Source organism: Shewanella benthica KT99 (assembly GCF_000172075.1).
GTDB classification, from domain to species: Bacteria; Pseudomonadota; Gammaproteobacteria; order Enterobacterales; family Shewanellaceae; genus Shewanella; species Shewanella benthica_A.
In genome coordinates, this window is record NZ_ABIC01000018.1 from 1 (window position 1) to 57,671 (window position 57,671).

At 45.4% G+C, this 57,671-nt stretch carries 52 protein-coding genes and 2 pseudogenes (1 of these 54 running past the window's edge); 29 read left to right on the forward strand and 25 right to left on the reverse strand.

What is annotated here, in order from left to right:
• Window positions 1–115 precede the first annotated feature (115 nt).
• The 6 genes from lepB to acpS all read left to right on the forward strand — a co-directional run bounded on the left by lepB (window position 116) and on the right by acpS (window position 5,192).
• Window positions 116–1,033 carry a signal peptidase I gene (gene lepB / locus KT99_RS10040; RefSeq protein WP_005499595.1) on the forward strand — a complete coding sequence of 306 codons (918 nt, stop codon included), beginning with the start codon at window positions 116–118 and terminating at the stop codon, window positions 1,031–1,033.
• Window position 1,034: 1 nt separating this feature from the next.
• A complete protein-coding gene (gene rnc, locus KT99_RS10045) occupies window positions 1,035–1,712 on the forward strand; it encodes a ribonuclease III (protein ID WP_040571844.1) in 678 nt (225 codons plus the stop codon).
• The gene (era, locus tag KT99_RS10050; protein WP_005499597.1) at window positions 1,709–2,716 is read left to right on the forward strand and encodes a GTPase Era; all 1,008 of its coding nucleotides are present in this window, start codon (window positions 1,709–1,711) and stop codon (window positions 2,714–2,716) included. Before rnc ends, era begins: the two co-directional genes overlap by 4 nt.
• 162 nt (window positions 2,717–2,878) lie before the next feature.
• Complete coding sequence (gene recO, locus KT99_RS10055; protein ID WP_005499598.1) at window positions 2,879–3,571, forward strand: DNA repair protein RecO; 693 nt, start codon at window positions 2,879–2,881, stop codon at window positions 3,569–3,571.
• A gap of 245 nt (window positions 3,572–3,816) precedes the next feature.
• Window positions 3,817–4,554, forward strand: a complete 738-nt coding sequence (gene pdxJ / locus KT99_RS10065) for a pyridoxine 5'-phosphate synthase (protein ID WP_005499599.1) — start codon at window positions 3,817–3,819, stop codon at window positions 4,552–4,554.
• A 239-nt stretch (window positions 4,555–4,793) separates the two neighbouring features.
• A complete protein-coding gene (gene acpS / locus KT99_RS10070) occupies window positions 4,794–5,192 on the forward strand; it encodes a holo-ACP synthase (protein WP_005499601.1) in 399 nt (132 codons plus the stop codon).
• A gap of 646 nt (window positions 5,193–5,838) precedes the next feature.
• Here acpS and KT99_RS10075 read toward each other — a convergent pair.
• From KT99_RS10075 to traF (KT99_RS10085), 3 genes and pseudogenes are all read right to left on the reverse strand, one after another.
• Window positions 5,839–7,125 (reverse strand): annotated as a pseudogene (locus tag KT99_RS10075) (acetyl-CoA hydrolase/transferase family protein).
• 250 nt (window positions 7,126–7,375) lie between these two features.
• The gene (traF, locus tag KT99_RS10080) at window positions 7,376–8,011 is read right to left on the reverse strand and encodes a conjugal transfer protein TraF (protein WP_083804834.1); all 636 of its coding nucleotides are present in this window, start codon (window positions 8,009–8,011) and stop codon (window positions 7,376–7,378) included.
• Complete coding sequence (traF, locus tag KT99_RS10085; protein ID WP_040571846.1) at window positions 7,900–8,331, reverse strand: conjugal transfer protein TraF; 432 nt, start codon at window positions 8,329–8,331, stop codon at window positions 7,900–7,902. Before traF (KT99_RS10085) ends, traF (KT99_RS10080) begins: the two co-directional genes overlap by 112 nt.
• Window positions 8,332–8,677: 346 nt before the next feature.
• On the opposite strand from traF (KT99_RS10085), the gene KT99_RS10090 reads away from it, so the two are divergent.
• Window positions 8,678–9,199, forward strand: coding sequence for an Mpo1 family 2-hydroxy fatty acid dioxygenase (locus tag KT99_RS10090; protein ID WP_232504282.1), 522 nt, complete (start codon window positions 8,678–8,680; stop codon window positions 9,197–9,199).
• Between the two features lie 88 nt (window positions 9,200–9,287).
• Here the strand turns inward: KT99_RS10090 and KT99_RS10095 are convergent, their stop codons facing one another.
• Together KT99_RS10095 and KT99_RS10100 are read right to left on the reverse strand one after the other, a co-directional pair.
• Complete coding sequence (locus KT99_RS10095; protein WP_005499615.1) at window positions 9,288–10,571, reverse strand: HlyC/CorC family transporter; 1,284 nt, start codon at window positions 10,569–10,571, stop codon at window positions 9,288–9,290.
• Between the two features lie 201 nt (window positions 10,572–10,772).
• A complete protein-coding gene (locus tag KT99_RS10100; protein WP_005499616.1) occupies window positions 10,773–11,561 on the reverse strand; it encodes a cytochrome C assembly family protein in 789 nt (262 codons plus the stop codon).
• 306 nt (window positions 11,562–11,867) lie between these two features.
• Here KT99_RS10100 and ffh point away from each other — a divergent pair, with 306 nt between their 5' ends.
• The 5 genes from ffh (at window position 11,868) to rplS (ending at window position 15,479) form a co-directional block, all read left to right on the forward strand.
• Window positions 11,868–13,241 (forward strand): signal recognition particle protein, encoded by a 1,374-nt coding sequence (gene ffh, locus KT99_RS10105; protein ID WP_005499617.1) that lies wholly within the window; start codon window positions 11,868–11,870, stop codon window positions 13,239–13,241.
• A 278-nt stretch (window positions 13,242–13,519) separates the two neighbouring features.
• Window positions 13,520–13,771 carry a 30S ribosomal protein S16 gene (gene rpsP / locus KT99_RS10110; protein ID WP_005499618.1) on the forward strand — a complete coding sequence of 84 codons (252 nt, stop codon included), beginning with the start codon at window positions 13,520–13,522 and terminating at the stop codon, window positions 13,769–13,771.
• Between the two features lie 20 nt (window positions 13,772–13,791).
• On the forward strand, window positions 13,792–14,322 hold the full coding sequence (gene rimM, locus KT99_RS10115) for a ribosome maturation factor RimM (RefSeq protein WP_005499620.1): 531 nt from the start codon (window positions 13,792–13,794) through the stop codon (window positions 14,320–14,322).
• Window positions 14,323–14,337: 15 nt separating this feature from the next.
• Entirely contained in the window at window positions 14,338–15,084 is a 747-nt protein-coding gene (trmD, locus tag KT99_RS10120) for a tRNA (guanosine(37)-N1)-methyltransferase TrmD (RefSeq protein ID WP_005499622.1), read from the forward strand.
• A 35-nt stretch (window positions 15,085–15,119) separates the two neighbouring features.
• Entirely contained in the window at window positions 15,120–15,479 is a 360-nt protein-coding gene (rplS, locus tag KT99_RS10125) for a 50S ribosomal protein L19 (protein ID WP_005499624.1), read from the forward strand.
• Between the two features lie 444 nt (window positions 15,480–15,923).
• Here the strand turns inward: rplS and istB are convergent, their stop codons facing one another.
• Genes istB through istA form a run of 3 tightly spaced genes read right to left on the reverse strand, consistent with a single transcriptional unit; the run spans window position 15,924 to window position 17,759 of the window.
• Window positions 15,924–16,622, reverse strand: coding sequence for an IS21-like element helper ATPase IstB (gene istB / locus KT99_RS10130; protein WP_005499625.1), 699 nt, complete (start codon window positions 16,620–16,622; stop codon window positions 15,924–15,926).
• Complete coding sequence (locus KT99_RS22295) at window positions 16,555–16,923, reverse strand: Mu transposase domain-containing protein (RefSeq protein ID WP_157752206.1); 369 nt, start codon at window positions 16,921–16,923, stop codon at window positions 16,555–16,557. Before KT99_RS22295 ends, istB begins: the two co-directional genes overlap by 68 nt.
• A gap of 14 nt (window positions 16,924–16,937) precedes the next feature.
• The gene (gene istA / locus KT99_RS10135; protein WP_005499630.1) at window positions 16,938–17,759 is read right to left on the reverse strand and encodes an IS21 family transposase; all 822 of its coding nucleotides are present in this window, start codon (window positions 17,757–17,759) and stop codon (window positions 16,938–16,940) included.
• A 352-nt stretch (window positions 17,760–18,111) separates the two neighbouring features.
• Between istA and KT99_RS10140 the strand changes: the two genes are divergently transcribed.
• From KT99_RS10140 to KT99_RS10155, 4 genes are all read left to right on the forward strand, one after another.
• Window positions 18,112–19,203, forward strand: coding sequence for a 3-deoxy-7-phosphoheptulonate synthase (locus KT99_RS10140; protein WP_005499631.1), 1,092 nt, complete (start codon window positions 18,112–18,114; stop codon window positions 19,201–19,203).
• Between the two features lie 74 nt (window positions 19,204–19,277).
• Entirely contained in the window at window positions 19,278–20,417 is a 1,140-nt protein-coding gene (gene tyrA, locus KT99_RS10145) for a bifunctional chorismate mutase/prephenate dehydrogenase (RefSeq protein ID WP_005499638.1), read from the forward strand.
• A 225-nt stretch (window positions 20,418–20,642) separates the two neighbouring features.
• Window positions 20,643–22,301 carry a hydroxylamine reductase gene (gene hcp / locus KT99_RS10150; protein WP_005499639.1) on the forward strand — a complete coding sequence of 553 codons (1,659 nt, stop codon included), beginning with the start codon at window positions 20,643–20,645 and terminating at the stop codon, window positions 22,299–22,301.
• A gap of 75 nt (window positions 22,302–22,376) precedes the next feature.
• Complete coding sequence (locus KT99_RS10155; protein ID WP_005499640.1) at window positions 22,377–23,480, forward strand: hybrid-cluster NAD(P)-dependent oxidoreductase; 1,104 nt, start codon at window positions 22,377–22,379, stop codon at window positions 23,478–23,480.
• A 14-nt stretch (window positions 23,481–23,494) separates the two neighbouring features.
• Here KT99_RS10155 and KT99_RS20775 read toward each other — a convergent pair.
• Window positions 23,495–24,397 (reverse strand): annotated as a pseudogene (locus tag KT99_RS20775) (ISAs1 family transposase).
• A gap of 231 nt (window positions 24,398–24,628) precedes the next feature.
• On the opposite strand from KT99_RS20775, the gene KT99_RS10170 reads away from it, so the two are divergent.
• Window positions 24,629–24,964, forward strand: a complete 336-nt coding sequence (locus KT99_RS10170) for a hypothetical protein (RefSeq protein WP_005499644.1) — start codon at window positions 24,629–24,631, stop codon at window positions 24,962–24,964.
• A gap of 87 nt (window positions 24,965–25,051) precedes the next feature.
• Here KT99_RS10170 and KT99_RS10175 read toward each other — a convergent pair whose 3' ends face one another.
• On the reverse strand, window positions 25,052–27,034 hold the full coding sequence (locus KT99_RS10175; RefSeq protein ID WP_005499645.1) for a chorismate mutase: 1,983 nt from the start codon (window positions 27,032–27,034) through the stop codon (window positions 25,052–25,054).
• A 1,170-nt stretch (window positions 27,035–28,204) separates the two neighbouring features.
• A complete protein-coding gene (gene hpf, locus KT99_RS10185) occupies window positions 28,205–28,567 on the reverse strand; it encodes a ribosome hibernation-promoting factor, HPF/YfiA family (RefSeq protein WP_005499647.1) in 363 nt (120 codons plus the stop codon).
• Between the two features lie 291 nt (window positions 28,568–28,858).
• On the opposite strand from hpf, the gene KT99_RS10190 reads away from it, so the two are divergent.
• Window positions 28,859–29,527, forward strand: coding sequence for a cytochrome b/b6 domain-containing protein (locus KT99_RS10190; RefSeq protein WP_040571849.1), 669 nt, complete (start codon window positions 28,859–28,861; stop codon window positions 29,525–29,527).
• Between the two features lie 88 nt (window positions 29,528–29,615).
• Here KT99_RS10190 and KT99_RS10195 read toward each other — a convergent pair whose 3' ends face one another.
• A complete protein-coding gene (locus tag KT99_RS10195) occupies window positions 29,616–30,077 on the reverse strand; it encodes a c-type cytochrome (RefSeq protein ID WP_005499649.1) in 462 nt (153 codons plus the stop codon).
• Between the two features lie 231 nt (window positions 30,078–30,308).
• On the opposite strand from KT99_RS10195, the gene trpR reads away from it, so the two are divergent.
• Window positions 30,309–30,587 (forward strand): trp operon repressor, encoded by a 279-nt coding sequence (trpR, locus tag KT99_RS10200; RefSeq protein WP_005499651.1) that lies wholly within the window; start codon window positions 30,309–30,311, stop codon window positions 30,585–30,587.
• A gap of 11 nt (window positions 30,588–30,598) precedes the next feature.
• Here the strand turns inward: trpR and KT99_RS10205 are convergent, their stop codons facing one another.
• Entirely contained in the window at window positions 30,599–30,985 is a 387-nt protein-coding gene (locus KT99_RS10205) for a hypothetical protein (protein WP_040571850.1), read from the reverse strand.
• A gap of 157 nt (window positions 30,986–31,142) precedes the next feature.
• Complete coding sequence (gene slyD / locus KT99_RS10210) at window positions 31,143–31,961, reverse strand: peptidylprolyl isomerase (protein WP_005499660.1); 819 nt, start codon at window positions 31,959–31,961, stop codon at window positions 31,143–31,145.
• A 711-nt stretch (window positions 31,962–32,672) separates the two neighbouring features.
• Here slyD and thrA point away from each other — a divergent pair.
• The 3 genes from thrA to thrC are packed head-to-tail and all read left to right on the forward strand — an operon-like array spanning window position 32,673 to window position 37,437.
• Window positions 32,673–35,138, forward strand: coding sequence for a bifunctional aspartate kinase/homoserine dehydrogenase I (thrA, locus tag KT99_RS10215; RefSeq protein WP_040571851.1), 2,466 nt, complete (start codon window positions 32,673–32,675; stop codon window positions 35,136–35,138).
• Window positions 35,135–36,145 (forward strand): homoserine kinase, encoded by a 1,011-nt coding sequence (gene thrB, locus KT99_RS10220; protein ID WP_005499664.1) that lies wholly within the window; start codon window positions 35,135–35,137, stop codon window positions 36,143–36,145. Before thrA ends, thrB begins: the two co-directional genes overlap by 4 nt.
• Window positions 36,146–36,156: 11 nt before the next feature.
• Entirely contained in the window at window positions 36,157–37,437 is a 1,281-nt protein-coding gene (gene thrC, locus KT99_RS10225; protein ID WP_005499666.1) for a threonine synthase, read from the forward strand.
• Window positions 37,438–37,812: 375 nt separating this feature from the next.
• Here the strand turns inward: thrC and nfo are convergent, their stop codons facing one another.
• Window positions 37,813–38,670: a deoxyribonuclease IV gene (gene nfo / locus KT99_RS10230; RefSeq protein WP_005499667.1), complete on the reverse strand. Its 858-nt coding sequence runs from the start codon at window positions 38,668–38,670 to the stop codon at window positions 37,813–37,815.
• A gap of 206 nt (window positions 38,671–38,876) precedes the next feature.
• Between nfo and KT99_RS20130 the strand changes: the two genes are divergently transcribed.
• The 3 genes from KT99_RS20130 to KT99_RS10245 all read left to right on the forward strand — a co-directional run bounded on the left by KT99_RS20130 (window position 38,877) and on the right by KT99_RS10245 (window position 42,785).
• Window positions 38,877–40,850, forward strand: a complete 1,974-nt coding sequence (locus KT99_RS20130; RefSeq protein WP_232504283.1) for a hybrid sensor histidine kinase/response regulator — start codon at window positions 38,877–38,879, stop codon at window positions 40,848–40,850.
• Between the two features lie 144 nt (window positions 40,851–40,994).
• The gene (locus KT99_RS10240; protein WP_005499671.1) at window positions 40,995–42,092 is read left to right on the forward strand and encodes a response regulator transcription factor; all 1,098 of its coding nucleotides are present in this window, start codon (window positions 40,995–40,997) and stop codon (window positions 42,090–42,092) included.
• Between the two features lie 156 nt (window positions 42,093–42,248).
• Window positions 42,249–42,785: a hemerythrin domain-containing protein gene (locus KT99_RS10245; protein ID WP_040571852.1), complete on the forward strand. Its 537-nt coding sequence runs from the start codon at window positions 42,249–42,251 to the stop codon at window positions 42,783–42,785.
• A 325-nt stretch (window positions 42,786–43,110) separates the two neighbouring features.
• Here KT99_RS10245 and KT99_RS10250 read toward each other — a convergent pair whose 3' ends face one another.
• The 5 genes from KT99_RS10250 to KT99_RS10270 form a co-directional block, all read right to left on the reverse strand.
• Window positions 43,111–43,296 (reverse strand): DUF3545 family protein, encoded by a 186-nt coding sequence (locus tag KT99_RS10250; RefSeq protein WP_005499676.1) that lies wholly within the window; start codon window positions 43,294–43,296, stop codon window positions 43,111–43,113.
• A 234-nt stretch (window positions 43,297–43,530) separates the two neighbouring features.
• Window positions 43,531–45,168 carry a glucose-6-phosphate isomerase gene (gene pgi / locus KT99_RS10255; protein WP_005499678.1) on the reverse strand — a complete coding sequence of 546 codons (1,638 nt, stop codon included), beginning with the start codon at window positions 45,166–45,168 and terminating at the stop codon, window positions 43,531–43,533.
• Between the two features lie 13 nt (window positions 45,169–45,181).
• The gene (tal, locus tag KT99_RS10260) at window positions 45,182–46,138 is read right to left on the reverse strand and encodes a transaldolase (RefSeq protein ID WP_005499680.1); all 957 of its coding nucleotides are present in this window, start codon (window positions 46,136–46,138) and stop codon (window positions 45,182–45,184) included.
• Window positions 46,139–46,515: 377 nt separating this feature from the next.
• Window positions 46,516–47,616 (reverse strand): OmpA family protein, encoded by a 1,101-nt coding sequence (locus KT99_RS10265; RefSeq protein ID WP_040571853.1) that lies wholly within the window; start codon window positions 47,614–47,616, stop codon window positions 46,516–46,518.
• A 258-nt stretch (window positions 47,617–47,874) separates the two neighbouring features.
• Entirely contained in the window at window positions 47,875–50,241 is a 2,367-nt protein-coding gene (locus tag KT99_RS10270; RefSeq protein WP_040571854.1) for a phosphoketolase family protein, read from the reverse strand.
• Window positions 50,242–50,667: 426 nt separating this feature from the next.
• Between KT99_RS10270 and KT99_RS10275 the strand changes: the two genes are divergently transcribed.
• Window positions 50,668–52,110, forward strand: coding sequence for an alanine/glycine:cation symporter family protein (locus KT99_RS10275; protein ID WP_005499687.1), 1,443 nt, complete (start codon window positions 50,668–50,670; stop codon window positions 52,108–52,110).
• 123 nt (window positions 52,111–52,233) lie between these two features.
• Window positions 52,234–53,010, forward strand: coding sequence for a peroxide stress protein YaaA (gene yaaA / locus KT99_RS10280; protein ID WP_005499688.1), 777 nt, complete (start codon window positions 52,234–52,236; stop codon window positions 53,008–53,010).
• Between the two features lie 147 nt (window positions 53,011–53,157).
• On the opposite strand, the gene KT99_RS22300 is transcribed toward yaaA, so the two are convergent.
• The 4 genes from KT99_RS22300 to KT99_RS10295 form a co-directional block, all read right to left on the reverse strand.
• Window positions 53,158–53,328, reverse strand: coding sequence for a hypothetical protein (locus KT99_RS22300; RefSeq protein ID WP_005499690.1), 171 nt, complete (start codon window positions 53,326–53,328; stop codon window positions 53,158–53,160).
• Between the two features lie 131 nt (window positions 53,329–53,459).
• Window positions 53,460–53,747 carry a DUF6236 family protein gene (locus KT99_RS10285; protein WP_005499692.1) on the reverse strand — a complete coding sequence of 96 codons (288 nt, stop codon included), beginning with the start codon at window positions 53,745–53,747 and terminating at the stop codon, window positions 53,460–53,462.
• Window positions 53,723–54,124, reverse strand: coding sequence for a hypothetical protein (locus tag KT99_RS10290; RefSeq protein WP_005499694.1), 402 nt, complete (start codon window positions 54,122–54,124; stop codon window positions 53,723–53,725). Before KT99_RS10290 ends, KT99_RS10285 begins: the two co-directional genes overlap by 25 nt.
• A gap of 873 nt (window positions 54,125–54,997) precedes the next feature.
• Window positions 54,998–56,398: a M20/M25/M40 family metallo-hydrolase gene (locus tag KT99_RS10295; RefSeq protein WP_005499696.1), complete on the reverse strand. Its 1,401-nt coding sequence runs from the start codon at window positions 56,396–56,398 to the stop codon at window positions 54,998–55,000.
• A 135-nt stretch (window positions 56,399–56,533) separates the two neighbouring features.
• Between KT99_RS10295 and KT99_RS10300 the strand changes: the two genes are divergently transcribed.
• Entirely contained in the window at window positions 56,534–56,830 is a 297-nt protein-coding gene (locus KT99_RS10300) for an ArsR/SmtB family transcription factor (protein ID WP_005499697.1), read from the forward strand.
• A 138-nt stretch (window positions 56,831–56,968) separates the two neighbouring features.
• On the opposite strand, the gene rpsT is transcribed toward KT99_RS10300, so the two are convergent.
• Window positions 56,969–57,235 (reverse strand): 30S ribosomal protein S20, encoded by a 267-nt coding sequence (gene rpsT, locus KT99_RS10305; RefSeq protein WP_005499699.1) that lies wholly within the window; start codon window positions 57,233–57,235, stop codon window positions 56,969–56,971.
• Window positions 57,236–57,482: 247 nt separating this feature from the next.
• Between rpsT and murJ the strand changes: the two genes are divergently transcribed.
• Window positions 57,483–57,671, forward strand: partial view of a murein biosynthesis integral membrane protein MurJ gene (gene murJ, locus KT99_RS10310; protein ID WP_005499701.1) — the start only. Its footprint extends 1,371 nt past the window's final position; 189 of the gene's 1,560 nt are visible here — the first part of the coding sequence; it begins with the start codon at window positions 57,483–57,485; its stop codon lies off the right edge, out of view.

Consider the following 57,671-nt stretch of genomic DNA (forward strand, 5'->3'; position numbering starts at 1 on the left):
TATGTACCATGCTTTCGTTACTCACATGTAACTGAACTATGCATCACAGTCGATTATTTTGATTAGACTCGCGGTGATAATAGTATTTTTGTTTGCAAGCAGGAGTTCATAAAGTATGGCAGCTTATTTTTCCCTTATATTGGTATTAGTGACCTTTGGCAGTGGTCTGGTGTGGATGGCTGATGCTCTGTTACTCGCGCCTAAGCGTCGAGAGAGACTCGCTATGGCCCAGGCCGTCGACGCGGATATCAGTGAGGAAAATGCTGAAAAGATCACCCGTGAGTCGGCGTTTGTCGAAACGTCTCGTTCTATCTTCCCTGTGATCGCATTCGTACTCATTTTACGTTCATTTATCTATGAGCCTTTTCAGATCCCATCGGGGTCCATGATGCCAACCTTGCTAGTTGGTGATTTCATTCTGGTAGAAAAGTTTAGCTATGGTTTGAAGGACCCTGTTTGGCGCAGTCAGTTAGTCGAAACAGGTAAGCCTGAGCGCGGTGATGTTGCCGTGTTTAAATATCCAGAAAACCCACGCATCGATTACATCAAACGTGTTGTTGGTTTGCCTGGAGACAGAATAGTCTACCGTAATAAGCAAGTCTATATTCAGCCTGCGTGTGCTGATGGCGAGATAACTTGCCCAGAGCTTAAGCAAGTGGCTCGCATCGGGGTTAACCAAGGTGAATTTTCACAAAATGGTATGCCACTGAGTCGTTACACCGAGAAGCTAGGTGAAGTGAGCCATGACATCTTGATCAACCCTCAGCGCCCGGATCTTACTAGCTATTATTACCGTGAAGGTAAGTTACCTATAGGTGAGTTTATTGTGCCTGAAGGTCATTACTTCATGATGGGCGATAACCGAGATAATAGTACCGACAGCCGCTTCTGGGGCTTCGTTCCCGAAGAAAACCTGGTCGGAAAAGCCGTTGCAATCTGGATTAGCTTCGAGTTTGACAGAACTAAGGCCGATTTGTTACCGACATGGATCCCAACAGGTGTCCGTTTCAATCGCGTAGGTGGAATTACTTAAGATGGAACCGATTAAAAATATCCCGCGTCTGTGTCGCACGTTAGGCTATCAATTTAACCAACAAGCGCTTTTGGACCAGGCATTGACCCATAGAAGTGCCAATAGCAAGCATAATGAACGGCTGGAATTTCTGGGTGATTCGATCTTGTCTATTATTATATCAGATGCCTTATATCATCAATTCCCCAAGGTGACTGAAGGTGATCTTAGCCGCATGCGCGCCACCTTAGTGTGCGGCAAGATGCTGGCGGAAATTGGTTTTGAGTTCAAACTTGGAGATTATCTCAAGTTAGGCCCGGGTGAATTGAAAAGCGGTGGTTTTAGACGCGAGTCGATCATCGCCGACGGGGTTGAGGCCATCATAGGCGCTATCTATCTCGATGCCGATTTCGAGACTTGCCGCGCTCGAGTCCTGAGCTGGTATGAGTCTCGTTTGGCAATCATAGAGCCAATCAATCAGAAAGATCCCAAGACCTTGCTACAAGAGTTGTTGCAAGGGTTTAAGAAGCCTCTGCCTGTCTACAAAGTGACAGACATCAAAGGTGAGGCACATGCACAGACTTTTACGGTCGAGTGTAGCGTCGAAGAGTTGAAGAAACCCCTTGTTGGGGTGGCAAGTTCCCGAAGAAAAGCTGAGCAGATTGCCGCTGCAAAGGTTTTGGAGTTAATCAAAAAATGAGTAAGAACAAAGCGTCATCAAGGAATAAAGCGGGTAAAGAAAACGAGCCTAGCTTAGACGACCTGTTAGCGCAGATGAATAACTCTTCATCCGCTGCAAAATACGATGTCACCTATTGTGGCATGGTCGCTATTGTTGGTCGCCCGAATGTCGGTAAATCGACTCTGCTGAATAAGCTACTGGGTCAGAAGATCAGTATCACTTCGAAGAAGCCGCAGACCACACGTCATCGTATCATGGGGATCCATACTGTAGCTGAGCGCCAAGTGGTGTTTATCGACACACCAGGCCTGCATATGGATGAGAGGCGCGCCATCAACCGTTTAATGAACCGCGCCGCAGCGAGTTCATTAGCCGAAGTCAGTTTGGTTATCTTCGTCGTCGATGGCATGACCTGGACCGAAGATGACGACTTGGTTTTGCGTAAATTACAGAGCCGTGATGATGGTCGTAAAACGGTACTAGCGGTAAACAAGGTCGATAACATCAAGAATAAAGAGCTGCTATTCCCTTACCTTGAGGCGTTATCGAAGAAGTTTCCTTTCGATGAGATCTTGCCTATCTCGGCGACAAAGGGCACTAACGTGCAGCGAATCTTAGACATGTCTATCGACTCTCTGCCTGAAGCGGCGCATTTCTTCCCGGAAGACTATGTTACCGACAGATCACAGAAGTTTATGGCATCAGAAATTGTCCGTGAGAAACTGATGCGTTTCTTGGGTGATGAGCTGCCCTACGACTGTACGGTTGAGATAGAGCAGTTTAAGATGATGGAAAATGGTGTCTATCAGATCAATGCCCTGGTGTTGGTTGAGCGTGAGACCCAGAAGCGCATGGTCATAGGCAACAAGGGCGATCGTATCAAGAAGATCAGCTCTGCCGCTCGCGTCGATATGGAAGTCATGTTTGATAACAAGGTTTTCCTCGAGATGTGGGTTAAGGTTAAGTCAGGTTGGGCCGATGACGAGCGTGCACTTCGTAGCTTAGGCTACGGCGAAGATTAATAAATCTGACCCATTCACTTCGTGAAGCTGCCAGCTTTATTGCAACAGCTTCGCTGTGTATTATCTTTAAATAATAAGTCGAGCTTTGAATGATGATCACAGTTAAACGAGAGTCGTTTATGTTGGAGTGCTAGTGATGAGCACGATCTTTGGTATGAGTTAATGGAGCGCGGCTACGTGCTCCATACTCGCCCCTTCAAAGACTCCAGTGTGTTAGTCAATATGCTGATCGATGGTCATGGACGAGTCGACTGCGTCGCTCGGCTGGGCAGCGGTAAGACCTCTATTAAAAGCATACTGCAACCTTTCCAACCCTTGATCTTTCAACTATCCGGCCGTACATCACTGAGAAATATGAGTAGTCTAGAGGCGGGCAGCCCGGCTATTCCTCTCTCGGGTGACGTCAGTTTTGCCGGTTTTTATCTCAATGAATTATTGGTCCGCTGCATCGCCGTCGATCATGGCGCCGAATCGCTGTTTTTTACCTACCACAAGACCTTAATGTCCATGGCGGCAGGTTTCTGTGAGAGCCAGTTACGCTATTTTGAATTAAGCCTACTCAAAGAGTTAGGGCTGATGCCGACGCTCAGAACCGATCTTTCCCAAGATCCGATAGAGCCAGATTACTATTATCGTTTATTACCCGACGAAGGCTTCGTCAATGCCTTAGGTCCCAAGACATCTCATTACAGTGGCGAGATGTTACTGGCATTGGACGAGCATAGATTAGAGGCTTCACACCTAAGGCAAGCCAAATACCTGATGCGTTTGATGTTGGCACCTTGCTTGGGGGATAAGCCGCTTAAATCTCGCGCACTCTTTAGATATAAAGTGGCATCCCAGCTGACTAAATAGCTCTTCTCACCAGAGACCCCTGCTAAACAAAAGTCGCTCTAATTCCGGACAATTTTAAATCGTGAAAACGAAAACCATCTAAATTCCTTGTTATCTTTAAACTTAAGCTGGTATTCCTTGTTAGTATTTGTAGTTGCAAGTGTTTTGCCGTTTCACCTTTCCATGTAACCTGAGTACAATACTCCAATCCGTTTGACGACGCGTAAGCCGCCGCAAACTCACCCAATTGTTTCAGAGGATACTCAATGAGCCGCATCTTACTTGGCGTTAATATCGATCACATTGCCACTCTACGTCAGGCCCGTGGGACCTCGTATCCCGATCCCGTTCATGCCGCTGCAGTTGCAGAGCATGCCGGCGCCGAAGGCATTACCGTGCACTTGCGTGAAGACCGACGTCATATCATCGACAGAGACATCTACCTGCTGGCGAAAACGCTCAAGACTCGGATGAACTTCGAGATGGCGGTCACCGACGAGATGCTCGATATCGCCTGTGAAGTCAAACCAACATACGTGTGTCTCGTTCCCGAAAAACGTGAAGAGCTCACTACCGAAGGCGGCTTAGATGTCGCGGGCCAGATGGGTAAAATTGCTGCTGCAATACAGCGCTTGAATGATGTTGGGGTTAAGGTCTCGTTATTTATCGATGCCGATAAGGCTCAGATAGATGCCGCCGTTGCCGTGAAGGCACCTCTGATTGAGATCCACACAGGTTGCTACGCCAATGCCGCAAACGAAGTGGAAGAGGCCAAGGAGCTGGCACGCATCAAGGAGATGGCAACTTACGCCCACTCTAAAGGCTTAATTGTCAACGCTGGCCATGGACTTCACTATCACAACGTTAAGCCAATCGCCGCGATCCCAGAGCTGTATGAGCTGAACATAGGTCACGCCATCATCGCCCGCGCCGTCATCGATGGTTTAGATAAAGCAGTCAGAGATATGAAGCAACTGATGAACGAAGGTCGCAGAGGAGAATAATCCCTGCGAAAAACAAGTATAAGCGATAAGTTTTAAGCGATAAGTTTTAAGCTATAAGCTATAAGTTGTAAGCTACGGGCTATAAGTGCCGTGATTCGTTGCTCTACTTGAACTTATAACTCTCTTTGCTCTGTCTTGAACTTAGGGCTTACAGCTTCTTCACTTTATCTTGAACTCGCGACTTTCTTAGCTCTGTGTTGAACTTAAGACTTACAATTTCTCAGCTTTTAAGGATATATATGATTGTTGGTCTAGGTACCGATATCGCCGAGATTGAACGTATCGAGCAAAAAGTGCCAGCGGCTGGTGATCTTGACGGCCTGGCTCAGTGCCGTTTAGCCAAACGCGTGCTTACCGAATCAGAAATGGCGATCTTTATCGCCTCATCAATGCCCGGACGTTATCTGGCCAAACGCTTCGCCGCCAAAGAAGCTGCCGCCAAAGCCTTAGGCACAGGCATAGGTCGCGGCGTCTCGTTTCAGCATATCGAGATAAGCAATGACGCCAATGGCGCACCCTTGGTGAGTTTCAGCGGCGGCGCAGCAGAAAGACTCGTGCTGCTTGGAGGTGTCCGTGGGCATATCTCTATAGCCGATGAGAAACACTACGCTACTGCAACAGTCATCCTGGAGTCTTAGGAATAAGACTATTTCAATTCTGTTTTGTTGGTATCGCTTGGCCAATATTAGTATTGGCTTGTGTTAGAAGGTCGTACTTTCATTGTTACTAACCGTCTGGCCAGCGGGGCATGAGCAGCTACTTCTGCGAGACGCCGTGAACACGTCTGACCTCCAAGGATGGAGGGAATGCCAAATTTTGTATGGAACAAAATTGGCCATGTGGGCTCTGCCAAAACAAACAACGTCCATGTTTAACGGCCAGTTCGGCAAATATGTCCATATACAACAGCCAGTTCAGCTTCCATGCTTCTCGTTCATAGGCTCATGGCTATGCCATATTCACCCTATCTCTCGTTCGGAGAGTATAACTTCGTGATACCTCACCCTGTTTTGGAAGCTCGCAGCCGTATCTACACTGGATTATCACAAGAAGTTTCTTTCTTCAATTAAAGCTTACAGGTAAATCGTTCTATTTTTTGAAGCCTATCTAATTAGCTACGACCCCTTTGTATGTTGTGTTCTTTCGCGGCTAAAGCCGCTCCTACAAATTAAACAAGGTTACAGAATAAACGTGGCCATAGTTAATCAATAATATATCCATCTATTTGTAAGTTATAGATTAGTAGTTGGTTTTTGTATTTGGTTTCATGTGTCTAGATGACCACTAGACACTGAATCCCCACATGTCGAAGCTCTCTCGACACAGCTGCTCCCTGAAGTCCGGATGGGCAATATCGATAAGTGCCCTGGCTCGCTCTATGAGTGAACGCCCCCGCAGGTTTACGTAGCCGTATTCGGTGACGATATAGTGGACATGGGCCCGGGTGGTTACCACCCCAGCGCCGGGTGAGAGTACTGTGGCAATCCTCGACACCTTGCCCCCCGAGGCAGTGCTCGGCAGGGCAATCACAGAGCGGCCACCTTCGGACAGGCCGGCACCACGGATAAAGTCCATCTGGCCACCGACGCCTGAGTAGATCTTAGTGCCCAGGGCATCTGCACAAATCTGGCCAGATATATCGAGCTGCAGCGCCGAGTTGATCGCCATGACATTGGGGTTCTTGCGAATGATGGCGGTGTCATTAACCTGCTCGATATCCATGAATATTACCGAGGGATTATCATCGACATAGTCATACAGGCGTTGACTGCCCAGAGCAAATTGGATGGACCTTTTTCTTGCTGTTGTTGACCACGCCAAGCTCAACCAGATTGAGCACCCCGTCGGAGAAGAGTTCGGTATGGATCCCTAGGTCTTTATGATTGCCTAAACAGCTGAGCACAGCATCGGGAATGGCGCCTATACCCATCTGCAGACAATCACCGTCTCTGACCAGCTCGGCCACGTTATTGCCTATTGCCAGGCTGACTGCATCGCTGGCGGCTAACGGATGTTGTGGCAGTGCTGAACTCTCCTCATAGACGGCGGCAATTTTACTGTAGTGAATGAAACCGTCTCCGTGGGTACGGGGCATCTGCGGGTTGATATGGGCGATGATCTTGCCCGCCACCTGACAGGCCGCCAGCGTGGCTTCCACTGATATCCCCAGTGAGCAGATGCCATGCTTGTCCGGCGGTGAGACCTGAATAATTGCGGTATCGATCTTCTGCTCCCCCGAACGGAACAATTTCGGCACTTCGGAGAGGAAGATAGGCACATAATCTGCGTCTCCCTGTTGCAGCAATCTCCGTGTCGGCATGCCGCCGCCGAAGAAGCAGCGATGGCGCAGGTGTCCCTTGAGATTGTCATTACTCAGTGACTCGGCGCCCTCGGTGTGGAGTTGTAGCAGAGTCAGATCTTGTCGGCTCAAGGCATGTTCCGCCAGGGCATTGAGCAACAGTTTAGGAGTGGCTCCCATGGAGTGGCTCCCATGGAATGGGTCCAGAGGGTTTAGCCACTCTGGATCAGAGAGACGGCTTCGAGCGCACTTGTACATACAATTGGTGCCATTGGTATTTCCCTGGGTATTTTTTAATTGTTAGCTAGCGAAATACTAGCAAGGTCGAGTAAAATGCAATATCGATCAGACCGAAAACTGATAGCTGAGACCTAAAAAAGTTGCCGCACAGATGTTCATAAAAATTGACACTGATGGCGGCAAAGGGCCAGGCTATTGACCCAGGATCAAAAAATCCACTCAGCCCGTATTATGCCGGCTAGAGCGGCTTGCTGTATCGATTGTCAATGGCGACAATTAAACTCAGAAGGTAAATGCCAGCTCCAGCCCGGCACCAAGCTCATTCTCATCGGCATAGGATGCTGTCATCTCGAGATGAACCACATCAAAAGGTGAGAATCCTAAACCTGCGGTGATAAAGTCCTTGGCATTGTCTTTAGTATCGTAACGATAACCAAATCGAACCTGAGCCCAATCCCAGCCATTTAGTTCAACACCGGCCCGAACGAACTGAGTCGCACCCAGTTCTTGGCCGAAACGATCTTTGGAGGTCAAATCAACATCTAGCCCGGCAGTCAACCAGTCACTGCGATATCCGATGCCCACGGTCACCATGGGCTCAACGCGATAGACTAATACCGGATTTAGGGTCTGATACTCATGGCTCAACAGACCCCGCGCCATCAACCCCAAGATCCATTGTTCATTTAGCTTAACACTGGCCCCAAAATCCAGGTTGAAATTACTGTCGCTCACGCGATAATTATCGGCATCGAAATCATCTGCATCGAATCCCTGGGTCGTGGTGACATAATAGAAAGTATCCACTATTTGGTATTTAGGCGTAATGCCCAGGCTAACCTTACTCCCCGCAATATTGAATTCGTGCGCGACTCTTGTAGCGAATCCGCGATCCCATGAGCCTGCCCAAGATTCGATATCCCATCGACTAGCTGGGGGATCCCGGCCAGCTCGGCTTCAAACGCATCGAATGCATTCTGGAAATTGTCGATGCCATCTTTCAGCTCATTGGGGTCGGCGACCTCGGCGGACAAGCTGGGCAGAATAATGGCAACATCGTCATTACTCTTACTCTGGGTGAGTAGTGCCGGGTTGTTAAATGAGGCTGACTGATAATTCGCCGTTGCCACACCGACTCCTCCCATAGCCAAAGATCGTGCCCCCGGAGCCGCATGACTGGTAAATGAACAGATCGCGCAGGAGACCGCGATAACCAATAATCTTTTTCTAGCAAACATATTTAAACAATCCTCGGATGTGACCACACAAAAAACTAACCCGATTATATCCTGCGTCACAAAGGAAGAACTTGAGTCACAGCTCATATTGTCCCAGGATAGGATTGGATTGTTAACTTGACCGTTTGGATGTTAATTAAACAGTACTCTATTAAAGTGGGCAAAATCCTTTAGGTTGATATTGTGTTAAATGAGACGGAAGTACATATAGAGTCAACGAGGTCCTAGGCCCTAGAATCTAGTACCTCCTCAAATATGTGAAAAGTTTAATCACTATAATTAAACCCTAATACTAAACCTTAGCACCTTGGGAGAAGAGCCGTTATCGACTTATAAGAGTGTTCACTTGAATCCGAAGAATATTAGGACTCATTTCGTTGGGGTTCCTTTGATCATCTGGTCGATATTTTTACTGCTAAACCTTATCCCGGTTAATTTTTTCGCCTGGAATGATCCAGCCATCAGCATCAATGTGGCGTCGGCCTTCGCTATTGGTGTGCTTATCTATTATTTCAAGCTGCATGCCCGCCTGGCGATTGGCTTAACCTTGTTCATTCTGCCTGTACTCTATACTTCTCATTTGATTGCCGAGGTGCAAGGTGCGGTGTGGGTAGCCATAGCGGTATTTGTCGTGGGTTGGGTGTTCCAGCTTATTGGCCATCAATATGAGAAGGCTAAACCTGCGTTTGTCGATGATCTTAACCAGCTCTTGATAGGGCCATTTTTCTTGATGGCAGAATTGTATTTTATGTTAGGACTGGAGAAAGAGTTAGATAAGCAGATAACCTCCATGGCGGTAGCAAAGCGCCGCGCTCTGGAAACACGGCGCCGCGAGATCCTAAACGAACTCGGGTTCATCTGTACATGAAAAAAGGCGCATTATGCGCCTTTTCTGTGAGTAATCTTTCTATCAGATCCCTCTAGAAAGCACTCATTACACCAGTACATCAATATTGCTAACTTGATGTCTTTGGGGGAAGTTCATAGTGCTGCGGCATGATACGCACGGTTTTAATCATGTTTTCGGCCACGTCGATGATTTCGATGGGGTAGCCTGAAATACGCATGCTGGTATTGGGGGGGGGAATGTCTTCCAGATACTCGATGATAAGGCCGTTGATGGTCTTAGGTCCATTGGTGGGGAAGTCCCATTTCATCTCTTTATTGAGCTCTCGAATATTGATGCAGGCTTCGATAAGGAAGCTACCATCTTGTTGCTTGCTAATCTCTTCACTCGGGGTGGGTTCCGATGAGGTGGTAAAATCACCCACTATCTCTTCGAGTATGTCTTCGAGGGTGACTAACCCCTGAATATCACCGTATTCATCTACCACCAGGCCGATACGCTCCTTATTCTGCTGGAAGTTTCCCAGTTGTACATTGAGAGGCGTTCCCTCTGGGATGAAGTAGAGTTCTTTCACCGCTCGCAGCAAGGAAGACTTGCTGAACTGATTCTTAGACTGCAAACGCAGCGCATCACGCAGGTGCACGAAGCCGACGGCATCGTCGATATTGTCTCTAAACAGCAGGACCCGAGTGTGGGGGCTCTGGATCATCTGCTTGGTGATACTCTTGAAGTCATCATTGATATTAATGGCGAATAGCTCAGAGCGGGGGATCATGATGTCTTCTACGGTCACTTTCTCAAGGTCCATTATCGACAGTAACATCTCCTGGTGACGCCTGGGGATGAGTGCGCCCGCCTCGTGAACTACGGTTCTGAGTTCCTCTTTGCTTAGTGCATCTGAAGTTTTAACTGAACGTATCCCCAGTAAGTGTAGAAAGCCTGAGGTGAACAAGTTTACCGCTTTCACCAAGGGCAAGAGGATAACCAGTAACCATTTGAGCAGTAAGCTGGATGGGAAAGCGATACGCTCAGGGTACAATGCCGCTATGGTTTTCGGAGTGACCTCGGCGAAGACCAGTACCACTAAGGTGAGTACGCCTGTCGAGATGGCTACGCCCATATCGCCAAATAATCGCATACCTATGATGGTTGCAATAGCCGAGGCGAGGATGTTGACTAGGTTATTGCCGATGAGGATTAGGCCTATGAGTCTATCAGGCCGGTCGAGTAATTTCATCGCGCGTATCGCACCTTTATGTCCGCTGGAGACTAAGTGCTTAAGTCGATAGCGGTTAAGTGTCATCATGGCGGTTTCTGAGCCCGAGAAATAGGCTGAGATAATGAGTAACACGACAAGAATGATGAGTAATGTGCTGGTTGATATGGCGTCCAAAAAGGAGCTCCATTAGTTGGCTATGACATCTGTAATTCAGTTATCGCTATATCTGTTAGCTTATCTGAATTTCGGTTATGTCTGTATTTAGAATTTATTCAAAGAATAGTAATTACATCGGTTTGAGTTTTGTGTCAAGTTAGCCCGTCTATATACGCAGGGGGAAACCTAGCGCATATTGAAAGTTAGCCGTTGAAATTATTAAGATAATATTATCTCTTTTACTATTCTGGCGCCAAAGTAGGCCAGTGACAGCATGGCGGCTCCCGTGAGGGTATAAACTACCGCGGTTCTTATTCTACAGCCCACCCAATACTGTTGAGCAAGCATGGCGATATAGGTAAACCAGGCCATAATAGACAGTACAGCCTTGTGACCCTTGCCATCTTCGAACATGTCATCGAGGAAGATAAAACCGGTAGCGAGAGAGAGACTCAACAAGATAACGCCAACAATCACCAGATGATAAAGTTGTTTTTCAACTGTCATCAGAGGTGGCATCGCTGGGCTAAGCATTAGCTTCTTACTCTTTAATCTATGTTGAATTATTGCCAATTGTATGGCGTACAGGGCGGCGATCATCAGGGCGCTATAGGCCATTAATGACAGCACAACGTGGATCAATATGTCGGGATGGATCTCAAAATGAATGATGTACTGCGGTGGCACCAGCCAGAGTAGTGCCACCGAGATGACGGAGCAGGCATACACAACGGGCACGACAACTATCATCTTGAGTCTGAATAATAAGACGGTAAAACTGAAGGCGATGATCCAGTTCACCATAGAGATGACATTGGTCAGACTGAAATTTTGTCCATCGGTTGTCAGGATCACCTGAGATAATGCTGCCGCATGAAGCACTACTCCAATAGCGGCAAAGCCAGCCACAAGACGGCGATTAGGACCATCGGCATGAAATAGACGACTGGCCACTAACACTAAGGCTATGGAGTAAAAGAGCATGGCTGAAGCGGGAAATAAAACCATTGAGTAATTAACCTATCGTTTTGTTTGCTATGGACTGCTTAACCCACCACAAATGCGCAGGGCGAGAAGCAAGTAAAGCCTTCTTTTTCATCTTACTTTTAGAGTAACACGAGCTAAGGTGACTTGTGCACTAGATAAAGGTACAAAAATTAGTGCTTTGTGAGCGTTAGACCTAAGTTTTACACTTTAGTCCGGCTTTTATAGCGGGGGATAGCCGGTTATCTTGCACCATAGCAGTAGCATATTATCTGGGCGACGCTATAATGCTTACCATTAATATGAATTCTAAATGGTAAGAACTCGATAATGTTTGAGAACCTAACGGACAGATTGTCACGCACGCTGAAAAATATCAGCGGTCGTGGTCGCTTAACAGAAGACAATGTTAAGGATACTCTACGAGAAGTGCGTATGGCACTGCTTGAGGCCGATGTCGCCTTGCCTGTTGTACGTGCCTTCGTCAACAGCGTTAAAGAGCGTGCCGTTGGTCATGAGGTCTCAAAGAGTCTGAGTCCGGGGCAAGCATTCATCAAGATAGTCCAGAGCGAACTTGAAAACGCCATGGGTGAGGTCAACGAAGGCCTAGATCTTTCGGCGCAGCCGCCAGCAGTGATCATGATGGCAGGCCTTCAAGGTGCGGGTAAAACCACCAGTGTTGCTAAGCTGGGTAAGTTCCTCCGCGAGCGTGAGAAAAAATCTGTATTGGTTGTGAGCGCCGACGTATACCGTCCGGCGGCGATTAAACAACTGGAGACCTTGGCTATCGAAGTCGATGTGCAATTCTTTCCATCGGATGTCAGCCAGAAGCCTATCGATATCGTGAAAGCGGCGCTGGCGCATGCCAAACTCAAGTTCATCGATGTGGTGATCGTCGATACTGCGGGTCGTCTGCATGTCGACGAGGGCATGATGGATGAGATTAAGGCGCTGCATGCTGCGGTAAATCCGGTTGAAACTCTGTTTGTTGTCGATGCCATGACGGGGCAAGATGCGGCTAACACTGCTAAGGCTTTTAATGAAGCGTTACCCTTAACCGGTATTATACTGACTAAGGTCGACGGTGATGCTCGCGGTGGTGCGGCTCTGTCCATACGTCATATTACCGGTAAGCCCATTAAGTTCTTGGGTGTAGGCGAGAAAACTGACGCTTTAGAGGCATTCCATCCGGATCGTATTGCTTCACGTATCTTAGGTATGGGTGATGTACTGTCACTGATCGAAGACGTTGAACGCGGCGTCGATAAAGAAAAGGCGATGAAGCTCGCGGCTAAAGTGAAGAAGGGCGGTAGCTTCGATCTCGAAGATTTCCGTGAGCAGTTGCAACAGATGAAGAACATGGGCGGCATGATGGGCATGATTGAAAAACTGCCTGGCGTCGGCCAACTTCCTCCGGAGGCACTCGCTCAGGTGCAGAGCGGTAAGATGACCAATCAGATGGAAGCCATCATCGACTCTATGACACAGGGTGAGCGCAAGCGTCCCGATATCATTAAAGGTTCACGTAAGCGTAGAATCGCCTTGGGATCGGGTACGCAGATCCAAGATGTGAACCGTTTGCTTAAGCAGTTCACTCAAATGCAAAAGATGATGAAGAAGATGTCAGCTAAAGGCGGCATGAAGAAGATGATGCGTGGCATGAGTGGCATGCTACCACCAGGAATGAAGATGCCGGTTCGTTAAAGCCCTCTGTCTACAGTTTAATAGCCCACAGATGCTAGTATTATTATCTGTGGGTTTTTTATTTACATCAGCTTTTAAGTAAGTGCTAGATGTAAAAATCATCGATAGGCATTTTGATTAAAGAGGCTGGAATTTAATCAGAATTATTATATTTGGTTGCATTCGCCGGCAAGTAAGGTAAAATCGTCCGGCTTTCTATCTGGGACTCTTTGCGAACACGGAGTTCCAGTTTTTATTTTTGCTTCTTAAGAAGCAAATCATTAGAGGATAAAAGACGCATGGTTACCATTCGTTTAGCTCGTGGCGGCGCAAAAAAGCGTCCATTTTACAACATCGTAGTTGCTGATAGCCGTAAGGCTCGTGACGGTCGTTTCATCGAACGTGTTGGTTTCTTCAACCCAATGGCTTGTGGCCAGGAAGAAACTCTACGTTTAGACCTAGCTCGCGTTGAGCACTGGATTGCAACTGGTGCTAGTACATCTGATCGTGTAGCTAAGTTGATCAAAGACGCACGTAAAGCTGCTGCTTAATAGCGTTAAGGTATAGATTGATGAGTAGTAAACAAGAACCTGTCGTACTGGGGAAATTAGGATCCAGTCATGGCATTAAGGGTTGGTTGAAGATCACTACCTATACCGATTCTGTTGAAGGTATTTTTGACTATTCTCCTTGGTTGATTAAAGAGCAAGGTGAATGGCGCGAGGTTAAGGTGCTGCAGTGGCGTTTTCAGGGTAAAGCGGTTGTCGCTTCTCTTGAAGGCGTAGAAACTCGGGACCAGGCGCAAATTCTCACAAATTGTGAGATTGCGGTCACTCCGCAGCAGATGAAGACCTTGCCGGAAGATGAATTCTACTGGCGAGATCTTATCGGTTGTGAAGTGGTGAATACCAAAGGTTACAACATGGGCAAGGTGCAGGAGATCGTGGAAACAGGATCGAATGACGTGCTTTTAGTTAAAGCCAACGCTAAAGATGGCTTCGGCAAAGCGGAACGTATGATCCCCTTTGTCACCGAACAGTTCATCATCGAGGTGAACTTGGCGGAAAAACAGATCACAGTGGATTGGGATCCGGACTTTTAAGTCGAGGTAGAACATATGCGGTTAGGGGTAATAACCCTGTTTCCTGAGATGTTTCGCGCCGTAACAGACTTTGGAGTAACGGGTCGGGCCGTTAAGAATGGCCTGCTGGAGTTGCAAACGTGGAATCCTCGTGATTTCACCCATGATAAACATAATACAGTGGATGACCGCCCTTATGGTGGTGGCCCAGGTATGTTGATGATGGTGCAACCATTGCGCGACGCTATCCATGCAGCGAAAGCTGCTATTGGTGACGGTGCGAAGGTGATTTATCTTTCTCCTCAGGGACGCAAGCTGACACAGCAAGGCGTCGAAGAGTTAGTTAAATCGGACAGTTTGATTTTAGTGTGCGGTCGATACGAAGGTATTGATGAGCGCATTATTCAGACTGAAGTGGATGAAGAGTGGTCAATCGGAGATTACGTGCTTTCGGGCGGTGAACTTCCTGCGATGGCTTTGATTGATTCAGTATCACGGCTGGTTCCTGGCGTTCTGGGAAAAAAGGCCTCGGCGGAGCAGGATTCCTTCTCTGACGGATTATTGGATTGTCCCCACTATACTCGTCCTGAAAGCTTGGATGGTTTAGATGTACCGGCAGTCTTGTTAAGTGGCAACCACGAACATATTAGACGCTGGCGTCTGCAACAAAGTCTCGGTAGAACTTTGTTACGACGACCAGATTTATTAGAAAATCTAGCTCTGACTGACGAACAGACGAAGTTGTTGAATGAGTTTGTTGAACAAACGAATCACAGCGGATAGTTACGAACAGTTATTTCTAGTATGGAGTTTATTTCATGAATAACATCATTAAAATGCTCAACGAAGAGCAAATGAAGCAAGATGTACCAGAGTTTAGTGCAGGTGACACAGTCATTGTTAAAGTACGTGTTGTAGAAGGCGGTAAAGAGCGTCTACAGGCGTTCGAAGGCGTTGTAATCGCTAAGCGTAACCGTGGCGTTCACTCTGCATTCACAGTACGTAAGATCTCTAATGGTGAAGGTGTTGAGCGTGCGTTCCAGATCCACAGCCCAATCATCTCTAGCATCGAAGTTAAGCGTCGCGGCCGTGTTCGTCGTGCTAAGCTTTACTACCTACGTGATCGTTCAGGTAAGTCTGCACGTATCCGTGAGAAGCTAGCTACTAAGAAAGTTTAGTAGTACGCAGTAAGAAAAGATGCAGTGTTCGCACAATAACCCGCCTTATGGCGGGTTTTTGTGATCTTGGGGGAAAGAAAATTTTCGAGTTATAAATTTTAAGCGGTAAGGCTCGAGACAAGGCTAAGAAAGTTTCGAGTTCCGAGGAACGAGGAAAATAAAAATCAAACACAAAGATAAAACAAAGAAGATTTGCAACATTCCTAGTTTCCTAGTTTCCTAGCTTCATTCAAGCATTCAATAACTAACCTCTTCATAAACCCATCGGTCATTCCGGCATGCTTATGGCCGGAATCCAGTTCTTAGCTGGAAGGAGCTAGGTAAGGCTGAGAAAGTGTCGAAGTACGGGGCTCGGGATAAGCCAAAAACAAAGACGTATTACAAGGCTGATATCACATATCAAACTTACAACTTACAACTTAGAACTTAGAACTTTGTTAGACGTCAACTAGCTTGGCCGCTTTTGCCGTTTATTTTCATGGCTTCTTTTCTTCGATAACTCTCTCCTTCAAGTTGATAAATCTCTGCGTGATGCACCAGTCGATCAATCACGGCTACTGTCATCATATTGTCTCCAAATATACTGTCCCACTCACTAAACACCTGGTTCGTTGTGATCACTAGGCTGTTGCGCTCATAACGATGTGCAATGAGCTCAAATAGAACCTGACTTTCACTATCACTCTTTTTGACATAACCGATGTCGTCCAAAATGAGTAGCTCATATTTATCGAGTTTTTTAAGTGCATCTTCCAGACCTAAACCTTCTCGGGCTTTCTGTAAGTGCTGCACCATCGCCGTGCCTGTCGTGAATTTCACACGAACAGATTGCTCAATAAGCGCATAACCCAGCGCGGCTGCTATGTGAGTTTTACCTAGGCCGCTCGCACCGAATAATAAAATATTATGCCCTTGTCTCAACCAGCTCAACTCACTGGCCTTACGTTTAACTTGAACTGCGCTAATGCCCACCACCTCACTGAAATAGTATTGAGACAACTGTTTCCCTATCGGTAACTGGCTTTCTTTGAGTAAGCGTTTTAGGCGTACTTCCTGTCGATGTGTCGCCTCTATTTCACATAATTGAGCGAGAAATAGCTCGGGTTCCCACTGCTCCTTCACCGCCTTTAGGGATAAGAGCATCCCTGATTTGCGATGCTTTAAAAGCATTACGTTTCTTAGCCAATGCATGGATAACATGATGATAATCTATTGAGCGACCACGAGTTGCGCCTTGAGTATGCATTCGCGCTAAGGTTAATGTGAGTTCATGCCCATAGAAAAGCACTACACGGTCATCAAAAATGTGTGCCAGTAATGTCACACCAATGAGTCGTGATGGCACCGAATATGTCACACGCTTAATTGAAATCGTGCTGCTGGATGTCACTTTGACGTATTGCTCACTAAAGTCATGAGTTCGACGAGCGGGTAAGGAGGACAAGTAGGCGCACTCCTCTAGATAACGGGTATGACATTGATGAAGTCTCGGTATTGCTTTAAATCAGTGAAATCACGACTGTCGCGTAATAACAGTTGTTGCTCTATCTTACGCTTTAGATGGCCATTAGGGCCCTCAATTGCGCCATTTTCATGGGCGATACCTTTGTTGTTTCGAGTGGCTTTTACCCCGTAATGTGTGCATAACTTGGTGTAGCGTTCTGTCAGAACTTCAGCTTCGGTGTGGTTTTTAAATGCAGCGCTTAAGCTGTCTGTACGGTGGGTGAGTGGCACGCCACCACTCTGCCAAAAAGCATTTTGAAGCCCTGATGACAGTGACTCAAAACTTTCACCACCGAGTACAACCTCGACATAGGTCCAGCCACTGAACACCAAACGGTAATGATAAAGCTTGTGCTTAAATGTGTTGCCAGCGAGGGTTATATTTAGCTCGTTGGCCCAAGTGTAGTCAGAAATGCCCATTGCCCCCGGCGTATGTTTCTGCCTGAAAATGACGTCTTGCTCAGGCCCGTGTATGACGCGCCATGTCTTAATTCGGCGTTGTAAAGTGCGTAGCTGTGAGCGCTCCAATTGCCCCGGTGCGATTTCCTCTAGTTTTTCGAATAATGTAATGGGCTGCAGTGAGGGTTCTTTTTCAAGCAACGGCACAACATGCTGCTCGAAAAGACCATTAAGAGGATCTTTTCTGGTCGCGTATTGACGTGGTAATTTGCTGGTGTTGTGTTGGCCAGCATCAATTCGTCTAGCTGAACGGGAAGAAAACCCCGCCTTTGCCGCAGCAGATGATTGAGTCTGTTTAGGTTTATTACGATAAGACATATATAGGTTAACCTGTAGTTGGTTTATGGGTTTTCCAGGCATATAAATCTCTCAAGAATTATGTATGCCTAAAGATGACCAAAACCGGACAAGCTAATTGTCGCGAACTGGCCAAGTTAATTGTCGCCTAATAGAACTTAGAACTTCATTTTCTAATTCGATGAATTTTTCTTTAGTTTACCGATCTTGCTTGATCTTATTTTAATCCACAGGCATAGTTAGTCCACCGGTGTAATGGTGTAGCAGTACGGCAGTGCGGCTTGTATCGGTAACATGCATTACAAAGAGCATTGAAGACACTATTGATTACTAACTGAATCAATTTATAACGGACAGACCTTAGGTGGGTAGTATGCAGCAAGATACGATTAACAACGTTCACATTATCTCTGAGAAAGTATTAGTGACTCCAGAGGAGTTGAAGCTTGAAATCCCTCTGTCTCAGGCTGCATATCATTACGTGCTTAATGCCCGTAAGACCGTTGCCGATATTGTACATAAGCGTGATAGCCGAGTCTTGATAGTGACAGGTCCTTGTTCTATCCATGATATCGAGTCGGCCAAAGAGTATGCCCTCAGGCTCAAGAAGCTACATGATGAATTAAGTGATGAGTTCTACATCCTGATGCGTGTCTATTTCGAGAAGCCCAGAACCACGGTAGGCTGGAAAGGCATGATCAACGATCCTGATATGGATGAGTCTTTCGATGTGGAGAAAGGCCTTAGGCAGGCTCGAGAGTTGATGATCTGGCTTGCAGAACTCGGCCTTCCGGTTGCTACCGAGGCTCTAGATCCTATCAGTCCACAATACATGTCTGAATTAGTCACCTGGTCTGCCATCGGCGCACGTACGACCGAGTCCCAGACTCATAGAGAGATGGCTTCAGGTTTGTCTATGCCGGTGGGCTTTAAGAATGGCACCGATGGCAAGCTTGGTGTTGCCATCAACGCGCTTGAATCTGCGGCGAGTGGACACAGGTTTATGGGAATTAACCAAAAGGGGCAGGTGGCGTTACTGCAAACGGCAGGTAACCCGGATGGTCACGTGATCTTGCGTGGCGGTAAGGCACCTAATTATGATGCCGAGAGCGTTGCCGAATGTGAGCGTCAGTTACATGCTGCTAAGCTTAATGCTCGCCTGATTGTCGATTGTAGCCACGGCAACTCCTTGAAAGATCATAGAAGACAGCAGGGGGTCTGTGAAGACGTATTTGCTCAGATCCTGCAAGGCAATAAATCTATCATAGGTGTTATGCTCGAGAGCCATCTCAATGAGGGGCGTCAGAGCAGCGATAAACCCATGAGTGAACTGGCTTACGGGGTTTCTGTCACAGATGCCTGTATGGATTGGGCAACCACAGAGCAGATTTTACGTGAGGGGTCGGTATTATTAGCTCACTTATTACCGTCTCGATTTGATATGCTAAAAGTCGTCAATGCCTGAATATACAGATTAACTGCTTTGACAGTTAATCGGTAAGCAATCGATTTTATGTTTTCTTGATGGACTGAATATAGATGAATGAAAAAACAACAGCGGATCTTGAGAACCTCAGAGGTCTGATCGATGGTGTGGATCAGCAATTGATCCACCTTTTAAGAAAGCGTCTCGACCTTGTAGCCCAGGTTGGAGTGGTTAAACATGGCGCAGGACTGCCTATCTATGCTCCTCAGCGAGAGGCCGCTATGTTGGCCAAACGTCGTGATGAAGCGCAGAAAATGAACGTTTCTCCTCAGCTGATTGAAGATATTCTACGTCGCCTGATGCGTGAATCTTATCTTAACGAGAAAGATGTTGGTTTTAAGCAAATAAATGAAAATCTCGGTGATGTTGTGATTGTGGGGGGGGAGGGTAAGCTAGGTGGCTTGTTCTCCCAGATGCTCACTTTGTCAGGTTACCAGGTTAAAATATTGGATAAAGATGACTGGGCTAGTGCGGCACAAACGTTCGAAGGCGCAGGACTTGTCATCGTTACTGTGCCTATCTCTATTACCTGTGAACTGATTAGAGATAAGCTGTCATCCTTGCCAAACGATTGTATTTTAGCCGATTTAACCTCAGTTAAAACTGAACCTGTCAAGGCGATGCTTGCGGCTCATAGCGGTCCAGTGGTGGGACTTCATCCCATGTTTGGCCCAGATGTTGGCAGTTTAGCTAAGCAGGTGGTTGTAGTCTGTCATGGCCGTGATAGTGCTAAATATCAATGGCTGCTGGAACAGATCCAGATTTGGGGCGCTCGTCTCGTCGAAGCCGAGCCTGAAAAGCACGATAAAGCCATGCAGTTGGTTCAGGCCATGCGGCATTTCTCATCCTTCGTGTATGGATTAAACCTATACAAGGAAGAAGCCGATATTGGCTCTCTATTACAGTTTAGCTCACCAATTTATCGATTGGAGCTGGCCATGGTGGGGCGTTTATTTGCTCAGAGTCCTGAGCTGTACGCCGATATTATCTTCGCTCAGAAAGAGAGTATGCATGCGATAGGGGGCTACCTGGATAACTATTCTCAAGCCTTGTATCTTTTACAAGCCGGTGATAGGGATGCATTTGTCGCTCAATTTAAGGAAGTTGCGCAGTGGTTTGGTGATTTCGCACCTCAGTTCCAACGCGAGAGTCGTGCCATGCTACAGAGCGTTAATGATATGAAAACGGATTAACTAAACAGTTTCGTGTCTATATCAGAAATGGGAGCTCAGGCTCCTTTTTTGTTATCTACTGCAGTTATATTGCTAAAGGCTCTCCTATTTATATAGAGGAAAGGCTAAATTGATCTAGCGCATAGTTATCGTCATTAAAATAGAAACCCCTACCTCTATCAGGACTATGGCTTTAGACTCGCCCAAAACATGCAAATAAAAGGCATGATTAAAGGAGCAGTAGTAATGTTTTGTATTCAGTGTGAACAAACAATGAGAACGCCAGCTGGAAATGGCTGTAGTTATGCCCAAGGAATGTGTGGCAAGCTTGCCGAGACTTCGGATCTTCAAGATCTGCTCATCTATCTACTTCAGGGCGTCTCGGCCTATGCGGTTAAAGCTCGCGAATTCGATATCATAGACAGCGAAGTCGATACGTTCGTGCCTAAAGCTTTCTTCGCCACCCTGACCAATGTCAACTTCGATGATGATCGGATTGTTGGCTATGTAGAGCATGCGAATGAATTGCGTACACGTTTAAAGACGGCCTATGAAGCGGCGTGTGCGGCGGCGGGTCAGACTCCTGTCGAGTTGAGTGCGCCAGCTCAGCTGGTATTGGGTGCATCTAAGCCGGAAATGTTGGCTCAGGCCGTGGTTGCACTGCCAAACCGTGGTGATGTTCACGAAGATATTCTTGGTCTGCGCCTATTGTGCTTATACGGGCTCAAAGGTGCGGCGGCTTATATGGAGCATGCACGCGTGCTTAACCAGACCAATGATGAAGTTGCCGGTGAGTTCCATGAGATCATGGCTTTCTTGGGTGAAGATTCGATAGATGGTGATAAGCTATTAGATACGGCGATGGAGATAGGTAAGTTAAACTATCGCATCATGGAGATGTTGGATAAAGGCGAAACCATGGCCTTCGGTCATCCTGAGCCGACTCAAGTCAATACGGTTGCGGTGAAAGGTAAGGCTATCTTAGTCTCTGGCCATGATATGGTCGATCTTGAGCTTATCCTGCAGCAGACCGAGGGCAAGGGCATCAATGTCTTTACCCATGGTGAGATGTTACCGGCACTGGCTTACCCTGAATTTAAGAAATACCCGCATCTAGTGGGGAACTATGGCAGCGCTTGGCAGAATCAACAGAAAGAATTCGCCAATTTCCCCGGAGCCGTGGTGATGACCTCTAACTGTATTATCGATCCCAATGTTGGTAACTATTCCGATCGTATCTTTACCCGCAGTATCGTGGGCTGGCCTGGTGTTACCCATCTGACAGGTGACGATTTTAGCCTGGTTATTGAAAAAGCATTGCAGCTGGATGGGTTCGCCTATGACGAAATCCCCCATATGATCACCATAGGTTTCGCCCGTAATGCACTGTTGGCGGCGGCTCCTGCCATAGTCGAGAATGTGAAGAATGGTTCGATTAAGCATTTCTTCCTTATCGGTGGCTGTGACGGCGATAAGAATGAGCGTAGCTATTTCACCGATTTAGCGACTCAGGCTCCCGATGATTCGATCATCATGACCTTAGGCTGTGGTAAGTATAAGTTCAATAAACTCGAGTTTGGCGAAATCAATGGTATCCCACGTCTGCTCGATATTGGTCAGTGTAACGATGCTTACTCTGCCATTCAACTGGCGCTAGCGTTATCTGAGGCATTCGAGTGCGACCTCAATGAGTTGCCTTTGAGCATAGTACTTTCATGGTTTGAGCAAAAAGCGATTGTGGTCTTGCTAACCTTGTTGTCATTAGGCGTTAAGGATATCCGTACTGGTCCAACTCCACCTGCTTTCTTGAGTGATAACCTGCTCAAGATTCTAGAGGATAAATTTGGTCTGCGTACCACGACTACTGCAGAAGAAGATCTTAAAACCATCTTAAATGCCGCTTAATCAGCCCTTGAAATAACTGACCGGCTCGTTGATTAGCGGGTCAGTTACTTTTACTTTCGATCCCTAAGGTTTTACATGAGTATTGACACTATTTCCCCGCCTTCGCTACACAATCATGAGCGTCAACTGGCATCCAACGACTGGCAACATGGGCAAGTAGAGCTCCAGTGTGTCGAAAAATGGCAAGAAACCCATGATGTGTTCAGTTATCGGTTTCAGGGGATTGATCCGGTCAAATTTCAGTTCAAGCCTGGGCAGTTCCTTACGTTTAATATGGACATAGATGGTAAGAAAGTATATCGCAGTTATACTATCTCCTCCTCTCCTTCTCGTCCCTATTCGATTGTCGTGACGGTCAAATGCATCGAGGGAGGACGGGTATCGAATTACTTAGCCGAGTCATTAAATGTCGGTGATACTATTGACGCCAGCGGACCCGATGGCGTATTTAATCTGGTCGATATCAAGGCCGATAAATACCTGTTCTTAAGTGCCGGTAGTGGCATCACGCCTATGTTTTCCATGTCACGTTGGTTAACCGATACTCAGGTCGGTGCCGATATTGCCTTTCTCAACTGTGCTAAGAGTCCAGATGATCTGATTTTTAGGACTGAGTTGGACGCAATCAGGTTTAATAACTCGGCCTTTAATCTCAGTTATATTCTGGAGTCAGGCGCAGAGCGACTTCCCCAAGGGCTTGGTTGTGGAGAGGGACGTATCAATGCTGAACAGCTCAGCAGACTCGTTGAAGATTATCAACAGAGAACCATTTTCGTTTGTGGTCCTGAGCCATTTATGAAGGGAGTCGAGTCTCTACTCGAATCTTTGAATTTCGATATGAGTCGTTACCATTATGAGAGCTTCGGCACTGAGTCATCGCAGGTCGAGGAAGCCGTTATTACCGAGAACGATAATGCTGCAACTGGCTTCATGTTGCGTATCGGCGACAATTCACGCGTTATGGGGCAGAATGAAACTCTGCTAGAGGGTATTGAAGCCGAAGGCTTGCCCATAATAGCCGCTTGCCGCGCGGGTGTGTGTGGTGCGTGTAAGTGTAAGGTTATAGAAGGAGAAACCGAATCGAGCAGTGAGATGACATTGACCCCAGACGAGATCGCACAAGGTTATGTACTGGCTTGTTCTACTAAATTAAAGAGTGATGTTTTATTGCAGCTATAGCGATAGCTACACGGCTAGCGCATTTTAATCCCTGACTCTAACAGGGTTGAGCGATACTCGTCGTCCAACCCTGCCGCCACTATACTCGCGCGTTTTGTCTGGTCTTGCTTGAACAAGGTCATTGCTATTTTTCTCATCACATTAAAAGCAAGCGGACCTCGGCCTTTACGGATCCGTGATTCATCTTCTCTGAATGTCATATCTAACACCCAATGCATACTTTCTACTTGCCAGTGATTTCGCACAGAAGATAACGCCTGCTCTGCATTTAAATCTAATGAGCTAATGTACCAACGTGTTTCAGTGGTCTCTTTACCTGTCGTTTTTTCATGTACGTCTGATGTCACTTTGATAATGCTTTTTAAGCCAACCCACTGATATTTATTATTTAACCAACTTTTATTAACCAGCACTTGCTGACAACGTCTTGTTTCAATTCACCCTGTAGACCAGAATGATGACCTTTAAGCGCTAGAATATAATCAGCCTTTTGCTTAACGATTAGCTTTGCTATCTCTTTTTGACATCCCATAGCATCGAGCGTGATGATGCTGACAACTCCAGGCGCTCACAGTATGAAGTGCAGTTTTGCCGTCAATGGCAATGACATCGCAACCAGTACCTTCTAGGAGAGAAGAAATCCAAGTTTGAAAAGCTTTCTCTATTTCATCCGCTTTTAATCGGCAGATAACACGGGCAATAGTGTCATGCCGAGGAATACCTGCTTTAAAAGGACGATGTTGAAGAAGCCAATCAAGCTTTAGATGTCCAAAGTTTTCAATGTCTTCCCATCCTTCAGAGCCTGACATAACCGCACTTATAGCGAGTAAAATAATATCTAATAAGTTATGTTTTTTACAACGCTCAATACGGGGATCCGCAATCGAATCAAAATGTTTTAAAAAAGTCGCAGTCATTAAGATCACCAAAAAAGAGTATTTGGTGATCTGATCGCTACTTGAGCATAAAGTTCAATTTATAATGATCTTGCCGTGGCGATAGCTACGAATTGAGCCTGATATTCTCATGGTATAAGTGACAAACTGTGATTTTTATGAGGCTAAATTTGCGCTATAGTCGATGACAACGTATTGTTAAAGATGAAACTCGCTGCTTTATCTTTAATTTTGTGTTTGTGGAGCTAATCTATGATATCGACAACCACCGAGAGAGTATCTGTAGACGATCCAAGCTTGGCGCATTTTCTCTATGCCTTGATGTCTGCATTTCCCATCTTCTTTCTGCCAACCTTAGTCGGACTCTTCATCAATTTAGGTCAGAGGACGTCATGTGCCGGTGAGATGATATCGTCGCACCTCCGCTGGCAGAGACATTCCATTATTGGCTTTATGCTGATGGGTGGAATAGGCTTATCGTTAACTCCAATATGGCTTAGTTCACTCGTTTACTCGATAGCGATAATCTGGTTTTGCCATAGAATTGTCAAAGGCTGGCTGAATCTGACCGATGGTGCCTCCGTGTAGCTTTTAGAGTGGAATCATATTAGGAAAAAAGAAGACATATCTGTCCTCTTTTTTTCCTCTGTTTTATTATTCCTTTGTTATGGAAGCTTATTGATAGAGCCTTCTTAAGATCTCACCGCGAAGCTGCAACTCGGTGTCGAAAGCGTCATTATTCGATGAGAAGTTGAGTATTAGGCCATCGGCTGCCAGTTGCTTGGCCGCTATTGAGTATGCCATTAGTGTCGTTGGCGTAGATGCGTAGCTTGGATTCACTAAGATCGGCAGATGAGATAGCTCCTTTAACTCCACTAATGCGGCTAAGTCCAGCACAGGTTTGACCGAATCATTGAAGGTTATGATCCCCGATTCGCACAAGATTAGCTGTTGATTACCTTGGCTTAAGATGACTTCTGCAGCGTCAATATATTCCTCAACACTGGCCATGGTATTTCGCTCTAGAATGACAGGCATATGCAGGGAGCCAACTTGTTTTAGCAGGCTGTGGTTATGCATCTGCTTACCGGTTATTAATAATAAGGTGCCATGCTCGGCAGCAAGCTTTAGCTCGACTTCGTGTTCAACCGAGATGATACATTGCAAGCCAAACTGGTAGAGAGACCTCTTAAAGGCGAGAATATTGTGCTCGGCGTTGTGTTGGCGTGATAGCCCTTCCAGAATAACAGCTTGGAATCCTGCCTCTTTCAACGACTTGGCTTTTTGACTGAACAGCTCACTCTCTTGGGGTAATGACACGAGTGCTAATGCACCAAATTGCCCATCTCCTATTTGTAACTGGCCTGAACTTATCTGAGTGGCATCTTGTTTATGTTCTTTAGCCGAACGTAAATGTCGGGAGTTGGCCTGCTTATCGCGGCTATTATCCACGTTGTGTGCTCTGCTAGTATCTGGCTCTATCATAAGTTGACTGTTTGAAAGTTGAGTTGGGTTAACCGTTTCACAGGGGTAACAGCCTAAAACTTTAATGAAGCGGGTAATACGCTCCAGCTCTTTGAGGGCCGATTGCATCTCTGAACTGGATAAATTCGCATCGAGATCTAAGTAAAACATCTCTTCCCAAGGCGTGCCAGGAATTGGCCGGGATTCGAGTTTGCTCATGTTGAGGTTATGCGCTTTGAGTACCAACAAGGCTTCGACTAAGGCTCCTGGTTTCTGGCCGGTAGCCATGATGAGCGTCGTTTTAGCCGGAAGTTGCTCAGGTACGGCTATCGCTTTTCGGGCAACGACGATGAAGCGGCTCTGATTAATTTTCTGGTTAGCCAACTCATTCTGTATTGCTTCAAGCTGATAGAGGGCCCCGCCTTCTGCGCTGCCAATTGCGGCAACACTCGAATCATCGCTCTGCATCACTCTGTCCATGGCTTCGGCGCTGCTTGAGCAATATTCGAGTTTAAATTCAGGGTGTAAACTTAGATAACGACTACACTGGCTGATAGGCTGTGGATGGGCATAAACAGTTTTTATCTCTTTAGTCGTGCTGCCGCCCTTGGCCAGCAGACAGTGAGCGACTTCTATGGTTGTCTCGCCAACGATGGCAAGGCTGGTGTGCTGGAGCACATCATAAACTTCATTGATCGAACCCGATGAGGTATTTTCGATAGGAAGGAAGCCATAATCGGCGTGGCCGGATTCTACCGATTGAATAATCTCGTCGAAACTCTTACAGCCTAGGTCTTGCATATCGACTTGTCGTCTGTCGCAGTAGCGGCTCGCCGCTAAATAGGAGTATGAACCTCTCGCACCAAGGTAAGCGACACAATACTGCTGCTTTTGACTGTCTGGGTTTGCTCTGCCTTGAAGGTAAGCTTGCTGGCTCAGTACAGAATCTTCGATGATATTCTGATAGAGAGAGATAACGTAATGTGCGTCTAGCCCTTGATTTCGCCCCTCTTTCACCAGTCTTGCCAGCAGTTCTTTTTCTCTTTGAGTATCACGAATAGGGCGAATATCTATCTCTTTACTGCGGGCGACATCCAGACTTAAATTACGACGCTTAGCTAAGAGTGATAATAGATCTTTATCTAAAGCGGTGATCTGTTCACGTGTCTGGTTCAAAGCTTGTGGTTTGCTCATGTTGCCCTCAATGTCGCTACTACAAAAATCGGTTACAAAAAAGCCTCCCTAGATGGGGGAATAAAAAAGAAAGTAAAAAAGTAATCGCTAAATATTTTCATCTGTACAAATTAAAGCCCGTGCTCTGCACTGTCAATGAAAATTCATGCATAATTTTTAAACTTATCATTAAAAAAAGCGCACCTGAGGTGCGCTTTGGAATGAAACGAATAAAAAATCAAACTGAGAATACCTCCTCATGGTGATTGAACCTTCAATCTTTCGCTTCTTAACCTCAAATAAGGGAAGCGAGATCTCAGGTTCTCTCGATATCTCTAAAGAAAATATGGATCCGATATCGTTAACTGTTCAGGCTTTATCGCTGTTTTTAGCTCAATGGCCGAATGCGTTGCTGTTGTCATTAGCATCTGCCGCATAGTGGCAATTTAAATCGCCCGCACCTATGTTACGTTTAGCATCACGCGTATAACCGTTTTATTTATCAATATACCTTCTGCTTTCTAATGGAAATCTCGTCTTTCACTTTACCATTTATGATAGAAAGTGGAGTCTTGATTTCACCGCATCCCGGTCAATGGCCTCTCTGTTTACATCTTTCCATTCACTGCTGCCATTAATCTAGTCAAAGCGTTGTGAGATGCGTATTTTACAAACTAGGGCGTGTTAGCTGTTTCTAGCTTATTGGCCTAATGCATTGCAGAAGCTATTGTGATTAGCGATTGCTGCATAGTGGCATATCTATCGCCCGTTCCCTCTTACAAACTTATTTGCTAAGTTTCCCAAGCTTGTTAATTATCTTGCTCTGATGCTAGACCTTAGTGATACTTCACCACCTAAGTTGTGGAAAGTTAGACTCTTTGGCCTTATGTGCAGCCCCAGTTGGAGATGCTCCTCTTATGACTAGGCGAATGTTTGACACAGAGTCAGTCACCATATATTGCTAATTACTAAGCATCCCTGATGGCATTTTTACGCCTATCGTGCCAGTTAAATGTTTTTTACCTCCGAATTGGTGCAGAACATTTTTTCATCTCCACCATACCTTAATAGTAGCATGGTGTAAGGGTTTCGCTCGGTATTACGGTCAATTTACAGTCGGTTTTCGAAATGTGAATCAACCGTTTTTAACACTAGTCGTTTCTGTTTGAAAAACACTGAATCATTGACGACTCAGGCTGCACAATCTTCTTCACATTCGCCTTCAAGATCATTATCGAGCGCTTCCTCATCTCTTTTAAGCGCGGTATAGCGTTGAGCCTCTGGCTTATGGGTCTGGCGGTTTAGCTGTTTCTCTAGCTTCTGTCCCATGGCGTTGATGGCGGAGTAAAGATCTTCATGCTTGGCTTGGGCGAATAGCTTATGACCAGGAATGCCTACAGATGCTTCTATTTTAAACTGCTGCTTCTCTTGAGTGATGATCACATGGGGATTGATGAGCTGTATATCATGCCTAGAGAGCTTCTCTAAACGTGCCTGAATACGTTCGCGCATAAGTGGAGTAACTTCAAGGTGTTTACTGGTAATCTTTATCATATATTGAACCTTTTGTTGTTTCCTTGAATTCAGATTACCAAGCTCAGCAGTAAAAGTCGTGATCTAGATCACGTTTTGTTAGTGATTTTGGACCGTTATCTTTTAATTTGATCACTCAGTCATTTTTAGAAAATATCTGTTAAAAAATCCTTGAAAACTGATTTAAACAGGCTCATATTTGAATGGATAAGTTTAGTTACTTGCCCCAAAACCATCTTCAAATATCATCTGCCGTATATCCTTTTAAGCATCAACTTGGTGTTTAGCTGTTAGATTTTCACTAGGTAAAAAATGAATCATAGAGTTAGAGTTTGGGATATCCCAATAAGAGTATTTCATTGGGCAATGATAGGCCTGTTAGTGGGATTATGGTGGTCGGCAGATGCCGGAGAGTTGGTGTGGCACCAGGTAATGGCTTATTCGATGCTGGTACTGATTGTATTTCGTCTCATCTGGGGCATCGTTGGCAGTGATACAGCCAGGTTCAGTCATTTTATCAAGCACCCAAAAACAGTGTTGCAATATATCACCCAGATCAAACGTCATGGTGTGTCGCCTAGCATAGGTCATAATCCGTTAGGTGGTTATATGGTGTTGGCATTGATAGGTATTTTAACGCTTCAGCTATCAACTGGATTGTTCGCGACTGACGATATCTTTATCGAAGGCCCACTCTATACTTATGTCTCACATGAAACAGCCTTGTGGTTGACCTGGCTACATAAACAAACATTCAATTTCATCTTATTGCTGGCAGCCATTCATGTATTGGCTGTGCTGGTCCATACGTTGAAAGGTGATAAGCTTATTTTGCCTATGATCACTGGCTATAAGAAGGTAGCGGAGCAATCTGGCGGCAGGCTCGCATTCAGATCATTTTTTATCGCACTGCTGCTTTTTGTACTTTTGGCTGGGGTAGTGGGGAATTACCTCATCTTGCCGATTGTCCAGATGTTGTGATTATAATATTATAAATCAGTAGTATAAAAGGCCGGAGTTCATCAGGCTCTAGCCTTTTTTATGACTAAAGATTAAAAAATATTAGCCATTAATCTTTCTTGTAGACGTCATGACAACCTTTACAGCTCTTAGCAACCTGCATAAAAGATTGCTTCAACAATTTTCTATCGTCAGATGCCGAAGCAAGAAGCAGGGCTGCAGCATTGTCCTGTAGGGCTTTCATCTTAGCGTCAAAGTCTGACTTTTCAGTCCATATTTTGGCTAAGGCTTCGGTCTCTCCCTGATCTGAACCTGGGATAAAACCTTCCAGAGGAAGCTTAGACAATGCGGCGACATTCTCCGCGCGCATGGCAAAAATCTCTGAGTCAAACGGCTTCTTGCCTTTTAACATGGCCCCCATATCACCGAAGTTATGCGCCATCAAGCTGAAGGCTGATTGACGGTAATGTATCGCATCATCGGCTTCTTTGAAGTTACTTGCTTGTACCGCTGTAGACAAGATGGCACTAGATACCAATGCCAAAACGGTCATTTTTAATTTTTTGTTCATAGTATGACTCTCACGAATTGTTCTGATTATGTGATGTTCCACTCGGTATTGTATTCTATTTTTATGCTCAGACACCATGACAAAATTCAATGATTTATATGTATAGATGCAACAAGTTATGACTCATCTTCTCTTGTGAGTAAATATCAGTGTCATTTACTTGGAATGGTTTAGCTTCGGCGCATTTGTTGATACACTATCGTAATGGTAGACCAGTACATAGGAGGGTATATGAGAGCAGAATGGGGATTGGTGCTAGAGAAGGTGGTGAATCACCACGATCATAATGCGCTTCTGGAGCTGTTTGAGCTGTTACTCACAGAAGATGAGCGTAGTGCGATTGCCAGTCGACTCAAGGTGTTTCAAGCCCTCCTCGAAGGCGAGTTGAGTCAACGTCAGATCGCCAGTGAATTTCAGATTAGCATAGCGACGATCACTCGTTGCTCAAATTATCTGAAAAACATGACAGAAGAGCAAAGAGATAAAATTAAACTGTTAATACTTGAATAGTCCAGCACAGGTTAAAGATTCGGATATTCCTGAGAAGAATGTGAGCTGTGGCGCCTGTTTGATGAACGTCTGACTAAAATATACAGAGAGTAAGTCATCAGCACAATACCTATGACGAGTCCAATACCTGATGGGAACAGTTTGAATATTAGTGTGGCAAGCAAGAGATAGACGAAGGGAACGGCATCGTAGACTGAGCTGGGAAGTGTGCCAGATTTACGTTTTCTCAGAGGATCTGTACGTCTGTTCTGTGAACGCATATTGTAAATTTTTGCCCCTAAGGTAAACATGACGATGGCCAAAGCTATAGCATAGCCTTGATCTAGCATGAGTAAGCTGGTAGCACCTATGGCCATATAGCTAACGGGGAGAATTTCGTACATGGGTTTAGTTAACATAAACATTCCTTTGTTTGAGTGGTTGCGAATCCATCGCTAATCGAATATTGTTTAGTATAGAGCAAAAAAACCTGCGCCACCTTTTAAAGTGTAACAGGCTTATATCCATTATTTATAAGCGCGATATTGAATATTTACTTTACTTAACTGAACGAGGTTAGCTCTTACAGCCACAGCCGCCATTGCCATCACAACCCTCTTTCGCAGGCTCATCTTTTTTCTCACTACAGCAACCACCTTTATTACTGTGCTCGTGACCGTGATCAGCACCGCTGCCGCAGCAACCTTCTTTATTATTACTGTGCTCGTGACCGTGATCAGCACCGCCGCAGCAACCTTCTTTATTACTGTGCTCGTGACCGTGATCAGCACCGCCGCAGCAACCTTCTTTATTACTGTGCTCGTGACCGTGATCAGCACCGCCGCAGCAATCTTCTTTATTACTGTGCTCATGACCGTGATCAGCACCGCCACCACAGCAGCCACCTTTATGTTCAGAACCACAGCTACCGTGGGCATGAATATGGCCGTGGGCTATCTCTTCGGCTGTAGCTTCACGGACTTCCAGTACTTCGACGCTGAAATGCAGTGACTGACCGGCTAAAGGGTGGTTCCCGTCGACGACGACGACATCATCTTTAATTTCTTTGACTTGAACCGGACGTTGTCCCATTTCTGTATCAGCGATAAAACGCATACCAGGAACGATATCTTCTATATCACCGAATGCACTCAAGGGCACTTCCTGGCGTAGTCCGTCATGATAAGGACCATAACCATTTTCTGCAGCAACCGTTACATCCAGTTTGTCGCCTGCAACTTTACCTTCAAGTTCGGCTTCCAGGCCGGGGATCATGTTTTCGGTACCATGAAGATAGAGCATAGGTTCGCCCTCGAAGGAGTCTTCAATTAACTCACCTTTCTCATCGGTTAAACGGTAGTGGATGCTAACAGCGCTGTGTTGGGTGATTTTCATATCGCCTCCAATTCAAAATGAGCGCGCATTCTAGCGTGGTTTTTATGAGTTAGCGATGATTTGAATCAGCTTATGGTAGGAAGTTCACGATTAAAAAAGCAGGGCTCCCTTAAGTAAAGTGAGGCTTATTTGGGGGAATGAACTAAAAGTGACTAATTAGTTATATTTTATGCGATAAAATGCATAGTGGAGTCAGGTGACCATATAAGGAAAAACTCGTCATTTCACTCGCTATATCATAATCGTTCTGGTTAAAGTGTGTTTTATCAGGTTTACTCAGAAATTAGACTTAATTGCATAATTAAACCATTATTTAACAAAGTAATATAATGTTGCTTTACCTTGTCGTAAACGTGACGTAATTAGGGTTGTTGCCCTAACCATGCAAAATTCTACTTAGATGCAGCTTATCTCGTGGGTAATAGCAGAGAATAGAATAGAACCGTGTTTTTTTGATTAACGTGTTAATCAAGGGTTGACACACACCTTAAAAAAAAGCAATTCTGTAGTCACAGATTTTAAACTTTTTGGATGAGTTCGTTTTTATAATGCCAAGCCTGAATTCAGTTGTAACGACCATTATTACAACCACCACGATTATTATCGTGGGGGCAGGCTGAACATACTCTAACAGAATGTAAATAACAGCCCGCTCCCATACCAAGGAGCGGGCTTTTTTGTTTCTAAGGTAGCGTGGTACAAGGAGAAGATATGAAAGTAATGAAGTTTGGTGGTACCTCGCTGGCCAATTGGCAAAGATTTAACACAGCTGCCGACATCGTCGCCGATACGGCCAAGGAAGAAGCGGTAGCCGTAGTGTTATCGGCTCCGGCGACTGTGACTAACGGTTTACTGGAGATGGTTGAAGCTGCCGTGAGTGGTGGAGACTTTACCTCTGTTTTAGCCGCTGTGGAGTCTGTGTTTAGCGGACTCTATCAAGAAGCCTCTGCTGTACTGCAAGCGTCACAGATTGATTCACTCATGTCAAAACTGACTGAGCAGCTTAGCTTTTGGGAAGATAAACTGCTTGGTATCAGCCTACTCAAGGAGTGCCCTGACTTTGTGAGGGCTGAGGTTTTAGTGGGTGGAGAGCTGTTGTCTGCTGCGCTTATGGTGCAGCTGATGAAAACGAAAGGCTTTAGCTCGCAGCAACTCGTGCCTCAAGACCTGCTTCTTGGTACCGGAGACCCTCTCGAATCACTGATCGATATCGAATCGAGTAAGGCGCGCTTCAGTCAAATTAATTTAGATGAACATAGGGTTTGGGTGATGCCGGGCTTTACTGCCGGCGATAAGCAAGGGCGCACTGTGATTCTAGGTCGTAACGGCTCAGACTACTCAGCTGCGGTATTATCGGCTTGTATCGATGCATCATGTTGTGAGATCTGGACCGACGTCGATGGGATCTACAATACCGATCCCCGTGTGGTCAGTGATGCTAAATTACTTTCCCAGCTGAGTTACCAAGAGGCGATGGAGTTATCCTACTTTGGGGCTAAAGTGCTGCATCCCAAGACCATTTCCCCTATTGCTCAGTATCACATTCCCTGTTATATCCGTAATAGCTTTAATCCTAAAGCGCCGGGGACCTTAGTTTCAAATGAAGCCGATAAGAGTGGCTTAAATGTCAAAGCCATCTCTAATTTAGACGACCAAACCATGTTTGATGTCTCAGGACCTGGGATGAAAGGCATGGTGGGCATGGCGAGTCGCACCTTAGGGGCTATCTCTCGAGCCGGAATTTCAATTTCATTGATCACCCAAAGCTCATCTGAATACAGCATCAGCTTCTGTATCAATACTCAAGATGCAGAAAAAGCCAAGGATTCATTAGAGCTTGAGTTTGAACTGGAACTTAAGAGTGACATTCTAGAGCCTATCGAGATGCGCCATGATTTAGCCATTGTGTCGCTCATAGGTGACGGCATGCGCACCCATAAAGGCGTAGCTGGTAAATTCTTCCAAGCTCTTGCTCAGGCCACGGTGAACATCATTGCTATCGCTCAGGGCTCCTCTGAGCGATCTATCTCAACCGTAATAGAGCAGCGCAAGACTAAGCATGCCATCAGTGCCTGTCATCAGAGCTTCTTCGATGTTCAGCATTATCTGGATGTATTCCTCGTGGGCTGTGGCAATGTAGGCGCCGGGTTGCTGCAACAGATTAAGCAACAAACAGAGATGTTAAAGCAGGAGCATATCTGTATCAGGGTATGCGGCATTGCCAATTCTCGTCATATGCTACTCGATGCTAAAGGCGTTAATCTTAACGAGTGGCAGGGGCTACTCGCAGACAGTCAGACTCAATGGGATATTGAGCAGATGCTTGAATGGGCCAAAGAGGAGCAGCTGTTAAACCCGGTTTTGGTCGACTGTACTTCAAGCGAGCGCGTATCAGATCGCTATATCGATGTTATGAATGCGGGTTTGCACGTGGTAACGCCCAATAAGAAAGCGAATACCCGAGATATCGCTTATTACCGTGGACTGCGTGAAACCGCTCTTAATCAGCGTAGACAGTTTTTATATGAAACGACGGTCGGTGCCGGGCTGCCTGTTATCGATAACTTGAAGAAGCTCCTGTTTGCCGGCGATAAATTGCTCAAGTTTAATGGCATATTATCCGGCTCTCTTTCATACATCTTCGGCATGTTAGATGAGGGGATGTCTTTGTCTGAGGCGACGGCAATTGCCAGAGATAAATGTTTCACAGAGCCTGATCCGCGTGATGATCTTAGTGGCATGGATGTCGCCAGGAAAGTACTCATATTGGCTCGTGAAGTCGGCATGGAACTGGAGCTGGAAGATATTCAGATAGAGTCTGTATTACCTGAGTCATTCGATGCCAGCGGCGATGTGGAAACCTTTATGACTAATCTACCCAAGTTGGATCAGCATATCGCCCAACGGGTTGAAAAAGCCAAGAGTGAAGGCAAGGTACTACGTTATGTCGGCCAGATAGATGATGACGGTTGCCGGGTTAAGATAGCCGAAGTGGACTCTCAAGACCCCTTATATAGCGTAAAAGGAGGTGAGAATGCCTTGGCTTTCTACAGCCGTTATTATCAGCCCATTCCCTTCGTGCTAAGAGGTTATGGTGCGGGGACAGAAGTGACAGCGGCCGGCGTCTTTGCCGATCTTCTCAGGACTCTGAACTGGACGAGGGAGATGAGTGCATGAGTCTGAATATTGATAGTGCGCCGGCTTCTATGGGTAATAATGTTGGCGTTGAGGTAACTGTATATGCACCGGCTTCCATGGGTAACGTGGGTGTTGGATTTGACCTACTCGGTGCTGCTTTAGCGCCAATAGACGGCAGTTTGCTGGGGGACAGAGTCAGTGTCAGTGCGGCAGATACCGGCATACATCTGTCTCTTGCGGGTCATTGGGCCGATAAGTTGCCCCAAGACCCGCAAGAAAATATCGTCTATCAATGTGCCGACTTCTTTCTAAAGCAGCTAGATAGAAAGGATGGTCTGGCTCTGGTGTTAGAGAAGAACCTGCCTGTGGGTAGTGGGTTAGGTTCCAGTGCCAGCTCAGTGGTTGCGGCGCTTTATGCGCTGAATGAATATTTCGATAGACCCTATGATGAGCAAGCCTTGCTACGTCTGATGGGGGAGTTCGAGGGGAAGATCAGCGGCTCGGTTCATTATGATAATGTTGCGCCCTGTTATTTAGGCGGCATGCAGTTGATGCTGGATACTCCATCTAGGCTGTGCGACGCTATTCCAACATTCGATGACTGGTATTGGCTTGTTGCCTATCCGGGGATCTCACTCTCAACGGCTAAGATGCGAGATCTCTTGCCAAAGCAATACGATAAAGCAGTGGTGATCGATTTCGGTCGATATTTAAGTGCCTTCGTCCACGCTTCCTATAAGAAAGATCCTAACTTGGCTATCTCGGTACTCAAAGATGTGTTGGCTGAGCCCTACCGCGCCGCGGCGATTCCAGGCTATGAAGAGTCCAGAGTAGCCCTGGCTGAGATAGGCATGCTGACTAGCGGGATTTCAGGCAGTGGCCCGACACTTTTCTCTATTACCGATAATTTACACACGGCACAAAAAGCGCAAGCCTGGCTTGATAAAAACTATGTTAAGCAGGGGGGATTCTCGCATATCTGTAAAATCGATGCCCAAGGGACTCGCAGAACTGACTCGTTAAACAATTTTAAGATTCAGGATTAAGGTTATCTATTATGCAACTGTACAATTTAAAGCATCCTGCTCAGGTGGTGAGCTTTACTCAGGCACTTAAGTTAGGTCTAGGCAGAGACAGAGGACTATTCTTCCCAAGCGCTATCCCGGTATTGGATGATGTCGACTCGCTGCTGGCATTGCCGTTTGTGGCGAGAAGTAAAAAAATATTGGGTGCCTGGCTAGCCTCGGAGCTTGGACAAGATACCGTCGATAGTCTGGTTGAAAACGCATTCAATTTCGAGCTCTCGTTAGTAAAAATAGATAAAAATAGACACTGTTTAGAGTTATTCCATGGTCCTACTCTAGCCTTCAAAGACTTTGGTGCCAGGTTTATGGCTCAATGCTTAAATGAACTAGCTCCAGACGATAAAATCAACATTCTGACCGCCACTTCCGGCGATACTGGCGCGGCGGTTGCCGATGCCTTCTTTGGCTTGGACAAGATAAAGGTTGTTGTACTCTATCCCAAGGGAAAAATAAGTCTGTTACAGGAGAAGATGTTCACCACCTTAGGTGACAACATACATACTGTTTCAGTGGAGTCGGATTTCGATGCCTGTCAGGCGCTGGTAAAACTCGCATTCGAAGATAGCGATATCCGTGAAGGCCTGCATCTTAACTCGGCTAATTCGATCAATATCAGTCGTCTTCTGGCGCAGATTTGTTATTACTTCGAAGCGGTGGCTCAGTTTAAGCGCCAACATGATCAAGATCCTGTTATCTCTGTGCCTAGCGGTAACTTTGGTAATTTAACTGCTGGTCTGTTTGCTCAAGCCATGGGCTTACCGGTTAAACGTTTTATCGCCGCCACTAACAGCAATGATACTGTGCCACGTTATTTAGATAAGGGTGATTGGTTACCTCATGCTACGGTCGGGACTATGTCCAACGCCATGGATGTTGCCGAGCCGAGTAACTGGCCCAGAGTCGAAGCCATCATAGAGAAGATGAACTGGTCACTGGCGGATATCTCTGCTGTGGCATTGTCTGAATCAGATACTTCGGCAGCATTGCAACAGTTAAATGATGCCGGTTACCTGTCGGAGCCCCACGCAGCTATTGCCGCTCAGGCATTGAATATGACCATGGCAACAGGTGAGAAAGGCATCTTTTTAGGCACCGCTCACCCGGCTAAATTTAAAGATGTTGTCGATCGTGAACTGGGCATGAATTTACCCCTGCCACCTGAGCTAGCGGCAGTCGCCGATAAAGAGATCTTGTCAGTCACCTTAGATGACAATTTTGCCGATCTGAAGGCCCATCTGTTTAAGGTGTTATAAACCTGACTCGCTGAAACATAAACTAAAAGAGGGTATTAGCCCTCTTTTTTTATGAACTACATATGTGTATCTCATGTGTTCTTTGTGGTTTTTTAGTGCTTTAGCACGCGCAAGTGATCCATTTACGCACTCGGGTCTCTTTTAGTGGTTACCCGTGTATCACCATGTATCGTACCGTTGGTTTTTTAGTGTGATCTGGATCGCGGCTTTTCCGGGTGAATTTTTATATCTTGCGCCACAGTTTATCCAAAAGGTTTTATACTGTGTCAAAATTTATAACTGCTTTGCTTGCCAGCAGCCTCCTCATAGGTTGCGCCACTTCAGATGATCAACAAGAGTTTTACTACCGAATTAATGAAGCTTACGATTTCGAAGTCACACATTGTGACTTAAACTGCGTAGCCAGTTTATCTCCTGAGGCCAAATATCGGCGTTAATCGTCTCTAACACCATAGGGATTCTCTTCGTCGCGGGGTGATTCATGATAAAGCCAAAGGCGGCTTGGCCAATATGACCTAATCCCAGCGATTCATGTCTGTCGACTCTGCTGTTCAGCGGCGTCTTACTGTCATTTAAGTGCATAGCCTTTAAGTATTTATCGCCTACAATATCATCGAACAGTTTAAAACTGTGTTGGCAGGCCTCTTCAGTGGTCAGATCATAGCCAGCGGCAAACATGTGACAGGTATCGAGACAGATCCCCACCCGTGTTTTGTCTTCGACACCTTGTATAATTTGCGCTAACTGCTCAAAACTGTGGCCTAAATTTGACCCTTGTCCCGCGGTATTTTCAATCACGGCTGTGACCTGGCTACTTCTCTCCAGTGCCATATTGATAGAGTCGCTGATACGAGATAAGCATTCATCTATCTCGATTTTTCTGAGATGGCTGCCGGGATGGAAGTTCAGTAGCGTCAGCCCCATCTGTTCACATCTTTGCATCTCTTCAAAGAATGCCAGTCTGGACTTCTCTAGTTGCTCTGCATCAGGATGCCCGAGGTTGATTAAGTAGCTGTCGTGGGGGAGTATCCCGTCACTGGATATATTGGCTGCTAAACAATTGCGTTTGAAGCTTTCTATCTGCTCTTGAGTTAATGGTGCCGCTTGCCATCGTCGTTGATTTTTGGTGAATAGTGCAAACGCGTTTGCACCTATTTTCTTTGCATTGATAGGCGCATTTTGTATGCCACCTGCGGCACTCACATGAGCACCAATCCATCTTAACTCTGTCATTAACTCGGGCCTTTTCATTGAGCAGAAAGAATTAGTTACAAGCTTTGTCACTAATATTGTCGCGAATTATCCAAGTTTTACTATGCTTTATTTAATTCTGCTATTTGAATTATATTCATAATATTGAAGCAGCGATAACTTCACGGATGATAGGGAACGGACTCTACAGTGTTTAAAGAATTCTCTCAAACCGATATTAATCCCTTTTGGCCGAACTAGGAAAACTACAAGCAAATTTTATCAATGGCGCAGACGTACTCCTGCCCCTGTGCCGCATATTAGCGGACGTTAGCCAATCTCAAGCGGTAATGATTATTCCTAAAGACACACTGGACAGCGACGATATGCCCGCTTCTGCCACATGTTGGTGTCGAGATCCCGTTCGCTATTTAACCCTATGGAAAGAAGCTAAGGCTTGGCCGTTTTCCAATCTGGAACCGATAGTTCATCGTTGGCAGTCTTTCGTTATCTGGCCAGCAAAGCGAGTCAATATACAGATATTTTTTCATTCATCCAGCGATCAATGGTTGGCATTTCTATTAGGCTCAAGCGATCTTTTGTCGGATATTATCATGGGGATGTTGCTACAACATACTCTTGAGTGGCAAGACAGAGGCGTTCATTGTGTAGATAGTGAGCTGTTCCAATCTATAGTCAGTAACAGTGAATACCTGATTTTAGTCGCTAGCCGCTCCCCATTTGGAGTGCCGAGTATCATGTACGCCAATGCGGCGGCGACCAGTATCAGTCATTACCCACGTAGCCAGCTTATAGGCAAACCCATCACACTGTTATTTCAAGAGGAGCTGAATCAATCCGCAGCAGGTGGTCGAGAGAATGATCTGCTACAAGCGATTAATTCGCGACGAGAGTTTGATGGAGAGCTCATCTGCAGTAAGGCCGATAACGAAACTGCTGTGTTACATATGCATCTGGTCGCATTGGAGGAGCACAGTGAACATGGCAGCTTGTTTGCGCTTGTTGGCAGAGATATTACCGAGCATAAGCAACTTCAGCAGATCATGGCGCGCACCCAAAAAATGCAGGCCATGGGACAGCTAGTCGGTGGTATTGCTCATGATTTTAATAATATTCTCGGAGTATTGAAGGGCAACTTGGAATTAATGCAGCTTAAAACCCGTGAAGAGAAAATTGCCCGTTATCTTGCCACTGCCTTTAAAGCATGCCAAAGAGGGACAGACCTGACCAGGCGTCTACTGCAGTTTTCCAGGCAGGAACAATTCAGTGCCAACCTGTATCAGGTCAATGATGTTATTGAAGGTATCGAGGAGCTGATAGGTAAATCTTTAACTACGCAGGTCAGTCTTATATTAGAGCCCGGGCAAGAACTTGATGAAATTCTTGTCGATCGTGGCGATCTGGAGGATGCGTTATTAAATCTTGTCTTAAATGCAAGAGATGCCATGGGAGGTGAAGGAAAGATAATCATACGTAGCGGTATAGAGTCCCTGGCGGGATTTCTGCCAGGCTTATGTGGTCGCCCTATGGTGGAAACTGGCCGATACATCACAGTGTCTGTATTAGATACTGGCTCTGGCATTGCTCCCCATCTATTAGACAAAATCTTCGAACCTTTCTTCACCACTAAAGACAAGAGCGATGGTACCGGACTCGGCCTCTCTATGGTTTATGGTTTTGTGAAACGATCTAATGGCTATATGAGTGTCATTAAGTCGGATAGTTCTGGTACTGAATTTAGGCTCTGGTTCCCTGTGGCCAAACAGAAGGTGCGGCAAGTGCAAAGTGTGGTTGAGAGGCACGAGGCGCCTAAGGTATCTCAGAGTCTTAAAGTCTTGATTGTCGATGATGAAGTGGACTTGTTGAATGTCTTACAAGAGTATTGTGAGATCTTGGGTATGGAAGTTGAAGCATATTCAGACCCTTTAGTGGTAAGGGAAAAATATAAAGCAGGGCTTAATGGCATTGATTTATTGATCACCGATGTACTTATGCCTGGCGGAATTAATGGTTATGAGTTGGCCAAGGAGCTCTGTGCTAAGGAAAATATTTTGGTACTGCTTATCTCTGGGTTTATTGGTGATATAGGGTTAACCAGTAACGAGGATATGCCCTATCAGGTGTTGCATAAACCTTTCGCTATCGATGGTTTGGTGGGAGCACTGCAACAGCTTGGTATTCACTTTTCACAGCAGAGATAGAATGAGTTCAATACATGATGCTGCTGGGGGCATTGAGTCCATTTAGATCTAACACTAGGGTGTCATAGGTATGAATCAAGTTAGTGTTAATCGTTTTGACGTCATTTCAACGTACATTGGCTGCTATTCGAGAGGCATTTTGTGATGGAAGAGATATTCGTATGGATCGTTGATGATGATGAAGATTATTGTGAGCTGATTGAGGAAGTGCTTAATGATCATTATCGGGTCACAGTGTTTCATGAGGCGAGTACATATCGCGAATCTTTAATTGATAGCACCCCCGACCTTGTGTTAATGGACATCAATTTGCCTGATGTGAGTGGTATCGAACTCTGTCGGGAACTCACAGAGTCAGGCAAAGACAGTGCGGTGATCTTTGTCTCTGGCATGAATACCTTAGAGGAGAGGCTGAGAGCCTATGACGTCAGTGCCGTGGATTTTATTGCCAAACCTTTTGAGATAAAAGAACTACTGGCAAAAGTTCAGGCTGTGGCTTCCTATCAGTCAAAGAGGCGTTCACTTGTTCAGTCAGAATCTATGTCGAGGAATATGGCGTTTCAGTCGATGACAGAATCGTCTCAATATGGCGCCGTGTTACAGTTTTTTAGGCAATGTTTCTTATGCCAAGATTTTCAGAGTCTGGCCGATGCCTTCTTTGACTTGATGCAACAACTTAATCTTAATACCTGTCTAGAGATAAGAGATGATGAGGTGCATTACTTTGCCCCTCAGCATGCTGATATCAGTCCGATAGAGGCAAATATACTCGAGCTACTGGATAAGCACGGGCGTTTATATGATTTTGGCAGCCGCACCATCTGTAATGATAAGCATGTTTCCTTCTTGATAAAAAATATGCCGGTGGATGATGAAGTCCTCTATGGACGGCTTCGGGACATCATTGCCGTTATTGTCGAGGGGTTGGAGGCCAGAGTGATGGATATAGGTCGTCAACAGACACTTCAGCATGTATTTGTGGAGATACAAGCCTTGCTTGGTAAGATTAACGGCGCAATCTTAGAACATGATGAGAAGTTCAGTGCAGCATTAACAGGAATGACCACAGAGATCCGTAGTAGTTTCCATATACTTGATATGACTGAGGAGCAGGAACATTATTTTGCCTCCTTGCTAGAGCGAAACTTAAAGGAAGCCAATTCGGCTGGAGATGCCTTCTATCGTTTACAGGGCTCATTAAATACGGTGAAAAATTTTGTTGAATCCAGTGTTGCCTCATAGATAAATAATAATGACCTTTGATTTAATTAATTTAAATAGTTCCTGTTTCATTGATCTTAATCAGAACGCCTTAATAATTACCTTTGATATATTGGGTATTATTTCATCTGTTTACTAGTATTGTATATATAAGGTATTCGGATTATGGAGACAACTATGCTTGCAAGGCTTAATCATGATCATAAGCATATCGCGATATTACTCAATATTCTGAAGGTTAAACACAACAGATTAGCTCAAGGGGAAGCGGTTAACTTTAATCTTATCAGAGATGTTGTTGAGTATATGCAGAGTTATGCCGAGCATAGCCATCACCCTTTAGAAGATATTATTTATAGTTACTATCTAAAGAAAACAGCTCAGACAGGGACTAAAAAGTTGGCTGAGCAACACCAAGGCTTGGTTGATGCCTCGGCTTCTTTAATGGCATCATTAAATCTCATATTAAGTGATGTCGTGGTATCTAGAGAGCAGCTTGTATTGGATCTTAAGGCATATGTTATCTTGCAAGAAGATCATATGTTGTTTGAAGAGAGAGACATATTTCCTCGATGGGCGGAGGTGATAGATCAAACTGATTGGCAGGAGATACAAGCACTATGCTCACTGAAACTCATCGATGATCCGCTCTTTAGTGATAATGACAATGCAGTATTTGAGGAGTTAAGAGATTACATCACTAGGGATGAGTAGACACTTAAGCGCTTAGCTTTAAGTTCTAAGTTATGAGCGTTAAGTTCCTAGTGCCTAGGTTCTGACCTAAGTGTTCCAGACACAAAGTAAATTTCTACCCATCCATGGGGAATTTACATAAGTGTTCCAGACACAAAGTAAATTTCTACCCATCCATGGGGAATTTACATAAGTGTTCCAGACACAAAGTAAATTTCTACCCATCCATGGGAAATTTACATAAGTGTTCCAGACACAAAGTAAATTTCTACCCATCCATGGGAAATTTACATAAGTGTTCCAGACACAAAAAAGAGCGAAAATGCGCTCTTCTTATGTGATGATTTTACATCAGGAGGTTGTCTAATTCACCATCGAAGTTGTTATCTATATTTTGCAGCTCTTTGAGTAGACGGTGCCTCTCTTGCAGTGCCTCGATTTCACGCCATTTGCGTTTCTTGTTGGAGCTTCTCGAGCGGCTTGGTCTTTCTATCACTGTATCTAGCGCACTACCATAATCGAGTCGATTCATGGTGACCTCCTGTTGTTGTATTTCTATTCAATCAAATAAATACCACACTTTTAAAATAGTGTGCAACATAAATGTTTCATTTATGTTAGCTGGCGGTGAGGGTTTTATGACGTGAAAGGTGATTATTTTGCGTTAACTACAAAGAATATTTACAATATTTAGAGGTATAAACTACGGAATAAAAAAAGCCAGTGTAAACTGGCTTTTTTATCATCAGAGGATTTTCAGAGTGTTCTAGATTGACTCTTGCCTGAACATATTGATCAGGCCATTAGTTGAGCTGTCCAGCTCACTTGCATCTTGCTCTGCTCCGAGTCTGGCTAAAACATCATTGCCTAATGTTTTACCTAGCTCGACGCCCCATTGATCGAATGAGTTGATGTTCCAAATTGCGCCCTGAACGAAGGTTCTGTGTTCATAGAGTGCGATGAGGGAACCAAGAGTTCCAGGTGTTAGCTTATCCATTAAGATGGTATTGCTTGGCTTGTTACCTTGCATCTCTTTATGCTTGGCTAGGGTGCTCTTTTCATCGATTGAGAGGTCACTGCCTTCAAGTTCAGCTAAGGCTTCTTCATAAGAGCGCCCTTGCATCAGTGCTTGGGTTTGAGCAAAACAGTTTGATGCGAGTTGGATATGATGCTCTCCTAAGGGGTTATGGCTCTTGAGAGGCATAATAAAGTCGGCAGGAATGAGCGCCGTACCTTGATGCAATAACTGATGATAGGCGTGTTGACCGTTAGTGCCTTCGCCGCCCCAGATAACCGGCCCAGTGCTGAAATCGACGTGAGTGCCATCTAAGGTGACAGACTTACCATTACTCTCCATGTCTAGCTGCTGGAAATAGGCTGGAAGTCCTCTCAGATAATGATCATAGGTCAATACCACATGGGACTGAGCATTATGGAAGTTACCGTACAGTAGTGAAAATAGTCCCATAATTACCGGCATATTTTCTGATAGCGGCGTGTTGGCAAAATGCTTATCCATCTCATGAGCACCATCAAGCAGTTCACGGAAGTTATCCATGCCTATCATTAATGCTATGGGCAAGCCTATGGCTGACCAGAGTGAATAACGACCGCCAACCCAATCCCACATAGGGAAGATATTATCGGCATCGATACCGAACTCTGTCGCTTTGGCTACATTGGAGGTGACAGCAACAAAATGCTGAGCGATATCTTCCTGACTCGCCCCATTGCTCATAAACCACTCTTTAGCACTTAAGGTGTTAGTCAAGGTTTCTTGAGTAGCGAACGACTTAGATGACATGATAAACAAAGTCGTTTCTGCATCGAGAGGTTTAAGCTTCTCGGTGATGGACGTGCCATCGACATTACCAACGAAGTGGCAATTGAGCGCTTTATTCCAATAAGGTCTGAGCGCTTGAGACACTATCTTAGGGCCTAAGAAGGACCCGCCGATACCGATACTGACGATATCTGTGATCGACTTGCCAGTGTAGCCTTTCCAGCTTCCGGAAGTGATTGCAGTGACAAATGTCGCCATTTGAGCTTGAGTCTGCTGAACTTCTTCGACGATATTTGTACCGTCTAGCATTATTTTTTGTTCAGGCTTTGCGCGCAGTGCGGTATGTAGCACCGCACGTTTTTCGGTGGTGTTGATCACGTCACCGCCAAACATAGCCTTGATTTTAGCCGCTAGCTTAGTCTCGTCTGCAAGCTTGAATAGTAGAGATAAGGTCTCATTATTAGCCCTGTTTTTGGAATAATCCAAAAACAGGCCACAAGCCGATGTCGACATAGTGTCGAACCTGAGTTTATCTTCTGCAAAAAGCACTCTCATATGAGGCAAGTTCTTGGTATGCGCCTTTAGCTCATTCCAAGTCTGACTCTGGGTTAGCTCAGTCATCCTGTCTTACTCCTTAAGAGGCCAGTTTCTCTTTCAGCATCACTTCGAGCTTATCTTGGTCGATAGCGAAGTTTCTAATGCCTTCGGCAAGTTTTTGAACTGCCATAGGATCTTCGTTAAACTCCCAGCGGAATTGTGCCTCTGTTAGTGGCTCACCTGGTGTAACTGATGGCTCAACAGGAACAAGTTTACGCACCACCTGAGCCTGTGAATTAGCCATATCTTCGAGCAGTGCAGGACCTATTGTTAGGCGGTCACAGCCCGCAAGCTCGAGGATTTCACCTGTGTTGCGGAAGCTGGCGCCCATGACGACGGTGTTGAAGCCATGGCTTTTGTAATAGTTGTAGATCTCGGTAACTGAAACAACACCTGGGTCTTCACTAGCACTGTAGTCCAGACCGGTGTCTTTCTTATACCAATCTAAGATTCTGCCGACAAACGGAGAGATAAGGTAAACACCGGCTTCAGCACAAGCACGGGCCTGAGCAAAGCAGAATAGTAGCGTTAGATTACAGTTAATGCCTTCTTGCTCTAGCTGCTTAGCGGCGCATATGCCTTCCCACGTGGAAGCTAGCTTGATCAAAATTCGTGACTTATCTATGCCAGCTTCTTGATACAGTCTAATCAGCTTATGGGCTTTTTCGATCGAACCGGCTTGGTCGAAAGAGAGTCTTGCGTCAACTTCAGTGGAGATACGACCAGGAACGATCTTTAAGATCTCTACACCAATATTGACCGCAAGCTTGTCACCCGCATCTTCGAGCTGTTGCTCAATTACATCACTTTGTGATTTAGCCCAAGTGATAGCGTTGTCGATTAGATGGCCATAATCTGGGATCTGGGCTGCTTTTAATATGAGAGACGGGTTAGTCGTCGCATCTTGTGGTTGGTAACGCTTGATGGCCTCAATGTCACCGGTATCGGCGACTATGGTGGTAAAAGATTTTAATTGCTCGAGTGTATTAGCCATAAAAATAACATCCTTCTTAAGAAGCAGCTTAAGGTTTGTGATTGTTTGAGAGTATTAGAAGCGATTTTGATGATATTTCCAACCGTAAATGAAAAAAAATTACAGTAAAGTTGTAAAGTATCAGTAAAAGCGCTTGTTACTCGCCCATTTACGCTAAATGTTAGTCAAAAATAGGTAGCTGAGAGTATAGCGTGCCAGTTGATTTTGAGTATAGATAAAATCCAGCTTTAGTATTACAACATGATTAAACTTTAGATAAAAATGAGTGAAACATTCGAATTGTTACAGACTGGTATCAATTGCATTTAGGCTGTTCTAGCATCATAAAAAATCGCTGGACCAGGCAGCGATTTTTATGTATCGGCAAGAGAGAGTGATTACTTGATCAGTGCTTCTCTTTTCACGCCAGTGACATGAGCTTCGATACGACGGTTAGCCTTGTTTGCTTCGGCGCTGTTACCTTGGATAACAGCTTGTGTGATACCGAAACCTTTAGCTTCTACGCGATCTTGGCTAATGCCATATTTCTCGACAAGAATCTTAGCAACGGCTTTCGCACGCTTGTCTGATAAGGCCATGTTGTAGTCGGCTTTACCTACATCTGAAGCGTGACCCGAGATCAACACTGTCGATTCAGGCTTCTTATTCATGTAAGTAGCCAGCTTCTCAATGTGCGCGAAAGACTCAGTCTTTACCACTGAAGAGTTATTAGCAAACTGGATAGAACCCAGATCGCGTTGCTCGGTAGTTTCTGTGTAGATAGTACAACCCTTCGCATCAACCTTATGATTGGCAGCAGTGTCTGGACACTGATCCATATCATCGGTGACGCCATCGTTATCAGAGTCGACAACAACAGCGGCAACAATTGGTGCAACAACAGCAGCTGGAGTACCGAAACGGTAGCTAAGCTCTAGGCCCCAGTAGTTGCTTTCCATAGCAAGTGTGTTCCACTTGTCTTCATCTAAGTTTTCGTAACGACGATACTTGGCCTGAAGTTTCAAGTTCTCGGTGATGTTATAACCAATACCTGTGCCAATGTAAGGTGCAATACCGCTGTCACTGTAATACTCACTGCCATATTCTTTATTGTTCGACAGTGTGTAATTCATCGCGCCGGCTTCAGCCGATAGGCTCCAGCGGTTAGCGATTGGCCAGAAACCTACGACTCCCAAGCTCAAGCCTTTAGCGCCAACATCATTCATCTTATTGGCGTAATCTACCCACTCGGCACGACCAAGATCGCGATAGCCTAGTTCAACAGCGAAATAGTCGTTAAAAAGGTAACCAGCAAACACATCCCATGCGTAAGGATCATCTTTACCACAGCTCTTCATGGTCTTCATGTCGCAGTTTGGCTCGTAATTATTTACGCCAAGACCGCCGCCGACATACCAGGGAGTGAGTTCTTGAGCCGCGTTAGCAGCGAAAGGGAGCATTGAAGTCAGCAGAATAGCTTTCAATGTATTGTTCATCATTTTAAATCCTTTGTTATTTATCTTTCCCCAATGCTGTTTCACTCGTTGGTGAAACACCGCCAGCACCTTGATAGGGGATTTCTTTGGTTTAATCAGCTAGCTGACGCTATTATCTACGGCTTTATGATTAATTTACAATGTAAATGTGATTTAAATCATTACCTTTATCGTTTTTAAGCATAAAAAAAGTGCATTCTAAAAGAATGCACTCAGTGATGTTATCAAGGTGTTTTCACCTTGTTGGTTTAATGACGATTATTAGCGAGTCCAGACCCAGTTGTCCAGGCTGATGGGATCGACACCGTTTTCCTTGATGTAGTTTCTATGTTCGACAAGGCGCTGCAGCATATCTGTGGTGATGGTGACATGTTGTGTCTCATCGATAACACCTTGTTGGAACAGCTTGTAGGCCATGTCGATAACGAGATGGTAACGCGAGGTTCCGTTTCTGACACCCATATCGAATGGCGTTGTGGTCGATCCTTCCTCTTCATAACCCTTGATTCTGAATCTGTTATTGCCTTTATAATCGAATACCAGTTTCTTGATGGTGTTCGGGTAGCCATGGTAGTTAAAGATAACGCCCTTATCGGCAGTGAAGACTTCATCCATCAACCAGGGCTTGCTCTGGAAGTCTAAGCTACCAAGACCGCTGCTGGTGAGTTCGGTAACACTGACGAAACGGATACGAACACGAGGGAGTATCTCTCTGATTAATACCAGAGATGCCATCGCTTCCTGAGTCACGTAATCACCACAACCAACCAGAACCACATCTGGGTTTTCATCGGAAGCGAAGTCCCAAACCATGACACCGTCTTTGACCTGTGCACGTGCTTCATCGAGTGATAGCCATTGTGGCAAGTCTTTCTTGCCGGCAACTATGATGTTTAACTTATCACGATCCGCGAAGGCACGCTCGGTGTAAACCAGAGTGGTGTTACCATCTGCAGGCAGATAGGCTGAGATGATCTTCGGGTGCTTCTCAAGCATGGCGCCCAAGAATGATGGGTTCTGATGCGAGTAACCGTTGTGATCTTGGCGTTCTAGCAGCGAAGATAGTACCACGTTGCATGCCGGTACTGGCTTGCGGAAGTGAACGCCTTGGCTGGCATAGACATACTTACAGTATTGGTCAGCCATCGAGGAGATAACTTGTGAGAATGCCTCATAAGTAGGGAACATGGCGTGACGACCCGTCACTGTGTAACCATGCATCATACCGAAGAGCAAGTTCTCGGATAATAGCTCGATGACGCGGCCGTCACGGGCCATGTCGGTATCCCACTCTTCGATGGGCCACTGCCATGATCTGTTAGTCTCTTCGAATACGGCTTGAAGCTGGTTCGAGTAAGTTTCATCAGGGCTAAAGATACGCAGGTTGCGTTGATCGCGGTTGAGTTTCATCGCATCACGCATCCACTCACCCATCTTGTACATGGAGTGACCACGTGTACCACGAGGTGTTTCTGGACCGTAGGCTAGTTTAGATAGGTCAGGGTTAGTCAGTGCGCGAACCACCTCACCACCGTAGCTTAAGTGTTGCTGACCACAAGTTAACTGCTTAGGTGGAAGTAGGCTCTGGATCTCTTCATCGAAGATGAGCTCGCCTTTATCGTTAATCGAATAAAGTTCACTGAACTTATAACTGCCTAACCAAGTGTTGAGCGCGTCTAAGTGACCCTTATCGGTAGCACACTTATTGACGATTACCTGATGAGATTCGCAGTTACCTTCAAGCTTCTTGCCGTCGTACTGCGCAGTACCAGTCCAACCTTTAGCGGTACGCATCAAGATGACAGGCCAGCGTGGCTTAACAACATCTTCACCGCTGCGCGCGCGTTTCTGAATGTCGGTGATCATCTCATATGACTTATCCATGGCGTTAATCATCTGCACATAGACGTCTTCTTCATTTTGGTCATCGACTATGATAGGGAAATAACCCAGGCCACGGAATTCGAGATCTAATTCTTCGTGGCTCATACGGCCCATACGAGTGGGACCAGAAATCTTGTAACCGTTGATATGAACTATGGGTAGCACCGCACCGTTAGTGGCAGGGTCTACTAAACGGTTGGCATACCAAGAAGCGGCAAGAGGGCCTGTTTCTGACTCGCCATCGCCAATCAGACATGCCGCAATAAGGTCGGGATTATCTAATACAGCACCCCAGGCAACTGAAAGTGAATAACCTAGTTCGCCACCTTCAAGGATTTGTCCAGGTGCTTCCGGGTTAGCGTGTGAAGGGTAACCATAAGCTGCTGAAAACTTCTGACAGATATCTGTGATACCTTCTTCACTGTATGGAATGGTTTCAGGGTAATAATGACTAAGAGAACCTTCCATGAATAGGTTAGCTTGTACTGCAGGGAAACCGTGACCTGGGCCTACAAGGTAGACGAATGAGCGATTATTCTTAACGATAAGACGGTTGATGTTAGCGTAAACAAAGTTGATCCCTGGGCAAGTGCCCCAGTGACCTAATAGTCTAGGCTTGATATCTGTGTGTTCGAGTGCACGCTTATGCAGTACGTTTTTCTTAAGATAAATTTGCGATGTCGCTAGAAAGTTTGTCGCTCTGACAAATTTCTTTAATGCGCCGATCTCTTGCTGTTGTGACATAAATAACCCCATTTATAGTAAGCAAAAATTGAATCAAAGCTTATGCAAGCCACTATATTTGTAATTTTATTACAAGAATGTGTCCTACATCTTATTTTTGTAAAGTCATAATATTTCAATTTTATTGCGATGTTCAGGTGAAAAACTTGTGTAATCAGTTGTTAGCCTAACTTAAATTCGTTTTTACGTGTGATAGTCGTGTTATGCAAATGATTAATTGTGACCTAGATCACGCGAGATACTTTTGATGGTATGCTATTTTGCCGCAACGAAAATTGGTGAACGTGATGTAATAAATTCACGAAAGCAAAATTTTAAAAGAAAATTACCAGTTTTTATCGAATAGTTGGAAGAAAACTAAAACACGTTAGTCTCGGAGCTGGTTGCATAAGCTGCAGTGATTATCATGGGGATAGAGTAAGAAATATGTTTGAATCATTAATTAGCGCTATTGAATCTGTAGTGAATGCCATTAATGGCATGTTATGGGGCCGCGTGCTTATATACGTACTGGTCGCTGCGGGTGTATTTTTTACACTTCGTCTGAGTTTTATTCAGTTTCGTTTATTTGGCCATGGTGCCAAGCTGGTCATGCGGGGCCGTGAAAAGGTCGATGGGATTTCGTCATTTCAGGTATTCTGTACCTCGATGGCTGCTCGTGTCGGTACAGGAAATATGGCCGGTGTTGCCATCGCCATTACAGTAGGTGGTGCGGGTGCTATTTTTTGGATGTGGTTAATTGCATTATTAGGCATGGCGACATCCTTCATTGAGTCAACCTTAGCTCAGGTCTATAAAGTTAGAGACAGCGAAGGCCAGTTTCGTGGTGGCCCTGCCTACTACATGGAAAAAGGCCTAGGTAAGCGTTGGATGGGCACCCTGTTCTCCATTTTGCTTATCATAGCTTTTGGCTTCGCTTTCAATGCGGCTCAAGCCAATACCATTACTGACGCACTCAATAATGCTTTCGGTTTCGATAAGACTATTGTTGGACTCGTCATCGTACTCGCCTCTGCCTATATTATCTGTGGTGGCCTTAAAAAGGTCGCTCGTGCTTCCGAGCTGATAGTGCCTGTAATGGCCGTGGCTTACTTAGCGATTGGCATGCTTGTTCTAGTACTGAATATTGAGCAAGTGCCCGCCGCACTTAGCCTAATTGTTAAGAGTGCGTTTGGTTGGGATGAGGCTGCTGGTGGCGCTATGGGCGCTATGATGGCAGGTATCGCTCGTGGTCTGTTTTCTAACGAAGCGGGCATGGGTAGCGCGGCTAATATTGCGGCTTCGGCTACGCCTAATCCAAACCATCCAGCTTCTCAAGGCTTTGTGCAGATGATAGGCGTTTTTGTCGATACGATTGTTATCTGTACCTCATCGGCTGCGATTATCTTACTATCTGGAGTGTTAGATAACCCAGGAGAACAGCAAGGAATTGGACTGTTACAGTTGGCTCTGTCTAATGAGCTAGGTGGCTGGTCTGCGTATTTCATCTCTTTTGCCATTCTGCTGTTCTGCTTCTCATCGATCATTGCCAACTACAGTTATGCGGAAAGTAACATCATGTTCTTAACTAAGAGTAAGAAGGTGTTGTTTATTTTCCGCGGCGCCGTGTTAGCCATGGTGATGGCGGGATCGGTTGCTTCATTGCAGTTAGTGTGGAACTTTGCCGATGTTTCTATGGGCTTGATGGCACTGGTTAACATCGCCGCCATTGTCATGTTATCTAAAGTTGCCTTTGCGGTAATTAAAGATTATGAGCGTCAGCTTAAAGCAGGCAAAACGCCGACATTCGATGCCAGTCAATTCCCGGAGATTAATGGCATAGAAAACAGTGAGTGGAGCGGTAAGAAAGCGGCTTTGTCAGAAGCATAAATCATTTAAGCTCATTGATTCGATAGACTGAATTAGCACAATCTAAAAAACCACGCTATTAGCGTGGTTTTTTATGTGTGCATCAGTATGATGGCAAGCATAAGAGTTCAATAAGGATCGGCTATGTTAGTTTTAATTTCACCAGCTAAAACATTAGACTATAAGAACCCCTCAGGGACGGCTGAATATACCTTGCCTAAGCTTGTCGACTTCAGCGTTCAGTTAATCGAGGAGTGCCGTAAATTGACGCCAGCAGAAATCGCATCCTTGATGAAGGTGAGCGATAAAATTGCCGGTTTGAATGCGGCTCGTTTCGGGACCTGGAGTCCAGAGTTTACTACCGAAAATGCCAAACAAGCCTTGTATGCATTTCGCGGTGATGTTTATACCGGCTTAGATGCTGACACCTTATCACCAAGCGGAATACAGGACGCTCAGAAACACCTGCGCATATTATCCGGACTCTATGGGCTACTTCGTCCGTTAGACCTGATGCAGCCCTATCGATTAGAGATGGGCACTCGCTTAGCGAATAAGCAAGGCACTAACCTGTATCAATTCTGGGGCAATACCATTACCGATGAGGTGAATCTAGCCCTGGAAGAGCAGGGAGACGACATCCTTGTCAATTTAGCCTCAAACGAATACTTCAAGGCGGTTAAGACCAAACTGGTGAAGGGCCGTATCATTACGCCAGCGTTTAAAGATCGAAAAAATGGTCAGTACAAGGTGATCAGTTTCTTCGTCAAGAAAGCCCGCGGCATGATGGTGCGCTATATCCTCGATAACAAGGTGAGTACCCTTGCTGAGTTGATCAAGTTTGACAGCGCGGGATATCATTACTGTGAAGCTGAATCGTCAGCTTTCGCACCGGTGTTTCTCCGTGAAGAACAGCTGTAGGCAAGGCTTCGAATGAAGCTTGATTACATTTTTTGATTGGTTTCATTTAGCTAATGTGGTACTTGCCAGCTAGCAAGTTTCAAATAGCATTTTTAATGGTGTCGCTTATCTAGGTTGGTACTTGGTGGTTTGCTAAGTACCATGGCGTCATTGGTGTTTATTGCTTGCAGCAGGCTTAAGTGCAAACACTTCTGTGACACGGCGCAAGTATGTCCCTATAGCCTCTGCGACATCATCCCTGATGCCGAAGGTCACAGCCGCGTTCACACCAGCTATGGCTTCGAAAAGGTGCTTCTTCGATTTTAATTTTACTGGCATTCAGCTCACTTTTGGACAAAAGCGTGCTAGATTATTTGCTCTAATGCGGGTGACTCAGATGAGAAAAAGTATCTTGGTTTTATTCGAGACCCCTAATTCGCTCTGACCCCTTTATCCAGGATTATGTTTGTTTATCGAAAATTCTTTCTGATACTATTAATGTAACTTAAATCAGTAGGGCACTGATTTGATGGCATTATTAAGCTTTTTACGACAAATACTAAGCCAGCGCCAGCGACACCTGCTATTAAAGGAGACATTCCAATAAATGCGGAAACACCTGCGCTTCCTAAACCCGCGCCAACAATACCTGAAAAATCAGCATTAATTACATTTTTTAAATGAGTTGTAATTCGTTTTATACCAGACTCATTTAAAGTTTTATCAATATCTTTCAAAGCCAATTCGACACGAGCCATTTGAGCATTTCTGCACGCGGTACATCTCTTGAACTCAATATTTTTTCATTGACCTCATCCATATGACAACGGAATGCGGTGAGTTCATCTTGATTTTTTCTAAATGCTGCTTCTTGAGCCTGAATGAAGAATTCACCACGACCCGAGCTTATTGTTCCTTGGAAACGAACATGAGTACGTTTTAGTTTGCCTGACTGTTCTAGATAATCAATTTCAGGCGAAGAAACATGAATTAGCATATTTGAGGGGTAATCAATTTCGTCCCAATACATAAGGTATTTTCGCAACTCTATCGGATCAGGATCTCCGCCACAACTAACTTCCCCTGTATAAATAGGCTTGAAAGGCGGAGATACTACTATTCCCTTTTTATTCATATTGACTTCAGATTTAGAGTGCTAGACATAATGACTCCCCACGAGGTGCTAGTCTCCAAGTCCGTGGGTTAGTCCAAAATAGTTAAATTGTGCACCAGAGCCATACAATATTGTAACTGGAGGCTAGGGTGAGAAAATATAGCATAATTTTCATAGGCTTAGATACTCATAAAGAATTTATTGAAGTCGCCTATGCTGAAGACGGTCGAGAAAATAGTCCAGTACACTTAGGACGAGTTCCCAATACGGATATAGGGGGCGGAGCGAATAAGGTAAAAACTGCTTCAAGCTTCATTCGGAACTAGCACGTTTTGGCTGTTACGTATTTAGCTACTAAACCAAGAAATCCTAAATCGAAGAGACAAATAACCAGGTGTAGATGCGGCTGCGGACTTCGGTTTCAGGGTGAGGTTTCACTAAGTGAAACGCTTCGAACGAGAGGCAGGGAGCCGAACTGGCTGTTAAACATGGATGTTGTTTGAAACCGCAGAGCCCACATGGAAGACTCTTATGAAATCAAGAGGCGGCGTTTCGCTGAAGTATCTGCACATAAGGTCGTTCACTCACATCTGACCCATAGGGATATGAGAAATGTCTTGGGATGTAGGGAACATCTCTGACCATGTGATCACGACATTTGTGCATCCCTGCACGGCACCCGCTGCAGGCGATAGATAACCATGAAGATTAAACTTTCAATAAACCAGCCAACACCAAAACCGCCAAATGAAGCAAATTAAAATGTAATCAAGCTTCATTTTAAGCAAAAAGGCCACTGTTACGATAAATAGTGGCCTAGTAGATTACCAATAGAAGGCTGAATCGAGCCAAGGCAAAAAACAGCTGAACCGCTAAACAGCTCTTTAGCGACTCCTATTTAGCTGCCAAAGGGCGTAACTCGATTTCCGATTGGGCCATCAGATACGCAAACTGAGCGTAGGCTGCCACGTTTTGCTGCAGTGCGGCTGGATCTATCTTATCTAAGGTGTCGTTGGGTGCGTGGTGATAATCGAAGTAATCACGGCCATCTTGTCTTAATGATGCCACAGGTACACCTTGCTTTGGCAACATAGAGACATCAGGGCCGCCTGAGGCCATATTGCTGCCCATTACAACACCATTCTGAATCATGGGTGTACTGAGAGTTTGTAATGCCGTGAAGGCCTTGTCATTGACTCTGTAATCGATCTGATAGATGCGACCAGTACCGAAATCAGCTTCGGCAGCGATGTAATGTTTGGCTAGCTCGTCTTGGTGTGCCTTAGCGTAAGCTTTACCACCGATCAGGCCTACTTCTTCGGCGGCATAGAGTACGACTCTAACCGTACGTGCTGGCTTGACTGCTAAATCTTGAATGAGCTTAGCCGCCGATGTGACGATGGCCACGCCAGCGCCATCATCGATGGCGCCAGTACCTTCATCCCATGAGTCTAAATGAGCACTTATGAGTACTATCTCATCTGGCTTGCTGCTGCCGGTGACTTCGGCGATGACATTGTATGAGGTCGCGTAGCCTAAACGCTGGGGAGACATGAACAGGTCCAGCACCACATTAGGGTCACGTTTGAGCATTAACTTGATCAGATCGGCATCCGGGTTAGACATAGCCGCCGCTGGGATCTTAGTCACACCTTCTTTGTAGCGCATCATACCTGTGTGAGCCATGCGGTCATGATCTGTCCCTATGGAGCGGATCACGATAGCTAATGCGCCTTTCTCCGCTGCCGTGATGGCGCCGCGAGAACGGCCACCTACGGTTTTCCCATAACCTTTGCCTGTGATATGGCGTTCGGTGATGTGGTCGATAAAGACTATCTTGCCTTCGACTTCTGCTTTAGAGGCCAGTTTCAATGCCGCTAAACTATCGAATCGGGCGATGGAGGCCTGTATTCCGGTTTTTGGCGTCGCAATACTGCCGCCAAGAGCGGTTATCACGATAGGCTGACTGTAGGGGAATAGGATTTTCGCTTTCGCTTCCCCTCGACTCCAGACCGGAACTTGAACCGCTTCTTTATAGACTCTGTCGAATCCCAGGCTATTGAGCTTGTCCTGCGCCCATTGAACGGCAATCAGGTCTTTTTCACTGCCGGCCAATCTGGGGCCGACTTCTACCGTGAGGGATTCGACCAACTCATATGCCAAATTTGAACTCAAGGCTTCTTGCTGCAATTGCTGAGGTATTAAGATAGCGGATTTTTCTGCTGGCGTGTGCTGACAACCAATAAGGCTGCCAAAGAGGAGTCCAATGACCAAGGTACGGGGTGTGTTTTTCATAAGTTTCCTTTGTTTTTATTACTCATGTCCCATTTTTGAAAACAATCTAGCAAAAAGTGTGCTTTATGTCCCGACTATATCTGTAAGGCAAGGCTATATTAGCCTAGGGGATTGTTTTAGGAGAAATTGCTCGTAATGAATATTGAATTAATGCAGCAAAGGACAGACCAAGCCGTTGTGATGTTGAAGGCTTTGGCAAACGAACGTCGTCTCTTTATCCTATGCTATCTTCTTAGTGAAGGAGAGATGTGTGTTGGTGAGATGAATAAAAAACTGGGTTTGAGTCAATCGGCTCTGTCTCAGCATCTAGCCTGGTTACGAAAAGATAATTTAGTTGAGACTCGTAAGGAAGCTCAAACGGTATTTTACTCCTTGAAGAGTAAAGAAGTATCGGAGATTATTAAGTTGCTGAACAACATGTACTGTCATTAAAAACAGTGAAGTAAATCAAATTGGCAGAGCCTGAAGGCTCTGCTTTTTTATGCCTGAAATTTAGTGGAATGGGTATTAACAAATTTCAGGCATAAAAAAATCGACCAAGGCCGATTTTTTTAAGCATAAACTTAAAGATTAAGCAGCAAGTGCTTTGATCTTAGTGTTTAGGCGAGACTTCTGACGAGCAGCTTTATTCTTGTGAATAATGCCTTTAGTCGCCATACGGTCAACAATGGGTTGTGCAACATTAAATGCTTCAGTAGCCGCTTTGTGATCGCCAGCTTTAATTGCTGCGATAACTTTCTTTACGTATGAACGTAACATAGAACGACGACTAGCGTTATGCTGACGACGTTTTTCAGATTGAAGCGCGCGCTTCTTTGCAGACTTGCTATTAGCCAAGGTGCAACTCCTAAATAGGGTTAGATATTTTAAAGGTCGGGAATATGCCTCTTTTTTGTCACTTTGTCAATGACAATGATTGAATCTTTATCTTAAAGATAAATTAATCCAACCAGACTTGGCTATCTTCAACCTAACTCGTGTAATATGGTGCGTAATTCTAGCAGTAATTGTTAGCCAGTGACAGGGGGAAAATCAATTCTTGAGACTACTCGCCTGAAATGTATCGTTCAGATCAGGGGGTTTTTTGAGTAAAGCTTTATTTAAGTCAGGCATGATAGTGAGTGCTATGACGTTGATTTCTCGAGTGTTGGGTTTAGTCAGAGATGTGGTTATCGCCAATCTTATGGGTGCTGGAAGCAGCGCTGATGTTTTTTTCTTCGCTAATAAAATTCCAAATTTTCTAAGACGTCTGTTCGCAGAAGGTGCTTTTGCT

What these genes read in the sequence shown, in the direction of transcription:
- KT99_RS10290 (WP_005499694.1), bottom strand. Translation starts at nt 54,124, where the DNA reads ATGAATAAAAAGGGAATAGTAGTATCTCCGCCTTTCAAGCCTATTTAT.
- KT99_RS10175 (WP_005499645.1), bottom strand. Translation starts at nt 27,034, where the DNA reads ATGAGCAAACCACAAGCTTTGAACCAGACACGTGAACAGATCACCGCT.
- KT99_RS10240 (WP_005499671.1), top strand. Translation starts at nt 40,995, where the DNA reads ATGGAAGAGATATTCGTATGGATCGTTGATGATGATGAAGATTATTGT.
- thrC (WP_005499666.1), top strand. Translation starts at nt 36,157, where the DNA reads ATGCAACTGTACAATTTAAAGCATCCTGCTCAGGTGGTGAGCTTTACT.
- rimM (WP_005499620.1), top strand. Translation starts at nt 13,792, where the DNA reads ATGAGTAGTAAACAAGAACCTGTCGTACTGGGGAAATTAGGATCCAGT.
- rnc (WP_040571844.1), top strand. Translation starts at nt 1,035, where the DNA reads ATGGAACCGATTAAAAATATCCCGCGTCTGTGTCGCACGTTAGGCTAT.
- KT99_RS10100 (WP_005499616.1), bottom strand. Translation starts at nt 11,561, where the DNA reads ATGGTTTTATTTCCCGCTTCAGCCATGCTCTTTTACTCCATAGCCTTA.
- tal (WP_005499680.1), bottom strand. Translation starts at nt 46,138, where the DNA reads ATGGCTAATACACTCGAGCAATTAAAATCTTTTACCACCATAGTCGCC.
- pgi (WP_005499678.1), bottom strand. Translation starts at nt 45,168, where the DNA reads ATGACTGAGCTAACCCAGAGTCAGACTTGGAATGAGCTAAAGGCGCAT.
- KT99_RS10195 (WP_005499649.1), bottom strand. Translation starts at nt 30,077, where the DNA reads ATGAACAAAAAATTAAAAATGACCGTTTTGGCATTGGTATCTAGTGCC.
- KT99_RS10245 (WP_040571852.1), top strand. Translation starts at nt 42,249, where the DNA reads ATGCTTGCAAGGCTTAATCATGATCATAAGCATATCGCGATATTACTC.
- KT99_RS10140 (WP_005499631.1), top strand. Translation starts at nt 18,112, where the DNA reads ATGCAGCAAGATACGATTAACAACGTTCACATTATCTCTGAGAAAGTA.
- slyD (WP_005499660.1), bottom strand. Translation starts at nt 31,961, where the DNA reads ATGAAAATCACCCAACACAGCGCTGTTAGCATCCACTACCGTTTAACC.
- traF (WP_040571846.1), bottom strand. Translation starts at nt 8,331, where the DNA reads ATGTTTGCTAGAAAAAGATTATTGGTTATCGCGGTCTCCTGCGCGATC.
- recO (WP_005499598.1), top strand. Translation starts at nt 2,879, where the DNA reads ATGGAGCGCGGCTACGTGCTCCATACTCGCCCCTTCAAAGACTCCAGT.
- thrB (WP_005499664.1), top strand. Translation starts at nt 35,135, where the DNA reads ATGAGTCTGAATATTGATAGTGCGCCGGCTTCTATGGGTAATAATGTT.
- yaaA (WP_005499688.1), top strand. Translation starts at nt 52,234, where the DNA reads ATGTTAGTTTTAATTTCACCAGCTAAAACATTAGACTATAAGAACCCC.
- KT99_RS10155 (WP_005499640.1), top strand. Translation starts at nt 22,377, where the DNA reads ATGAGTATTGACACTATTTCCCCGCCTTCGCTACACAATCATGAGCGT.
- era (WP_005499597.1), top strand. Translation starts at nt 1,709, where the DNA reads ATGAGTAAGAACAAAGCGTCATCAAGGAATAAAGCGGGTAAAGAAAAC.
- KT99_RS10250 (WP_005499676.1), bottom strand. Translation starts at nt 43,296, where the DNA reads ATGAATCGACTCGATTATGGTAGTGCGCTAGATACAGTGATAGAAAGA.
- KT99_RS10275 (WP_005499687.1), top strand. Translation starts at nt 50,668, where the DNA reads ATGTTTGAATCATTAATTAGCGCTATTGAATCTGTAGTGAATGCCATT.
- KT99_RS22300 (WP_005499690.1), bottom strand. Translation starts at nt 53,328, where the DNA reads ATGCCAGTAAAATTAAAATCGAAGAAGCACCTTTTCGAAGCCATAGCT.
- trmD (WP_005499622.1), top strand. Translation starts at nt 14,338, where the DNA reads ATGCGGTTAGGGGTAATAACCCTGTTTCCTGAGATGTTTCGCGCCGTA.
- istA (WP_005499630.1), bottom strand. Translation starts at nt 17,759, where the DNA reads ATGTCTTATCGTAATAAACCTAAACAGACTCAATCATCTGCTGCGGCA.
- tyrA (WP_005499638.1), top strand. Translation starts at nt 19,278, where the DNA reads ATGAATGAAAAAACAACAGCGGATCTTGAGAACCTCAGAGGTCTGATC.
- hcp (WP_005499639.1), top strand. Translation starts at nt 20,643, where the DNA reads ATGTTTTGTATTCAGTGTGAACAAACAATGAGAACGCCAGCTGGAAAT.
- istB (WP_005499625.1), bottom strand. Translation starts at nt 16,622, where the DNA reads ATGCTCTTATCCCTAAAGGCGGTGAAGGAGCAGTGGGAACCCGAGCTA.
- KT99_RS10190 (WP_040571849.1), top strand. Translation starts at nt 28,859, where the DNA reads ATGAATCATAGAGTTAGAGTTTGGGATATCCCAATAAGAGTATTTCAT.
- KT99_RS10205 (WP_040571850.1), bottom strand. Translation starts at nt 30,985, where the DNA reads ATGTTAACTAAACCCATGTACGAAATTCTCCCCGTTAGCTATATGGCC.
- ffh (WP_005499617.1), top strand. Translation starts at nt 11,868, where the DNA reads ATGTTTGAGAACCTAACGGACAGATTGTCACGCACGCTGAAAAATATC.
- hpf (WP_005499647.1), bottom strand. Translation starts at nt 28,567, where the DNA reads ATGATAAAGATTACCAGTAAACACCTTGAAGTTACTCCACTTATGCGC.
- thrA (WP_040571851.1), top strand. Translation starts at nt 32,673, where the DNA reads ATGAAAGTAATGAAGTTTGGTGGTACCTCGCTGGCCAATTGGCAAAGA.
- lepB (WP_005499595.1), top strand. Translation starts at nt 116, where the DNA reads ATGGCAGCTTATTTTTCCCTTATATTGGTATTAGTGACCTTTGGCAGT.
- acpS (WP_005499601.1), top strand. Translation starts at nt 4,794, where the DNA reads ATGATTGTTGGTCTAGGTACCGATATCGCCGAGATTGAACGTATCGAG.
- KT99_RS10300 (WP_005499697.1), top strand. Translation starts at nt 56,534, where the DNA reads ATGAATATTGAATTAATGCAGCAAAGGACAGACCAAGCCGTTGTGATG.
- KT99_RS10170 (WP_005499644.1), top strand. Translation starts at nt 24,629, where the DNA reads ATGATATCGACAACCACCGAGAGAGTATCTGTAGACGATCCAAGCTTG.
- KT99_RS10270 (WP_040571854.1), bottom strand. Translation starts at nt 50,241, where the DNA reads ATGTCACAACAGCAAGAGATCGGCGCATTAAAGAAATTTGTCAGAGCG.
- rplS (WP_005499624.1), top strand. Translation starts at nt 15,120, where the DNA reads ATGAATAACATCATTAAAATGCTCAACGAAGAGCAAATGAAGCAAGAT.
- KT99_RS10295 (WP_005499696.1), bottom strand. Translation starts at nt 56,398, where the DNA reads ATGAAAAACACACCCCGTACCTTGGTCATTGGACTCCTCTTTGGCAGC.
- KT99_RS10265 (WP_040571853.1), bottom strand. Translation starts at nt 47,616, where the DNA reads ATGATGAACAATACATTGAAAGCTATTCTGCTGACTTCAATGCTCCCT.
- rpsP (WP_005499618.1), top strand. Translation starts at nt 13,520, where the DNA reads ATGGTTACCATTCGTTTAGCTCGTGGCGGCGCAAAAAAGCGTCCATTT.
- KT99_RS10285 (WP_005499692.1), bottom strand. Translation starts at nt 53,747, where the DNA reads ATGGCTCGTGTCGAATTGGCTTTGAAAGATATTGATAAAACTTTAAAT.
- trpR (WP_005499651.1), top strand. Translation starts at nt 30,309, where the DNA reads ATGAGAGCAGAATGGGGATTGGTGCTAGAGAAGGTGGTGAATCACCAC.
- nfo (WP_005499667.1), bottom strand. Translation starts at nt 38,670, where the DNA reads ATGACAGAGTTAAGATGGATTGGTGCTCATGTGAGTGCCGCAGGTGGC.
- pdxJ (WP_005499599.1), top strand. Translation starts at nt 3,817, where the DNA reads ATGAGCCGCATCTTACTTGGCGTTAATATCGATCACATTGCCACTCTA.